53 protein-coding genes (2 of these 53 only partly in view) are annotated in these 56365 nt (G+C 63.5%); 33 read left to right on the forward strand and 20 right to left on the reverse strand.

Features of this window, described 5'->3' with window-relative positions:
* Together BRA1417_RS0122195 and tyrS are read right to left on the reverse strand one after the other, a co-directional pair.
* A protein-coding gene (locus tag BRA1417_RS0122195; protein ID WP_027517708.1) for an MFS transporter crosses the window boundary here: on the reverse strand, positions 1 to 1139 show its 5' portion. The gene continues 133 nt to the left of window position 1, outside the view; 1139 of the gene's 1272 nt are visible here — the first part of the coding sequence; its start codon is at positions 1137 to 1139; the stop codon falls past the left edge of the window.
* A gap of 57 nt (positions 1140 to 1196) precedes the next feature.
* Positions 1197 to 2450: a tyrosine--tRNA ligase gene (gene tyrS, locus BRA1417_RS0122200; protein WP_027517709.1), complete on the reverse strand. Its 1254-nt coding sequence runs from the start codon at positions 2448 to 2450 to the stop codon at positions 1197 to 1199.
* Between the two features lie 164 nt (positions 2451 to 2614).
* Between tyrS and BRA1417_RS0122205 the strand changes: the two genes are divergently transcribed.
* The 5 genes from BRA1417_RS0122205 (at position 2615) to BRA1417_RS0122225 (ending at position 7310) form a co-directional block, all read left to right on the forward strand.
* Complete coding sequence (locus BRA1417_RS0122205; protein WP_027517710.1) at positions 2615 to 3718, forward strand: anhydro-N-acetylmuramic acid kinase; 1104 nt, start codon at positions 2615 to 2617, stop codon at positions 3716 to 3718.
* Positions 3719 to 3863: 145 nt separating this feature from the next.
* On the forward strand, positions 3864 to 4919 hold the full coding sequence (locus BRA1417_RS0122210; protein ID WP_027517711.1) for a hypothetical protein: 1056 nt from the start codon (positions 3864 to 3866) through the stop codon (positions 4917 to 4919).
* A gap of 50 nt (positions 4920 to 4969) precedes the next feature.
* Positions 4970 to 6205, forward strand: a complete 1236-nt coding sequence (locus tag BRA1417_RS0122215) for a deoxyribonuclease II family protein (RefSeq protein WP_027517712.1) — start codon at positions 4970 to 4972, stop codon at positions 6203 to 6205.
* Between the two features lie 93 nt (positions 6206 to 6298).
* The gene (locus tag BRA1417_RS0122220; RefSeq protein ID WP_027517713.1) at positions 6299 to 6976 is read left to right on the forward strand and encodes a glutathione S-transferase family protein; all 678 of its coding nucleotides are present in this window, start codon (positions 6299 to 6301) and stop codon (positions 6974 to 6976) included.
* 10 nt (positions 6977 to 6986) lie between these two features.
* Positions 6987 to 7310, forward strand: a complete 324-nt coding sequence (locus tag BRA1417_RS0122225) for a multidrug efflux SMR transporter (RefSeq protein ID WP_027517714.1) — start codon at positions 6987 to 6989, stop codon at positions 7308 to 7310.
* Positions 7311 to 7320: 10 nt separating this feature from the next.
* Here BRA1417_RS0122225 and BRA1417_RS0122230 read toward each other — a convergent pair whose 3' ends face one another.
* Positions 7321 to 7968: an alpha/beta hydrolase gene (locus BRA1417_RS0122230; protein ID WP_007591562.1), complete on the reverse strand. Its 648-nt coding sequence runs from the start codon at positions 7966 to 7968 to the stop codon at positions 7321 to 7323.
* Between the two features lie 338 nt (positions 7969 to 8306).
* Complete coding sequence (locus tag BRA1417_RS0122235; protein WP_027517715.1) at positions 8307 to 9296, reverse strand: LytTR family DNA-binding domain-containing protein; 990 nt, start codon at positions 9294 to 9296, stop codon at positions 8307 to 8309.
* Between the two features lie 44 nt (positions 9297 to 9340).
* Between BRA1417_RS0122235 and BRA1417_RS0122240 the strand changes: the two genes are divergently transcribed.
* From BRA1417_RS0122240 to BRA1417_RS0122280, 9 genes are all read left to right on the forward strand, one after another.
* The gene (locus tag BRA1417_RS0122240) at positions 9341 to 10531 is read left to right on the forward strand and encodes an acyltransferase family protein (protein WP_027517716.1); all 1191 of its coding nucleotides are present in this window, start codon (positions 9341 to 9343) and stop codon (positions 10529 to 10531) included.
* A gap of 51 nt (positions 10532 to 10582) precedes the next feature.
* Positions 10583 to 11722 (forward strand): cysteine desulfurase family protein, encoded by a 1140-nt coding sequence (locus tag BRA1417_RS0122245; protein WP_027517717.1) that lies wholly within the window; start codon positions 10583 to 10585, stop codon positions 11720 to 11722.
* Between the two features lie 116 nt (positions 11723 to 11838).
* Positions 11839 to 13335, forward strand: coding sequence for a Fe-S cluster assembly protein SufB (sufB, locus tag BRA1417_RS0122250; RefSeq protein ID WP_007609805.1), 1497 nt, complete (start codon positions 11839 to 11841; stop codon positions 13333 to 13335).
* Positions 13336 to 13397: 62 nt separating this feature from the next.
* Positions 13398 to 14147, forward strand: coding sequence for a Fe-S cluster assembly ATPase SufC (sufC, locus tag BRA1417_RS0122255; protein ID WP_027517718.1), 750 nt, complete (start codon positions 13398 to 13400; stop codon positions 14145 to 14147).
* 11 nt (positions 14148 to 14158) lie between these two features.
* A complete protein-coding gene (gene sufD, locus BRA1417_RS0122260; RefSeq protein ID WP_027517719.1) occupies positions 14159 to 15463 on the forward strand; it encodes a Fe-S cluster assembly protein SufD in 1305 nt (434 codons plus the stop codon).
* A complete protein-coding gene (locus BRA1417_RS0122265; RefSeq protein ID WP_027517720.1) occupies positions 15460 to 16707 on the forward strand; it encodes a cysteine desulfurase in 1248 nt (415 codons plus the stop codon). Before sufD ends, BRA1417_RS0122265 begins: the two co-directional genes overlap by 4 nt.
* Entirely contained in the window at positions 16704 to 17075 is a 372-nt protein-coding gene (locus BRA1417_RS0122270; RefSeq protein WP_007591551.1) for an SUF system Fe-S cluster assembly protein, read from the forward strand. Before BRA1417_RS0122265 ends, BRA1417_RS0122270 begins: the two co-directional genes overlap by 4 nt.
* 63 nt (positions 17076 to 17138) lie before the next feature.
* Positions 17139 to 17549, forward strand: a complete 411-nt coding sequence (locus tag BRA1417_RS0122275; protein ID WP_081747958.1) for an iron-sulfur cluster assembly accessory protein — start codon at positions 17139 to 17141, stop codon at positions 17547 to 17549.
* Positions 17550 to 17684: 135 nt separating this feature from the next.
* Positions 17685 to 18140: a TfoX/Sxy family protein gene (locus tag BRA1417_RS0122280; RefSeq protein WP_027517722.1), complete on the forward strand. Its 456-nt coding sequence runs from the start codon at positions 17685 to 17687 to the stop codon at positions 18138 to 18140.
* Between the two features lie 3 nt (positions 18141 to 18143).
* Here the strand turns inward: BRA1417_RS0122280 and fabA are convergent, their stop codons facing one another.
* From fabA to BRA1417_RS0122300, 4 genes are all read right to left on the reverse strand, one after another.
* The gene (gene fabA, locus BRA1417_RS0122285) at positions 18144 to 18674 is read right to left on the reverse strand and encodes a bifunctional 3-hydroxydecanoyl-ACP dehydratase/trans-2-decenoyl-ACP isomerase (RefSeq protein ID WP_027517723.1); all 531 of its coding nucleotides are present in this window, start codon (positions 18672 to 18674) and stop codon (positions 18144 to 18146) included.
* Between the two features lie 108 nt (positions 18675 to 18782).
* Complete coding sequence (locus BRA1417_RS0122290; RefSeq protein WP_027517724.1) at positions 18783 to 19850, reverse strand: GGDEF domain-containing protein; 1068 nt, start codon at positions 19848 to 19850, stop codon at positions 18783 to 18785.
* 166 nt (positions 19851 to 20016) lie between these two features.
* A complete protein-coding gene (locus BRA1417_RS0122295; RefSeq protein ID WP_027517725.1) occupies positions 20017 to 21603 on the reverse strand; it encodes a DEAD/DEAH box helicase in 1587 nt (528 codons plus the stop codon).
* Between the two features lie 298 nt (positions 21604 to 21901).
* Positions 21902 to 22867, reverse strand: coding sequence for an AraC family transcriptional regulator (locus BRA1417_RS0122300; protein ID WP_027517726.1), 966 nt, complete (start codon positions 22865 to 22867; stop codon positions 21902 to 21904).
* A gap of 210 nt (positions 22868 to 23077) precedes the next feature.
* On the opposite strand from BRA1417_RS0122300, the gene BRA1417_RS0122305 reads away from it, so the two are divergent.
* Positions 23078 to 24592, forward strand: coding sequence for a caspase family protein (locus BRA1417_RS0122305; protein WP_027517727.1), 1515 nt, complete (start codon positions 23078 to 23080; stop codon positions 24590 to 24592).
* Between the two features lie 72 nt (positions 24593 to 24664).
* Here BRA1417_RS0122305 and BRA1417_RS46040 read toward each other — a convergent pair whose 3' ends face one another.
* Complete coding sequence (locus BRA1417_RS46040) at positions 24665 to 24799, reverse strand: hypothetical protein (protein WP_256379190.1); 135 nt, start codon at positions 24797 to 24799, stop codon at positions 24665 to 24667.
* A gap of 118 nt (positions 24800 to 24917) precedes the next feature.
* On the opposite strand from BRA1417_RS46040, the gene BRA1417_RS0122315 reads away from it, so the two are divergent.
* Both BRA1417_RS0122315 and BRA1417_RS0122320 read left to right on the forward strand, forming a co-directional pair.
* A complete protein-coding gene (locus BRA1417_RS0122315; protein WP_084462275.1) occupies positions 24918 to 26174 on the forward strand; it encodes an FAD-dependent oxidoreductase in 1257 nt (418 codons plus the stop codon).
* A gap of 179 nt (positions 26175 to 26353) precedes the next feature.
* Positions 26354 to 27121: an outer membrane protein gene (locus BRA1417_RS0122320; protein ID WP_027517729.1), complete on the forward strand. Its 768-nt coding sequence runs from the start codon at positions 26354 to 26356 to the stop codon at positions 27119 to 27121.
* 109 nt (positions 27122 to 27230) lie between these two features.
* On the opposite strand, the gene BRA1417_RS0122325 is transcribed toward BRA1417_RS0122320, so the two are convergent.
* The 4 genes from BRA1417_RS0122325 to parE all read right to left on the reverse strand — a co-directional run bounded on the left by BRA1417_RS0122325 (position 27231) and on the right by parE (position 31811).
* Complete coding sequence (locus BRA1417_RS0122325; RefSeq protein WP_027517730.1) at positions 27231 to 28001, reverse strand: SDR family NAD(P)-dependent oxidoreductase; 771 nt, start codon at positions 27999 to 28001, stop codon at positions 27231 to 27233.
* A 21-nt stretch (positions 28002 to 28022) separates the two neighbouring features.
* Positions 28023 to 28208, reverse strand: a complete 186-nt coding sequence (locus tag BRA1417_RS0122330; protein ID WP_007591540.1) for a hypothetical protein — start codon at positions 28206 to 28208, stop codon at positions 28023 to 28025.
* 311 nt (positions 28209 to 28519) lie between these two features.
* Positions 28520 to 29302 (reverse strand): outer membrane protein, encoded by a 783-nt coding sequence (locus tag BRA1417_RS0122335; protein ID WP_027517731.1) that lies wholly within the window; start codon positions 29300 to 29302, stop codon positions 28520 to 28522.
* A 466-nt stretch (positions 29303 to 29768) separates the two neighbouring features.
* Entirely contained in the window at positions 29769 to 31811 is a 2043-nt protein-coding gene (gene parE / locus BRA1417_RS0122340; RefSeq protein ID WP_027517732.1) for a DNA topoisomerase IV subunit B, read from the reverse strand.
* A gap of 273 nt (positions 31812 to 32084) precedes the next feature.
* On the opposite strand from parE, the gene BRA1417_RS0122345 reads away from it, so the two are divergent.
* The 5 genes from BRA1417_RS0122345 to BRA1417_RS0122365 all read left to right on the forward strand — a co-directional run bounded on the left by BRA1417_RS0122345 (position 32085) and on the right by BRA1417_RS0122365 (position 36236).
* Positions 32085 to 32615, forward strand: coding sequence for a DedA family protein (locus BRA1417_RS0122345; protein WP_027517733.1), 531 nt, complete (start codon positions 32085 to 32087; stop codon positions 32613 to 32615).
* Between the two features lie 224 nt (positions 32616 to 32839).
* Complete coding sequence (locus BRA1417_RS0122350; RefSeq protein WP_027517734.1) at positions 32840 to 33508, forward strand: FMN-binding negative transcriptional regulator; 669 nt, start codon at positions 32840 to 32842, stop codon at positions 33506 to 33508.
* Entirely contained in the window at positions 33505 to 34488 is a 984-nt protein-coding gene (argC, locus tag BRA1417_RS0122355; RefSeq protein ID WP_027517735.1) for an N-acetyl-gamma-glutamyl-phosphate reductase, read from the forward strand. The genes BRA1417_RS0122350 and argC (BRA1417_RS0122355) overlap by 4 nt, the downstream gene beginning before the upstream one ends.
* A gap of 99 nt (positions 34489 to 34587) precedes the next feature.
* Positions 34588 to 35634 carry an N-acetyl-gamma-glutamyl-phosphate reductase gene (gene argC / locus BRA1417_RS0122360; protein WP_027517736.1) on the forward strand — a complete coding sequence of 349 codons (1047 nt, stop codon included), beginning with the start codon at positions 34588 to 34590 and terminating at the stop codon, positions 35632 to 35634.
* 14 nt (positions 35635 to 35648) lie between these two features.
* Positions 35649 to 36236 (forward strand): bifunctional 2-polyprenyl-6-hydroxyphenol methylase/3-demethylubiquinol 3-O-methyltransferase UbiG, encoded by a 588-nt coding sequence (locus tag BRA1417_RS0122365; RefSeq protein WP_027517737.1) that lies wholly within the window; start codon positions 35649 to 35651, stop codon positions 36234 to 36236.
* A 195-nt stretch (positions 36237 to 36431) separates the two neighbouring features.
* On the opposite strand, the gene BRA1417_RS0122370 is transcribed toward BRA1417_RS0122365, so the two are convergent.
* The 3 genes from BRA1417_RS0122370 to BRA1417_RS0122380 form a co-directional block, all read right to left on the reverse strand.
* Positions 36432 to 37199 carry an outer membrane protein gene (locus BRA1417_RS0122370; protein ID WP_027517738.1) on the reverse strand — a complete coding sequence of 256 codons (768 nt, stop codon included), beginning with the start codon at positions 37197 to 37199 and terminating at the stop codon, positions 36432 to 36434.
* A 183-nt stretch (positions 37200 to 37382) separates the two neighbouring features.
* Positions 37383 to 37781 carry an MAPEG family protein gene (locus BRA1417_RS0122375; RefSeq protein ID WP_027517739.1) on the reverse strand — a complete coding sequence of 133 codons (399 nt, stop codon included), beginning with the start codon at positions 37779 to 37781 and terminating at the stop codon, positions 37383 to 37385.
* 65 nt (positions 37782 to 37846) lie between these two features.
* The gene (locus BRA1417_RS0122380) at positions 37847 to 39655 is read right to left on the reverse strand and encodes an alpha/beta hydrolase (RefSeq protein WP_027517740.1); all 1809 of its coding nucleotides are present in this window, start codon (positions 39653 to 39655) and stop codon (positions 37847 to 37849) included.
* A 254-nt stretch (positions 39656 to 39909) separates the two neighbouring features.
* On the opposite strand from BRA1417_RS0122380, the gene BRA1417_RS0122385 reads away from it, so the two are divergent.
* The 4 genes from BRA1417_RS0122385 to glpX all read left to right on the forward strand — a co-directional run bounded on the left by BRA1417_RS0122385 (position 39910) and on the right by glpX (position 44067).
* Positions 39910 to 40185 (forward strand): hypothetical protein, encoded by a 276-nt coding sequence (locus BRA1417_RS0122385; RefSeq protein ID WP_027517741.1) that lies wholly within the window; start codon positions 39910 to 39912, stop codon positions 40183 to 40185.
* Positions 40186 to 40401: 216 nt separating this feature from the next.
* Positions 40402 to 41622, forward strand: coding sequence for an LL-diaminopimelate aminotransferase (locus BRA1417_RS0122390; protein WP_018454429.1), 1221 nt, complete (start codon positions 40402 to 40404; stop codon positions 41620 to 41622).
* 29 nt (positions 41623 to 41651) lie between these two features.
* A complete protein-coding gene (locus BRA1417_RS0122395; protein WP_027517742.1) occupies positions 41652 to 42968 on the forward strand; it encodes a homoserine dehydrogenase in 1317 nt (438 codons plus the stop codon).
* Between the two features lie 97 nt (positions 42969 to 43065).
* Entirely contained in the window at positions 43066 to 44067 is a 1002-nt protein-coding gene (glpX, locus tag BRA1417_RS0122400; protein WP_007609885.1) for a class II fructose-bisphosphatase, read from the forward strand.
* 92 nt (positions 44068 to 44159) lie between these two features.
* On the opposite strand, the gene BRA1417_RS40670 is transcribed toward glpX, so the two are convergent.
* Entirely contained in the window at positions 44160 to 45209 is a 1050-nt protein-coding gene (locus tag BRA1417_RS40670) for a hypothetical protein (RefSeq protein ID WP_245286261.1), read from the reverse strand.
* 308 nt (positions 45210 to 45517) lie between these two features.
* On the opposite strand from BRA1417_RS40670, the gene BRA1417_RS0122410 reads away from it, so the two are divergent.
* Positions 45518 to 46246, forward strand: coding sequence for a haloacid dehalogenase type II (locus BRA1417_RS0122410; protein WP_027517743.1), 729 nt, complete (start codon positions 45518 to 45520; stop codon positions 46244 to 46246).
* 30 nt (positions 46247 to 46276) lie between these two features.
* Here BRA1417_RS0122410 and BRA1417_RS0122415 read toward each other — a convergent pair whose 3' ends face one another.
* The 3 genes from BRA1417_RS0122415 to BRA1417_RS0122425 form a co-directional block, all read right to left on the reverse strand.
* Positions 46277 to 48097 (reverse strand): peroxidase family protein, encoded by a 1821-nt coding sequence (locus BRA1417_RS0122415; protein ID WP_027517744.1) that lies wholly within the window; start codon positions 48095 to 48097, stop codon positions 46277 to 46279.
* Positions 48098 to 48288: 191 nt separating this feature from the next.
* Positions 48289 to 49260 carry an MBL fold metallo-hydrolase gene (locus BRA1417_RS0122420; protein ID WP_027517745.1) on the reverse strand — a complete coding sequence of 324 codons (972 nt, stop codon included), beginning with the start codon at positions 49258 to 49260 and terminating at the stop codon, positions 48289 to 48291.
* Positions 49261 to 49445: 185 nt separating this feature from the next.
* Positions 49446 to 50111 (reverse strand): GntR family transcriptional regulator, encoded by a 666-nt coding sequence (locus tag BRA1417_RS0122425; protein WP_156948851.1) that lies wholly within the window; start codon positions 50109 to 50111, stop codon positions 49446 to 49448.
* Positions 50112 to 50227: 116 nt separating this feature from the next.
* On the opposite strand from BRA1417_RS0122425, the gene BRA1417_RS0122430 reads away from it, so the two are divergent.
* From BRA1417_RS0122430 to BRA1417_RS0122455, 6 genes are all read left to right on the forward strand, one after another.
* Complete coding sequence (locus BRA1417_RS0122430) at positions 50228 to 51022, forward strand: enoyl-CoA hydratase/isomerase family protein (RefSeq protein ID WP_027517747.1); 795 nt, start codon at positions 50228 to 50230, stop codon at positions 51020 to 51022.
* Between the two features lie 9 nt (positions 51023 to 51031).
* A complete protein-coding gene (locus tag BRA1417_RS0122435; protein WP_027517748.1) occupies positions 51032 to 52291 on the forward strand; it encodes a CaiB/BaiF CoA-transferase family protein in 1260 nt (419 codons plus the stop codon).
* Between the two features lie 52 nt (positions 52292 to 52343).
* Positions 52344 to 53336 (forward strand): tripartite tricarboxylate transporter substrate binding protein, encoded by a 993-nt coding sequence (locus BRA1417_RS0122440; RefSeq protein WP_027517749.1) that lies wholly within the window; start codon positions 52344 to 52346, stop codon positions 53334 to 53336.
* A gap of 193 nt (positions 53337 to 53529) precedes the next feature.
* Positions 53530 to 54012, forward strand: coding sequence for a tripartite tricarboxylate transporter TctB family protein (locus BRA1417_RS0122445; RefSeq protein ID WP_027517750.1), 483 nt, complete (start codon positions 53530 to 53532; stop codon positions 54010 to 54012).
* Positions 54013 to 54023: 11 nt separating this feature from the next.
* Positions 54024 to 55598 carry a tripartite tricarboxylate transporter permease gene (locus BRA1417_RS0122450; RefSeq protein ID WP_027517751.1) on the forward strand — a complete coding sequence of 525 codons (1575 nt, stop codon included), beginning with the start codon at positions 54024 to 54026 and terminating at the stop codon, positions 55596 to 55598.
* A protein-coding gene (locus BRA1417_RS0122455) for a 4-hydroxythreonine-4-phosphate dehydrogenase PdxA (protein WP_027517752.1) crosses the window boundary here: on the forward strand, positions 55595 to 56365 show its 5' portion. 234 nt of this gene lie beyond the right edge of the window; only the first 771 of its 1005 coding nucleotides appear in the window; it begins with the start codon at positions 55595 to 55597; the stop codon falls past the right edge of the window. The genes BRA1417_RS0122450 and BRA1417_RS0122455 overlap by 4 nt, the downstream gene beginning before the upstream one ends.

The raw sequence follows: 56365 nt of genomic DNA on the forward strand, positions 1-56365 counted from the left end.
GAGCCGAGCCCGCTGCCGATCGAGATGGTGCCGTAGATGGTGCCGACGCGCTTACCCCCAAAGATCTTCATCGCGGTCGCCGTGATCAGCGGTCCACGTGAGCCCATCATGCTGCCGAAGCAGACCACGAATCCGGTGAGCAGGAGGAGATTGGCGGAGTATTGCAACAGCCACAGCAGGAAGATGCCGAGGATCGAGATTGCGTAGCTGAGCAGCACCGACGGCCGACGTCCGATCAGGCCGTCGAGCGCTGACACCCCTAACATGCCGAACACCAGCACGACGCCGGAGAAGCCCCAGGCCGTCGCGGCCTGGAGCGGTGGAAAGCCGGCATCGATCAGATAGGCCACGATCTGTGCGGCGATCGCATACATGCCGACCGAAGTGAAGAAGAAGGTCGAGAACAGCGCCCAAAAGGCGTGATGGCGCATCGCGCTCGGAAGGGTCCAGCCGTGATCGACGAAATCCGGATCGGTCTTCTTCGCGATCTGCGGCGAGCCCGAGGCGAACAGCCGCCATGGCAGCAGCATGAGCGGCACCAGCAGGCCGAGAGCGGCGAAGCCGAACAGCTGGTAGGTCTCGCGCCAGCCGAGATGATCGATCAAAAGCTGCGAGGCCGGCAGCAGCGCCAGCACGCCGCCACCCATCGCCGAGTAGACCACCGCCATCGCGGTCGGCAGCTTTGGGCCGAACCAGCGGCCGAGCAGGATCGAATTCGGCACATTGCCGATGAAGGCGACGCCGATGCCGACGCAGAGCCCGATCGAGAGCTGGAACTGCCAGAGCGCCTGCGCTTGGCTTGCGATCAGAAAGGCCGAGCCGAGCAGCAACAGGCCGAGTGCATAGACGATGCGCGGTCCGGAATGATCGAACAGGCGCCCGACCAACGGTGCCATCAGTCCGCTGACGAGCCAGGTCAGCGAATAGATCGAGACCACCTGCGCGCGATCCCAGCCAAAGTTTTCCGAGATCGGCTTCAGGAAGACGGTGAAGCTTTCGCTGAGGCCGCGGCCGAGCACGGCGAGTGTGAAGCACAGCGCGAGCACCACCAGCGCGGTGCGCACGACGCCCTGCGGCGTCGCCGTGACGCGTTCCCCGGTCGCTTGCTTGGACTGTTCCTCTCGCGTGTTCTGGTCCATTGCCAATCAGGGAGCGCGCTTCAGCGCGCCCTGACAAGCAGCGAAAAGCTCATACGCCTATGCAGGCCTGAGGAGGATGTGCTTCTTCTTGCCGAACGAGAGCTTGATCACGCCTTCCGGCGTCAGGTCGGCTGCCGACAACGCCATCTTCTCGTCGGTGACGGGCTCGTCGTTGACGCGCAGGCCGCCGCCCTTGATCTGGCGCCGTGCTTCGCCATTGGAGGCAACGAGGCCCGCCTTGACGAAGGCATTGAGCACGCCGAGGCCGGCGTCGAACTCGCCGCGTGGAATTTCCACGGTCGGCAGGCTCTCGGCCAGCGCGCCTTCCTCGAAGGTGCGGCGCGCGGTCTCGGCCGCCTGGTTCGCTGCGTCGCGGCCATGCAGGAGCGCGGTCGCCTCGGTGGCGAGTACCTTCTTGGCCTCGTTGATCTCGGAGCCTCCGAGCGCCTCGAGCTTCCTGATCTCGCTCATCGGCAGCGTCGTGAACAGCTTGAGGAATTTGCCGACGTCGGCATCTTCGGTGTTGCGCCAGTACTGCCAGAAATCATACGGCGAGAACTGGTCGGCGTTGAGCCAGACCGCGCCCTGAGCGGTCTTGCCCATCTTCGCGCCCGACGCCGTCGTCAGCAGCGGCGTCGTCAGCGCGAACAGCTGATGAGTGCCCATGCGGCGGCCGAGATCGACGCCCATGATGATGTTGCCCCACTGGTCGGAGCCGCCCATCTGCAAGTTGCAGCCGGTGCGCCTGGCGAGCTCGACGAAGTCGTAGGCCTGGCAGATCATGTAGTTGAACTCGATGAAGCTCATCTCCTGCTCGCGTTCGAGGCGGAGCCGCACCGAGTCCATAGTCAGCATGCGGTTGACCGAGAAGTGCCGGCCGACGTCGCGCAGCATCTCGATGTAGTTGAGCTTTGTCAGCCACTCCGCATTGTCGAGCATGATGGCGTCGCTCTTGCCCTCGCCATAGCGCAGCACTTTTGCGAACACACCGCGGATCGACTCCTTGTTGGCCTCGATCTCGGCGACGGAGCGGATCGCGCGCGTCTCGTCCTTGCCGGAGGGATCGCCGACCATGGTGGTGCCGCCGCCCATCAGCGTGATCGGCTTGTTGCCGGACTGCTGCAGCCAGTGCAGCATCATCATGGTCAGGTAATTGCCGATGTGCAGCGAGCGCGCGGTGCAATCGTAGCCGACATAAGCCGTCGCCTCGCCCTTGGCGGCAAGGGCATCCAGCCCCTCGAAATCGGAGCACTGGTGGACGAATCCACGTTCCTGGAGCGTGTTGAGGAAATCCGATTTGAATGCAGTCATTTGTCGGCGCGCCTGACAATTCTTGGTTTACTGTTTTGGGAGCAATTTAAGGGTCTTCCGTGGGAACTCGGTCGCTGCCCGCCACTTTGGCCTGTGGCATTATAAGATGTATCCCTCTGGCACAAGATCGGCATGCCGGAGGGGGCTCTTGAGGACGCTGATCCATGATGTTGACGGCACTCGGTTTGATGAGCGGCACCTCGCTGGACGGGGTGGATGTCGCGCTGATCGAAACCGACGGAAAGCAGGTGAAGGCATTCGGGCCGTCCGGCTACCGGCCTTATAGCCCGGCGGAGCGCAACCTGCTGCGTCAGGCGCTGAGCGAGGCCGTGCACCTGCCGCAGCGCGATGCCCGGCCGGGAGTTCTGGCCGAGGCCGAACGCGCGGTGACGCTCGCGCATGCCGAGGCGGTCGCCGCCTTCGTCGCCCAGAACCGGATGAAACCGGAAGACATCGACATCGTCGGCTTCCACGGCCAGACCGTGCTGCACCGCCCCGAGAAGCGACTGACGGTGCAGATCGGCGATGCCCCGGCGCTGGCCAAGGCGATCCATATCCCGGTGATGCATGATTTCCGTGCCGCCGACGTCGAGGCCGGCGGCCAGGGCGCGCCATTCGTGCCGGTCTACCACCGCGCGCTCGTCCATTCGCTGGAGCGCGAAGGGCCGATCGTTGTCGTCAATATCGGCGGCGTCTCCAACATCACCTATATCGACGGCAACGACACGCTGATTGCCTGCGATACCGGCCCCGGCAACGCGCTGCTCGACGATTTCATGTACCGCACCATGAACCAGGCGTTCGACGCGGACGGAAAGTTCGCAGCCCTCGGCAAGGCGGACGAAGCCTGGATCGCGCGGGCGCTGCAGTTGCCGTTCTTCGCAAGCCCGCCGCCGAAATCGCTCGACCGCAACGATTTTGCCGCGCTGAAGCTCGGCGATGTCCCGCCCGCCGACGGCGCCGCAACGCTGACCGCCTTCACTGCGGCGGCGATCGCCCGCATCGTCCCGCTGCTGCCTCGCAGGCCGCGGAGCTGGATCGTTTGCGGCGGCGGCGCCCGCAACCGGACCATGCTGCAGATGCTGCGGGAGCGCGTCGGGTCCGCCACCGTCGAGGCCGCCGAAACAGTCGGCTGGGCCTCCGACGCCATCGAGGCGCAGGCCTTCGGCTTCCTGGCTGCCCGCGGCTTGAAGGGCCTGCCGTTGTCGTATCCCGCTACCACGGGCGTGCCAATGCCAATGACGGGCGGGGTGATCGCGCGGCCCTGAGCGGGCGGGCGCATGCGCGCTATTCCGTAGATCACCGCAACGAGGCTGGTGCGCTCGGGAAAAAGATACTCGCTAGACTTGCAGAATTTTTCAATTTAGGATTGAGGAATTTCAAAAGTGCATTATTGGGTGGCGGAGATTTCCCATGTCGGAAGACAATTCGCCGGCGCAGGGCGCTATTCAGTCCCAAGGCGTCGTCACGCTCGAAAGCAGCTACACGCGCGGCCAAATCAACGGTGCATTGTCGCTGTCCGAATATGTGCTGAGCACGGGTTTCCAATCCGCGGGCGGCGAGGCGGTGCCGCTCGATGCCGTTGAGGTGATCCAGGGGGTCGCCATCAAGCTTGGGATATTGGCCACAGGCGATGGATCAGCGCCGCGACCGGAGCGCAGCATTTCGGCGGCCGACTGGAATGATTTCGAGCGCGCCTATTATCGGCTCGCGGCTTTTGCGAGTCCGGTTACTGCGGAGACGCTTGATGCGACGCGGGCTATCACGTCGATCTCGGATGAATCAGAGACGTGGTGGAATCGTCTGATCGGCAATTCTCCTGCCCTGCGATTTGCGCGGCGGTTTTCCCTCGTCGCGATTGTTATCGCGGCAGCGATCTTGACCGGCGAATGCCTTGTCTACTACTGGGGTCTAGATGCAGACACGACGCGTTATGCTTGGCAGCGGAACCTGGCGCAGATACTTCTGCCCTGGGGCTACGGCGCCCTCGGCTCCTGCGCCTATCTGCTGCGATCGGCGCACTATTTCATCTATCAGCGTTGCTTCGACTTGCGGCGCAAGCCGGAATACTTCAATCGCGTGCTGTTGGGCGCAATATCCGGCGGCGCGATCATATTGTTTGTCGACTATCTCGTCGACAGTGATAGCGGGGACACGCTGCATTTGAGCTCAGCCGCGCTCGGTTTCGTTGCAGGCTACAGCACCGACTTCTTGTTCAATACGATCGAGCGCATCGTGGCCGCGATATTCCCAAGGGACAACTCCGATCTGAACCCGAAGCAGCAAGTTGGAAAAACAGCCGCGCTCCCGAAGAAGCAGGCCGGCGATGGGTCGCCTGGCGAAGTTGATAAAAAGCTTGGAGAGGAAAGCGGAGCCGATGCCGAGCCCCGACGGCCGAGAAGCAGGAAGAGCTCGATTTCCCCTGCAGAGGGCATGGGCGGAGCGCCGGACGGGACGCAGAAAAAATGAGGCCGGCTGAAGCGCGTGCTCCGGGGGGGTGGCGGCCGTTGCGGCTCCGGATGATCAAGCTTCTCCTGGGCCTTGTGCTCACAGTCGCCGGTGGTTCGGCTTGGTGCGTTGAGGACGTGCCGCGTCCGTTGCTTGAAAAGGGCGGTCAACCAGTCGATTGGTGGTTCACTTTCAAGTTCAATGCTCAGAAGTCGTTCGCTGGCTGCGGTCCCGTCGAGGGACCGCGTGCCTGCATCTTCGGCGGCAAAGTACGGGCAAAGGATCGCTTCGGACAGCAGTTCGCGTTCGCGAGCAGCAGCGCAAGCAAATTGAGCCAGGGTAAGGGCTGCGTCGGCGCCACGACCACCGATCCGGTCGGCGCCACCTTCGATCAGGTCTACAACGGTAGTTTCTTCTACCTGATCTGGAACGATCAGTTCTACGGCGATCCGATCAAATCGGCCAACTCACCATGGGGCCATTCCAAGGGGTTGCTCGCCTGGAACGATGCAGGCGAGGGCTTTATCATGCAGGTTTCGACGCCGTCGTGGCCGGGTTCGGGCAGCCACCGCATCGTTCGAAAGGCCGGCAACACTCTTGGATGCATCAGCAGCAACAACAATCTGCTGGCCAGCCAGCATTTCTTTGCGCTCAAGCTGACCAAGGACGATCTGGTCGAGGTTCTCAAGGGGCTGAAGGCGGCGGGCGTGGCGACCGATCCGACCAAGAAGCAGATCGTTCGAAATGGCGGTCCGGATGATGTTCAGGAACTGGTCGGCGAACTCGGTGAACTTCCGAAGAAGAAAAAGCCGAGCACCGCGACGGGAGATTTCTTCACCCGCCAGGATCTGTCGACCAAAGTCATCCTGATTGCCAAGACGGCGAGCCTTACCGCACCTCCCTGGGAGTTCGTATCGGCGGTCCTCAACGGCACCGCAGAGCGAAGCGCGACGTGGTGGACCAAACCCAAAATTCCTTCCACCAACAAGAATTCGAAGGTGAAGTGCCTGGAGCCGTTCGAGTTGGACAAGAAACCTGGGCCGGTGGCCATCGCGTTGACCGGCGGATGGAAAGATCAGCCGATCAAGCTGAATGCGCCGTCCAACCACGCAAAGATCGGGGTCTCGAGCGCGGGCGGTCACAGCTACGTTATCTTTGGCGATCTGAATCAGCAGGGAGCATTGAATCCGCCAGGTTGCGAGAGAAGCCAGAACGGTCGCGGCGGCTTGTTTTTTGTGATCGACAACAAGGCCTTGCACGACAGTGTTGCCGAACTGATCGACGGCGATACGGCCGCGATGAAGTGACGGGTCCGGGCCATAGGGACGCTTATCTGAATCCTTGACATGTATGCAATTGCATGAACAATTCATGCAGATGCATTAATTGCGAGGAAGGCCATGACTGCGTCACTGAAACTGATCAGCCACAAGCTTTGCCCCTATGTGCAGCGCGCCGTGATCGCGCTCAACGAGAAGGGCGTCGCGTTCGAACGCATCGACATCGACCTCGCCAACAAGCCCGACTGGTTCCTGAAGCTGTCTCCGCTCAGCAAGGTGCCGGTGCTGGTGGTCGCGACCGACAAGGGCGAGGTCGCGCTGTTCGAGAGCAACGTGATCTGCGAATACATCGAGGAGACGCAAGGCGGCCGAAAACTGCATCCGGCTGATGCGCTCGAGCGTGCCGAGCACCGGGCGTGGATGGAGTTCGGCTCGGCGATTCTCGGCGATCTCTGGGGGCTGGAGACCACGACTGATCCTGCGACATTCGAAAGCAAACGCCAGGCGCTTGCGGCCAAATTCGCGCGCATGGAAGCCGCGCTCGTGGCGGGGCCTTATTTCGCAGGCGAGGCGTTCAACCTGGTCGATGCGGTGTTCGCGCCGATCTTCCGCTATTTCGATCTGTTCGACGAACTGACCGAGCACGGCATCTTCAAGGATCTACCGAAGGTTCGGGCGTGGCGCGCCGAGCTGACAAAGCGTCCGAGCGTCCGTACTGCGGTGGGCGCGGACTACCCGCAATTGCTGCGCGCCTTCCTCGTGCGCCACGACGCGCATCTGCTCAAGCTTGCGGCCTGAGCCCACGCCGATGTCGCAATCCCTGGCCTGGCTGATGCTGGTGATCGCCGGCGCACTTGATGTCGGTTGGGCGATCTCGATGAAATATGCGGAGGGCTATTCGCGCGCTGGATGGAGCATCGTCTCGCTCGTGCTGCTCGCAGCCTTCGTTGCCCTGCTCGGGCGTGCCTTGAAGGTGCTCGAGGTCGGCGTCGCCTATTCGGTGTGGACCGGCATCGGCGCCGCCGGCACCTTTATCATGGGCGTCGTGCTGTTCGGCGAGACCTTGAGCGCGATGAAGCTTGCGGGCATCGCGCTCGTTTTGTTGGGAATCGTTGCGCTCAAGCTGGCTTGAGCGGTGCCCCTCAGCGTACGTTGGCAAGCCGCATGTCGAGATAGGCGGTGATGGTTTCCATCAGCGGCTCGAGCTTGGCGTCGAAGAAGTGGTTGGCGCCGGGGATGACCTGCTGGTCGATCACGATGCCCTTCTGCGTCTTCAGCTTCTCGACCAGCGTGTTGACGTCCTTGGGCGGCACCACCGCATCCTTCTCGCCATGCACGATCAGGCCCGAGGACGGGCAGGGCGCGAGGAACGAGAAGTCGTAGAGGTTGGCGGGCGGCGCGATCGAGATGAAGCCCTCGACCTCCGGGCGCCGCATCAACAGCTGCATGCCGATCCAGGCGCCGAAGGAGAAGCCGGCAACCCAGCAGGCGCGCGCTTCGGGATTGATGGTCTGCGCCCAGTCGAGCGCCGCGGCCGCGTCCGACAATTCGCCGGTGCCGTGGTCGAACGAGCCCTGGCTGCGGCCGACGCCGCGGAAATTGAACCGCAGCACCGAGAAGCCGCGATGCGCGAACGCATAGTAGCACTGGTAGATGATCTGATGATTCATCGTGCCGTGGAACTGCGGATGCGGATGCAGGACCATCGCGATCGGCGCGTTCTTCTGCTTGGCCGGATGGTAGCGGCCCTCGAGACGGCCGGCGGGGCCGGTGAAAATAACTTCAGGCATGATGATCTCTTGATTGATCCCTTGAAGACGCTCTTCAACAATCAACCGATTGTGCGGATTTCATCGGCTGCTGGGCCGATGAAACCGCGAATGGAAGGGTGGAGCGGCGCCCTCGGATGATGCGCGAGCGGCGCGCGGCGAACTGACGCGCGCGTTCTAACATGAGGCGAGGGTCAAAAAGCAAGCATCTTCGGCATCTCTCAACGAGCTCAAGAGCTTAGCTGGTCGTGACGATGTCGTGAGCGCCCGGCGCATGTGCTCCTGCCGCTGTCGTCTAGCGGCAGGAGCGACGATGTGGGCCGCAATTGAGCTCATGAGCCTCCGGCAAGTGTTTGGAATTACGGCGTTTTATCGTTCGTTCGGCGATCCGGGGGCATTTCCCGTGATTGCCGCCCGGCCCCGAGCGAGATGACCGCCGGCCGGTAGCGGCGGCTGCCCCCAAGCGTCTGCCCGTTGTCGAAAGTGAGTTCGAAATCCCCAGATGGCCTGAGGTCGAGGCTGCTCACGCGGTCGAGATTGGCCAGCTTTGTGCGGTGGACGCGCACGATGCCAAGGCGCGACAACTCGCTCTCCGCCATTGCGAGCGTGCCACGGATCAGGTGCTGGGTGCCGTCAGCGAGGCTGTATTCGATATAATTGCCGGCGGAGGCGACCCACAGGATATCGCGGGGCACGACGCGAATGCGGCTTGTGCCGTCTCTGAGCCAGATCAGATCGGGGGGCGGGGATCGTTGCGGGCCTGCTGGAGCGGGCGGGATCGACGTTGCAACGTTTTTCAGCTCGCGCCGGCTTTCGAGCAGCCAAAGCGTGCTGCCGATCAGGAACACGGCCACGCTGTCCTTGCGAAACTCGTACAGAACCGTCGCAAGCGAGAAATGGAAGTCATAGGCGCCTCCGGCAAGCCAGAGCGCGAGCTTCCGAATCCAGACCATGCCGGTGATGTGAAGGGCCGAGAAGCCGAGCAGGGCGACGACGCCGATCCAGACCCGCATGAGGGCCCCGGCGCGACGCATCCGCCGCATCGCGAGCACGAGCATCGGCAGCAGCAGCAGGATCACGGCGATGCTCGAGAGCTCCCAGAAAAGCCGCTTGCCGACGTCGGAACTGTCGCCGCGCCCGGCGGCATCCTGCGCTCCGGAGAGTGCATTCACGATTCCGATCGCGAGCGAAACCGCGGCGATCGCGACGAACATCGTCCAAGGATTGCCGCTGGCCCCTGAAGCCCCGCCGCTCGTCCCCGCGGGCGGCACTTCATCCCTTCGTTCCCTGTCCTGATCCCAAACCGGCTCGACGCGCTCGGTTTGTGAGGCATTTTCCGTGTCAGCCATGGCCGATGAACCGTATTTGGCATCCCCTCAAGGAGCAGAAAACCATGTCAACACCACTGCAACTCCCAACCGCGGAACGGCGCATCGACCTTGATTGGGTACGGATTTTAGCGTTCGGGCTTCTGATCTTCTATCACGTCGGCATGCTCTACGTGTCCTGGGGATTTCACATCAAGAGCGCGCACCGGCTGAGCTGGCTCGAGCCCCTGATGCTGGTCATCAATCCATGGCGGCTGTCGCTGTTGTTTCTGGTGTCCGGCGCCGCCTCTCGCTTTATGCTGGGCAAGTACAACCTCGGTGCCTTCGTCCGCACGCGCTCGGCACGGCTCCTGATCCCACTGATCTTTGGCATGCTCGTAATCGTTCCGCCGCAGTCCTACCTCCAGATCGTTGAGAGCTTCGGTTACCCCGCCGGCTTCGCCGATTTTTACGTCCGGCACTATCTGGCGTTCGGAGCGCAATTCTGCCCGAACCCCTGCATTGTGCTGCCGACCTGGAACCACCTCTGGTTCGTGGTCTACCTGTGGGTCTACACCGTCGCGCTGGCCGGCGTGCTCTGGCTGTGGCCCATGCTGGCCGATCGGCTCGGTGCGAGACTGGCTGTCCTGCTCGCCGGACCGGGGCTGCTGGTCCTGCCGTGCCTTTTGTTTGCGGCTTGGCGCTTGTTCCTATTTCCAGCCTTCCCGTCGACGCACGCGCTGTTCGGCGACTGGTACAACCATGCGGACCATGCGACCGCGTTCCTGATCGGCTTCCTGCTGGCGAAAGAGGGCAACATCTGGCGCGACATCGAACGTCAGCGCTGGATCGCGCTCGCCCTTGCCGCAGGCCTATTCGTTGTGTTCATTCTGCTTCGTGCCGGCCTGTTCGAGACATCGATGCCGAGGTGGTTCGCGGGCTTGGCATATGGTTGTTATCAATGGCTGGCGATGGCCGCTGTGCTGGGCTTTGCGCGCCGCCGCTTCACCGCCGATGGCGCCGTGCGCCGGTACCTGACCGATGCCATCTTTCCCTATTACATTGTGCACCAGACCGCGATCATCATGATCGCGCACGCACTCAAGGGCAGCGATTTGTCCGCCGGAAGCGAGGCCTTCATCGTCATTGCCTGCACCGCGGTCACCTGCGTGGTTACCTACGAGGTGGTACGGCGGATCGCCTGGCTGCGGCCGCTGTTCGGTTTGCGGATCGAGCGGTGCCGCGCGGCCGCGACCGCGCAGCAGCAGGCGGCCTGATGTGAATCGGCTTCCGATTGGCGCGAGGGCAAAAGGTGCTAAGAGGGCGACATGCCGACCCGTGTCTATCTCGACTGGAATGCGACCACGCCGCTGCGCTCCCAGGCGCGCGCGGCGATGGTCGCGGCCTGGGAGCTGATCGGCAACCCGTCCTCGGTTCATGCCGAGGGGCGGGAGGCACGTCGGCTCGTCGAGGCAGCCCGGTCCACGCTTGCCGAAGCCGTGGGAGCGCTGCCGCGGAACGTCGTCTTCACCTCCACGGGAACCGAAGCCAACGCGCTGGCGCTGTCGCCGGGGCTTCGGGGGGCGTCTGGCGGGCCTGTCGAGCGGCTTTTGGTATCGGCAATCGAGCATGCTTCGGTACTGGCGGGCGGCCGGTTCCCGACCGATAAGATCGGTCAGATCAGGGTCACGCGCTCCGGCGTGATCGACGTCGACCATTTGAAGGCGCTGCTCGGCGACGGCCCGCCGGCGCTGGTCTCCATCATGGCGGCCAACAACGAGACGGGCGCGATGCAGCCGGTCACTGACGTCGCGGGAATCGTTCACGGGGCCGGCGGCCTCCTGCACGTCGATGCCATCCAGGCGTTTGGAAAAATCCCTTTCGATATCAAGGTGATCGGCGCGGACCTTGCAACCTTTTCTGCGCACAAGATCGGTGGCCCCAAGGGGGTCGGCGCGCTGGTCGTGGCCGAGGGCGTGGCCGGACTTGAGCCGGTGCTGCGGGGTGGCGGGCAGGAGCTGAACCGGCGCGCCGGAACCGAGAATGTTGCCGGTATTGCCGGCTTCGGGGCAGCGGTGCGGGTTGCCCTTGAGGCTTTGCCGGAGGATGCGGAGCGGATGGCAAGCCTCAGAGATCGCTTGGAAAATGGCATTCGCTCCATGGCCAGCGCAACGGTCTTTTCAAGTGACGTCAAGCGGTTGCCCAATACCGTTCTTTTCACGGCTTCCGGCTTGAAGGCCGAGACCGCGGTGATCGGTTTCGACCTCGAAGGTGTCGCCGTGTCCTCCGGATCTGCCTGTTCCTCGGGCAAGGTGCAGCCGTCCCACGTGTTGTCGGCAATGGGGTATGATCCGACCGTCGCCCAGGGAGCGGTGCGTCTCAGTCTGGGCTGGTCCACGGAGCCGGATGACATCAATAGGGCGTTAGAGGCTTGGCGAAAGCTCGGTAATACCCTACTTAAGGGATAAGCGATGAAACACGGCTTGAACGGTTCTAAGCGCGTGCGTCCCGCCAAGAAACATCGTAATAGTCGTCCGAGTTTGATGATCCACCGCGGTCCTTGAAACCGCGAGCGGAGGATAGAATGCCAGCCGTGCAAGAGACGGTCGAGCGCGTGAAGCGCATCGACGTCGATCAGTATCGTTATGGGTTTGAGACCCTGATCGAATCCGACAAGGCCCCCAAGGGGCTGTCGGAAGAGACCGTCAAGTTCATCTCCGAGAAGAAGAACGAACCCGCCTGGATGCTCCAGTGGCGGCTCGAAGCCTATCGGCGCTGGCTGACCATGACCGAGCCGACCTGGGCGCGCGTCGACTATCCCAAGATCGACTTCCAGGACCTCTATTACTATTCGGCGCCGAAGCCGAAGAAGACGATCACCTCGCTCGACGAGATTGATCCCGAGATTCTGAAGACCTACGAGAAGCTCGGCATTCCCTTGCGGGAAGTCGCGATGCTCGAGGGCGTCGAGCCGAAGCCCGGCGAGGAAGACCCCAACAGGCGCAAGATCGCGGTCGACGCGGTGTTCGATTCGGTCTCGGTTGCGACCACCTTCAAGGCGGAGCTGAAGAAGGCCGGCGTGATCTTCATGCCGATCTCGGAGGCGATCCGCGAGCATCCCGAGCTGGTGCAGAAATATCTGGGATCCGTGGTTCCGACGTCGGACAATTTCTATGCGACGCTGAACTCGGCGGTGTTTTCGGACGGCTCGTTCGTCTACGTGCCGCCGGGCGTGCGCTGCCCGATGGAGCTGTCGACCTACTTCCGTATCAACGAGCGCAACACCGGCCAGTTCGAGCGCACGCTGATCATCGCCGACAAGGGCTCCTACGTCTCCTATCTCGAGGGCTGCACCGCGCCGCAGCGTGACGAGAACCAGCTGCACGCCGCCGTGGTCGAGCTCGTCACCCACGATGACGCCGAGATCAAATATTCCACGGTGCAGAACTGGTATCCGGGCAATTCGGAAGGCAAGGGCGGCATCTACAATTTCGTCACCAAGCGTGGTGATTGCCGCGGCAACAATTCCAAGATCTCCTGGACCCAGGTCGAGACCGGTTCGGCGATCACCTGGAAGTATCCGAGCTGCATCCTGCGCGGCGACAATTCGCGTGGTGAATTCTACTCGATCGCGATCTCGAACGGCTATCAGCAGGTCGACTCGGGCACCAAGATGATCCATCTCGGCAAGAACACGTCGAGCCGCATCATCTCAAAGGGCATCGCCGCCGGCAGGTCGCAGAATACCTATCGCGGCCTCGTCACGGCGCATCGCAAGGCGACCGGCGCCCGCAACTTCACCGCCTGCGATTCGCTGCTGATCGGCGACAAATGCGGCGCGCACACCGTGCCCTACATCGAAGCCAAGAACTCGTCGGCGACGTTCGAGCACGAGGCCACCACGTCGAAGATCTCCGAGGACGTGCTGTTCTACTGCATCCAGCGCGGCCTCACGCAGGAGGAGGCGGTCGGCCTCGTCGTCAACGGCTTCGTCAAGGACGTGCTGCAGCAGCTGCCGATGGAATTCGCGGTGGAAGCGCAGAAGCTGATTTCGATCTCGCTCGAAGGATCGGTCGGCTAGCGCCGACCCTCGCGGCGCGCATTGCGCGCCCCATGCATCATTTGAATAAACTGGACACCAAGATGGCTTTGCTTGAAGTGAAAGACCTCAAGGTTCGTGTCGAGGAACGTGAGATCCTCCATGGACTGACGCTGACCGTGAACGAGGGCGAGATCCACGCGATCATGGGGCCGAACGGCTCCGGTAAATCGACTCTGTCCCACGTCATCGCCGGCAAGCCGGGTTACGAGGTCACCGATGGCGAGATCCTGTTCAAGGGCGAAGACCTGCTCGCGATGGCCCCGAACGAGCGCGCGGCCAAGGGCGTGTTCCTGGCGTTCCAGTATCCGGTCGAGATCCCCGGCGTCTCCACCATGAATTTCCTGCGCACCGCGCTGAACGCGCAGCGCAAGGCGCGCGGCGAGAGCGAATATTCGACGCCCGACTTTTTGAAGAAAGTCCGCGAAGTCTCGAAGTCGTTGAACATCCCGCAGGACATGCTCAAGCGCGGCGTCAATGTCGGCTTCTCCGGAGGCGAGAAGAAGCGCAACGAGGTGCTGCAGATGGCGCTGTTCGAGCCGAGCCTGTGCATCCTCGACGAGATGGATTCCGGCCTCGACATCGACGCTCTGCGCATCGCAGCCGACGGCGTCAACGCGCTGCATTCGCCCAAGCGCGCGATGGTCGTCATCACCCACTATCAGCGGCTGCTGAACTACATCGTGCCTGACGTCGTGCACGTGATGTCGAAGGGCCGTGTCGTGAAGAGCGGTGCCAAGGACCTGGCGCTGGAGCTGGAGTCGTCCGGCTACGCCCAGTACGAGGACGCGTAAGGAATTTTGCGATGAACGTTGCTGTGGCAAAGACCGGAAACGGCCGCGCGGTGAGCGATCTGTTCGCCAGCGCCGAAGGCCGTCTGCCGGGTTCGCCTTCCGTGATCGCTGTGCGCCGCGAGGCGTTCGAGACCTATGAGCGTCTCGGCCTGCCGCACCGCCGGATCGAGGAATGGAAATACACCGACCTGCGCGCGCTGGTCGGCGAGGTGCTGCCGCTCGCGGCTGCGCCCGATGCGGCTGCGTTGAAGCGCGCCGCGGACGCCGTGAAAGCGCACGCGATCGCGGGCGCCCGCAAGCTGGTGCTGGTGGACGGCGTGTTCGCTGCCGATCTCTCCGACATTAAGGCGCTGGCCTCCGAGGTGAGCGTTAAGACCTTGCGGGAGACGCTGGAGAAGGATTCCAGTCTGTTGAAGACCGCGGCCACCGATGCGGTGATCGCGCTGAACGCGGCGATGGCGACCGACGGTGTCGTGCTTACGGTCGCCGATGGCGCGCAGCTCTCCGCGCCGATCCAGATCATTCACATCGCGATCGCGTCTTCCGCGTCGACGTTCACCCGCTCGCAGGTCGCGGTCGGGAAGGGCGCTCGTGCCACCATCATCGAGAGCTTCGTCGCGGCCGGCGCCAAGGCTTACCAGGTCAGCGATGCCGTCATCCTCTCGGTCGGCGACAACGCCGACGTCGCGCATATCCGCCTGATGGACGATGCGCCTGACGCGGTGAACATCACCTCGCAATTCGTCACGGTCGGTGCGAACACAAAGCTCAATTTCTTCAACATGACCACCGGTGCTGCGGTCAGCCGCCTGCAAGGCTTCATCACGCTGGCGGGCGAGGGCAGTGAGCTCTCCGTCAACGGCGTGAACCTGTTGCAGAAGACCGAGCATGGCGACACCACGCTGGTCGTCGACCACGCCGTGCCGAATTGTGTGAGCCGCGAGGTCTTCCGTGCCGTGATCGACGACCGTGCCCATTCCGTGTTCCAGGGCCGCATCATCGTTCGTCCCGATGCACAGAAGACCGACGGCAAGATGATGATCCGCGCGCTGCTGCTCTCGGACGAGGCGGAAGCCGACAACAAGCCCGAGCTCGAGATCTTCGCTGACGACGTCTCCTGCGGCCATGGCGCCACCGCCGGCGCGCTCGACGACAGCCTGCTGTTCTATCTGAAGGCGCGCGGCCTGCCGGAGAAACAGGCCCAGGCGCTGCTGATCCAGGCTTTCGTCGGCGAGGCGATCGAGCAGATCGCCGACGATGATCTGCGCGAGCACGTGATCGGCATTGCCGAACGCTGGCTGGAGCGGCGCCAATGAGCACGCATCCGGCAGTCAAGAACGGCTCTTACGACGTTGCGCGCGTGCGCCAGGATTTTCCGGCGCTGGCCATGCAGATCTATGGCAAGCCGCTGGTCTATCTCGATAACGCGGCTTCCGCGCAGAAGCCGAGCGCCGTACTCGATCGCATGACGCAGGCCTATACCTCCGAATACGCCAACGTGCATCGCGGCCTCCATTATCTCGCCAACGCCGCGACCGAGGCCTATGAGGGCGGCCGCACCAAGGTGGCGCAGTTCATCAACGCTGCCCGGACCGAGGAAGTGATCTTCACCCGCAACGCGACAGAGGCGATCAACCTCGTCGCCTCGTCCTGGGGTGAACCGAACATCAAAGAGGGCGACGAGATCGTCATCTCGATCATGGAGCACCACTCCAACATCGTGCCTTGGCATTTCCTCAGGGAACGCCATGGTGCCGTGATCAAATGGGCGCCGGTCGACGACGAGGGCAATTTCCTCATCGAGGAATTCGAGAAGCTGCTGACATCGAAGACCAAGCTGGTCGCGATCACGCAGATGTCGAATGCGCTCGGCACCATCGTTCCGGTCAAGGACGTCGTAAAGATCGCCCACGCCCGCGGCATCCCCGTGCTGGTCGACGGCAGCCAGGGCGCCGTGCATCTGCCCGTCGATGTCCAGGACCTCGGCTGCGACTTCTACGTCTTCACCGGCCACAAGGTTTACGGTCCGACCGGCATCGGCGTGCTCTGGGCCAAGTACGACCACCTCGTCGCGATGCGCCCGTTTAACGGCGGCGGCGAGATGATCCGCGAGGTCTCGCGCGACGTCGTCACCTATGGCGATCCCCCGCACAAATTCGAGGCCGGCACGCCGGCGATCGTCGAAGTCGTCGGCCTTGGCGCGGCGATCGACTACGTCAATTCGATCGGCAAGGAGCGCATCGCCGCACACGAGCACGATCTCGTCACCTACGCCCAGGAGAAGCTGCGCGAGATCAACTCGCTGCGGCTGATCGGCACGGCGCGGGGCAAGGGCCCGGTGATCTCCTTCGAGCTCAAAGGCGCGCACGCCCATGACGTCGCCACCGTGATCGACCGCCAGGGCATCGCGGTGCGCGCCGGCACCCATTGCGTGATGCCGCTTTTAGAGCGGTTCAACGTCACAGCCACCTGCCGGGCGTCGTTCGGCATGTATAATACGCGGGAAGAAGTCGATCATCTGGCACAGGCGCTGTTGAAGGCGCGGGATTTGTTCGCATGAGTGACACGGCCGAAATCAAAGCCAATCCAATGGAAACCCAGTCGGCGCTGCCGCCTGAGGAGACCGAGCGTTTGACCACTGAGATCATCGCCGGGCTCAAGACCGTGTTCGACCCGGAAATCCCGGCTGACATCTACGAGCTCGGCCTGATCTACAAGGTCGAGATCAAGGATGATCGCTCGGTCGACGTCCAGATGACGCTGACGACGCCGAATTGTCCGGCCGCCGGCGAGCTGCCGACCATGGTCGAGAACGCGGTCGCCAGCGTCCCCGGCGTCGGCGTGGTCGACGTCAAGGTGGTCTGGGAGCCGGCCTGGACGCCGGAACGCATGAGCGACGAGGCCCGCCTCGTGCTCAACATGTGGTGACGCGTAACCTTGGCTTTAGATCTTCGGCATTGAATTCGCTCGGCAACGGACCACATCACTGACATGACACAGATATCGTCGGGCTCGACACCAGCATCCACTCCGAAGCCGCGGCGGCCGCGCCCGCAGGTGATGCGGCTGACGGACGCTGCCGCCCAGCGCATCAACGAGCTGACCCAGCGGGCCGATTCCGAGATCGTCGGCCTGCGCGTCGGCGTCAAGAACGGCGGCTGTGCCGGTCAGTCCTATACGGTGGAATACGCCCATGATGTTCGTCCGACCGACGAGGTCGTCGAGGACAAGGGCGTCAAGATCCTGGTCGATCCGAAGGCCGTGCTGTTCCTGCTCGGCACCGAGATGGACTACAAGGCCGACAAGATGCAGGCCCAGTTCGTCTTCAACAACCCCAACCAGATCTCCGCCTGCGGCTGCGGCGAATCGGTCGAGCTGCGCCCGGCGCAGATCGACGGGTAGTTTTTCGGTCATTGCGAGGAGCACTTGCGACGAAGCAATCCAGACTGTCTCTGCGGCGACAATCTGGATTGCTTCGCTTCGCTCGAAATGACGGCGGTGGTATGAAGGCTGGCCTGCTCGCCCGAGAAGCCTGCCATGGACCGCGAATTCCTGATCGACTTGTTCGCCGATTTCGGCCCCGTCGCCATCCGAAAAATGTTTTCCGGCTACGGCATCTCCGCCGACGGCATCAATTTCGCGCTGGCGTTGCGCGCCGGCCTGTTTTTGCGCGCCGACGAGGTGACCATCCCGGATTTTGAAGCGGAAGGCTCGAAGCCGTTTCAATACGCGACCCGCGCCAAGACCGTGGTGGTGAACTCCTACTGGGAGCTGCCCGCGCGCCTGTTCGACGATTCCGCGGAACTCGCGCAATGGGCGAGGGCGGCGCTCGCCGCCGCCCAGCGCGCCAAGCTGAAGAAGCGGCCCAAGGTCAAGGAGACGCCGAAGAAGGCGGTCAAGAAGCCAACGAACAAGGTCGCCAAGCCTGCGAAAGCGGCGAAGAAAGTCGGCAAGAAGAGCCCGGCCCGCAAGCGCGCCACGCGAAGGGCTTGAGGTTCAATCCACGGCCTTGGTCAGACCAACCCGCATGTCCTTGGCAGTGAAGACGCAGGTGCCGTCGGCAAGCACGCGACCGTCGGCAATTCCGAGCACCAGCTTGCCGCGCCGGACCATCCGCATGGCGACCTCGTAGCGCACGCGTTGCGCGTTCGGTGTGACCTCGCCTGTGCACGCGACTTCGCCGACGCCGATGGCGCGGCCCTTGCCCGGAGAGCCCGACCAGCCCAGCCAGTATCCGACCATCTGCCACATGGCATCCAGCCCCAGAGACGCCGGCATCGTGGCATCGCCGCGAAAGTGGCAACCGAAGAACCAATGGCCGGGCGTGACGTCGAGCTCGCCGACGATATGGCCCTTGCCGAACTCGCCGCCGTCCAGGCTGATCTCCGTGATGCGATCCATCATCAGCATCGGCGGTGCCGGCAATTGCGCGTTGCCCGGGCCGAAATAGCCGCCCTCGCTCGATCTCAGCAGGTCGTCCCTGGTGTAGGACGGTTGCGGCGTGTGAAAATCATGCGGGTTGGGCAAGACGATAAGTCCTCCGGATGCGCGCAGTCGGACGCCTCAAGACAGCGAGGGAGATGTCGTTCGTCAGGCCAGAATGTCAAGCGCAGGTGGCGGTGCGCGGGTTCGGCGTCACGCCACCCGGTTGTGCGTCTCGACCGCGAATTCCGGATCGGCCTCGCAGATCACGCGGTTGCGGCCGTTGCGTTTGGCGGCGTACAGGCAGGCATCCGCGCGTTCGATCAGCGCGTCGGTGTCGTCGCCCTGCTTCAGCATGGAGACGCCGACGGAGATGGTGACGCGGCCGAGGATTTCGCCGGTGGACTTCTTTTTCAATTCCTTCGCCATCACCGCGCGGCGGATGTGATCGGCCACCGTGAGGGCCTGGCGCAGCGCGGTGTTGGGCAGCACGACCGCGAATTCCTCGCCGCCATAGCGCGCGGTGATGTCCTGGCCCTTGATGGTCTGCTTCAGCGACAGGCCGACCAGCCGCAGCACCTGGTCGCCGGTGAGATGGCCGTAGGAATCGTTGAACGACTTGAAATGATCGATGTCGACCAGCAGCAGCGACAGCGGCTCGCCGGAGGTGAGCGCGCCTTGCACGGCCATGTCGATCATGCGATCGAAATATTTACGGTTGCCGAGCCCCGTCAGCGGATCGGTCAGGCTCTCGGCGCGGATCGCCTCCAGGCTCTGCTGGAGGTTGCTGATCTCGCTCTTCGACAGCGTCAGCCGGTCTTCCAGCGCCTTGTTGGTCTCGCGCATCTCGCTGGTCGAATGCAGCAGGGTCTCGACGATCGACTTGATCTGCTCGCGGCTCTCGGCCGATGAGAGCTTTTCGGTCGCGGCCGACAGGCTGGCATCGTAGGAGCCGGTCATCCCGAGCGCGTCGCCGAGGACCTTCATCACGTCGTCGATCTCGCCGATGACGCGCGCGCCGACCTTGTCGATGCGGTCGGTGGTCTTGATGTGGGAGAGGTAGGTCTCGTAGATCTGATCGAGATCGGCTTCGGTCAGCTTGCCGCTCCGCGCCAGCGTCTCGTTGATGATCTTGTTGAGCGGGGCGTTGTAGCCGGTGGCGTAGACGAACCAGATCTCGTAATTGCGGGGAATTGCGGTCTGCCGTAGCGATCGGATTTGACCGAGCGCTACCTCGGCGAACGCCATCGTGCGTTCGTGTTCGTCGAGCACCTTGACCACGGAACATACCCCACAGCGATCGGCGTGCCGTCGACCGCAGCAATACTTAAATTATGTTCGTAGGCTAACGGACGATCGTGAACGCCCCGTAAATATACGTCCACGAATACGTCCAGAAAAGTGCGCGCCAGCTCTATTTCAACCAAAGCCGGCCGCACATCGGGCTTCAGGCGCCGGCTGGGGAGCGAACCGGACGCAGAAGAAAGGCCGGCAGATGCGAGTGGTCGCCCGGCTCGCTGTCGGCCTCGCGTTGGCGGCGCGGCTCGGGACGGCCGATCGACGGCACATGCGACGGATTGGCCTGCTGGCGCGCACCGTCACGCGGCTCGGATGATGGCTTGGCTTCGCGCGGAGGCCTGGCTTCACGCGGAGGCCTGGCATCACGCGAAGATCTGGCTTCACGTGGAGGCCTTGCCTCGCGCGCGGGCCTTGCTTCGGAAGCGGGCCTTGCCTCGGGAGTGGACCGTGCTTCGGCTGAAGGCTGTGCCTCGCCACGTGCTTCGCTCGGCCCCTGGCTGCGCTCACGATCGCGACCGCGTTGCGGCTTGCCGCGACCGCCGCGTGAACGTTCACGGCCGCGCTGCTCGCGCGGACGCTCGCTCGCATCGGAAGCATCGGTGCGGACTTCGAAATCGCCTTCGGCGCGCGGAATGCTCTGGCCGATCAGCTTCTCGATCGCCACCATCGACTTCTGGTCGGGCGGCGTGACGAGCGAGATCGCCATGCCGGACCGGCCTGCGCGACCGGTGCGGCCGACGCGGTGGACATAGTCGTCGGGATGGTGGGGAACGTCGAAATTGAAGACGTGGCTGACCTCGGGGATGTCGAGGCCGCGGGCGGCGACGTCGGATGCGACCAGCAGCGGCAGCTCGCCCTTGCGGAACTGCTCGAGCGCCGCCGTGCGGGCCGACTGATCCATGTCGCCGTGCAGCGCGCCGACGCTGAAGCCGTGCTTTTGCAGCGATTTGTGAACGACGGCGACATCGCGCTTGCGATTGCAGAAGATGATCGCGTTCTGGAGATCCTTGGCCTCGCGGAGCAGTCGGCGAAGCAGCTCGCGCTTCTCGTGCGCCTCGCGCCCGGCCGGGACCTGACACTGCGTAACGGTGACAGCGGTGGTGGCGGGCTTCGATACCTCGATCTTCTGCGGATTGTGCAGGAAGGTTTCGGTGATGCGCCGGATCTCCGGCGGCATGGTCGCGGTGAAGAACAGGGTCTGCCGCGTGAACGGGACGAGCTTGCAGACGCGCTCGATGTCGGGAATGAAGCCCATGTCCAGCATGCGGTCGGCTTCGTCGATGACGAGCAGCTCGACGCCGGTGAGCAGCAGGCCGCCGCGCTCCGTGTGGTCGAGCAGGCGGCCGGGAGTGGCGATCAGCACATCGACACCGCGCGTCAGCTTGGCATCCTGGTCGCCGAAGGAAACGCCGCCGATTAGGAGGGCGACGTTGAGTTTCTGGCCCACGCCGTAACGGTCGAAGTTTTCCTTGACCTGCGCCGCGAGTTCGCGGGTCGGCTCAAGGATCAGGGTGCGCGGCATGCGCGCCCGGGCGCGGCCCTTTTCGAGAATGGTGAGCATCGGCAGCACGAAGGCCGCAGTCTTGCCGGTGCCGGTCTGGGCGATGCCGAGCACGTCCTTGCGAGCGAGGACGTGAGGGATCGCCTGTTCCTGAATGGGGGTGGGGGTGGTGTAACCGGTGGCCGCCACTGCGGCGAGGACTTTTTCGGATAGTCCGAGATGGGTAAAAGACATTGAGCCTCTGGTCGAAACCGCCGTTCGGAATCGAGGGTAATAAGGCTGTCGCGTTCCACCCCAAAACGGCGCGCTCTCAAAGAAGCTGGGGGTGCTGACTCACGCGAACAAAGCGCCAAGCTCAGGAATCGCTCTTCGATACCGAGCCGCGTCGACCCGGAACATAGGCGGGAATCGGCCAAAGTCAATGGAGCAGCCGCGGGAAGGCCCTAAAAAACCTGAGGTTTTCGCTCAAATAGCGGGCGAGGCGGCAGTTTTTCCCCCAATCCAGCGGACGGCGGAGCTGCCCAACCGTCGGCTAACGCCCTTCCGGACCCTGGGCGCGGAAGTCGCCGGGTGCCATCCCGTAGGCGGCGTTGAAGACCCGGTAATAGGTCGCGAGGCTGTCGAAACCGCAGGCGGTCGCGATGTCGGCGATCAACCGGTCCGGGGCTTCGCGCATCAGGCGGCGGCTCCGGTTCAGGCGTTCCTCCGTCACGGTTTGCGAAAAACTCTTGGCTGCGCTTTCGAACAGCATGTGCAGGTGACGGACCGACACGCCGAGAAGGTCGGCCACCATCGTTGGCGCCATATCCGGGTCTTGCAGGTGACGCGCGATGAGGCGTCGCGCCTGCGAGAGCCGGGCGATCCGCAGCGCGGCCTGCCCGAGGCGGCTGCCGGGCCGCAGGATGCCGCGCTCGATCAGCGCCAGATGGGCTAAAGCCTGGACGAGGGGGGCGGTATCGGCGGCGCCGTCATCACCCGCGGCAACCGTACCGAGATCGGCAAAGCAGGCGTCGAGCAGGGGCGCCAGGTTGGGATCATCGAACGTCCGGGGCGCAAGCTCGCGCACGCGCTTGTCCTGCGTGGAGAGGCCGCTCACGGGAATCTTCAGGATCCGCAGGTGGAAGCCTCCCGCGCCCAGCGGCGCGGCGCGATAGGGCTGGTCGGTATGGCTGGTGGCGAAGCTGCCATTTGCGATCGTGAAGTCGCCGCCGCGCATGCCGCCGAACCAGGCGCCGCTGCCGAGCTGCTGATAGACGCAGAGGCTGTCGCCCGGCGCGTCAGCGATGTCGGTCATGCTGCGCTCGACCCCGTAATGGGAGGCCTTCAACTCGACCAGGCCGGCTCCGCCAAGCTGGCCCAGCGAGAATTCGCCGAAGAAATCCGCGCGCCGCTCGCGCTCGAGTTCGACGGTGACGCCGAACAGGCCCTTGGCGCGCACCTCGCGCCAAAAGTCGAAGCGGTCGTGCGGCTCGACCTCGTCGGTGCACCAGCGATACACGGCGTCCCCTCGCTTCCAGCGGAATTGCCCACAAGAATTGACCGAGAAAAAGCAAATTCCGGTGGCATCTACCATAGGCTAGACGACAGACCTGAGTCCTCAGGGCTGTTGAACCAGCGATGTGGCTGGGCCGACTATCACATCAACGACGCGGTTCCCATGAACCGCTGTTCGAAGGAACCGGCGTGGGCCGTTCTTGAGGGATTTTCGATGACGCGTTGGCTTTTCAGAGTACTGGCGGCGCTTGGCCTCGCGGCCGGCCTCAGCGGTTTCGCGCTTCCCGCCTGTGCCGAGAAGCGCGTTGCGCTCGTCGTCGGCAACAACGACTACAGGAACGTTCCGAAGCTGCTCAAGGCGGTCAACGACGCCCGCACCATGGGCGATACGCTGAAGCAGCTCGGCTTCTCGGTGATGCTCGCCGAAAACCAGAGCCGGCAGCAATTTTCGGAGACGCTGCTCGCGTTCGATCGGACGATCGAGCCCGGCGACACCGCGTTCTTCTTCTATGCCGGCCACGGCTTCGAAATCGCAGGCCAGAACTATCTGCTGCCGACGGACGTGCCGGCGGCGACGGAAGGGCAGGAAGAGCTGGTGCGTGACGCCTCCATCCTGGCCGATCGCATCGTCGAGCGTCTCCAGAACAAAAAGGCGCGAACCTCGATCCTGGTGTTCGACGCCTGCCGCAACAACCCGTTCGAGCGCAAAGGTACCCGTGCCGTCTCCGGTGGCGGCGGGCTTGCCCCGATGGTGCAGCTGCCCGAAGGCGTGTTCTCGGTCTTCTCGGCCGGTCCGCGCCAGACCGCGCTCGACCGCCTCTCCAACGACGATGCCAATCCCAATTCGGTGTTCACGCGCACCTTCGCCAAGGAGCTGCTCCAGCCCGGCGAGAACCTGGTGCAGGTGGCGCAGCGTACGCGCCGTCTCGTCAGTGAGATGGCCGATACCGTCAAGCACAGGCAAGTGCCGGTCTATTTCGATCAGATGGTCGACGACGTCTTCCTCAGCGGCATCGCCAAGGATGCCGCCGCGCGCCCGGCCGATCCGCCGGCGCAGAAGCTCGCGGCGCTGCCGCCAGTGTCGGTGCCGCGCGTGCCGAAGGACGAGACCACCAACGCGCCGATCGCGAGCTTCTCGCGCCACAATGGCGGCTGGAGCGTGGTGTTCTCCTTTGCCGATCCGACCCTCGGCGTTTCCTGGCGCATGGCCGGCAATGGCGATTTCCGCGAAACCGGCTTCATCGATACGCTCGACCCGCGCACGCGCAAGAGGATGCCGAACCCGTCGATCGAATTGCCGCCGGACGCGCAGGCCGGCACCATCGAGGTCCGCTATGTCGACCAGTCCGGTGACATGCAGGGCCCGTTCCCGATCAGGTTCGATCCCGAAGCCGCGCTGATCCGCGACCAGCGCAAGATCCTCGACATGACCGCGACGAGCTGGCTGTCGTTCCGCGAGTTCAACGGGCTGCTGGTCTACTACACGCACCTCGTGTCCTACCGCTGCGCCATCCGCGAGGTGCGCATCGGCATCGACACCGCCGTTCCGAACCAGGTGTTGAAGATGCCGGGCTGCGACATGCGCGATCCCAGCGCGATCAGCGCCGGCATGCCGCTCTACATGAAGCTCGCGCCGGCAACGCAGTTCATCTCGGTGGAGCTGACCTATCGCGACGGCAGCGTGTCGGAGATCAAGAGCTTCCGCAGCGCGAACCGCAGCAACAATTGATGGGGCGGCCGAAGGCGTCGCGCGCGCTTCTTGTTACCCGCGGCGCTTCCTGATGAAGCTCTTGAGCTTCTCCTACTCCTCGTACGGATAGCCGTTCCGTTCGATGCGCACCGGCGCAAGCGGCGGCCTGCGCGGTGCGATCATGATCAAGACGAAAAGCACGTTGATCAGGATCCAGACGCCGAGCAGTATGAGGATTGTCTGCACTGCAATTTCCTGAATGAGTCGGAATTGGCGTAAAGGCTAACGGCCATTCACAACCGCGGCAAATGAATCTTGCTTGCTGCACTGCACAGAACCTTGACCCCAAAATGAGAACCCGGCCGTGAAACCCGATACGTCGCAGAATCTCCAGGGCGCCTGGCTGAAAGTGCGGTGTTGCATTGTCGGCGGCGGACCGGCGGGCATGATGCTCGGCTATCTTCTGGGGCGCGCCGGCATCGATGTCGTGGTGCTGGAGAAGCATGCGGATTTCTTCCGCGACTTCCGCGGCGACACCGTGCATCCCTCGACGCTCCAGGTGATGGACGAGCTCGGCCTGATCGACGGATTCCTGAAGTTGCCGCATCAGCGCTTGCAGAAGATGGACGGCCTGTTCGGCGGTACCCCCGTTCGCATCGCCGATCTCAGCCGCCTCCGCACCAAGTACCCCTTCATCGCCTTCATGCCGCAATGGGATTTCCTGAATTTCCTGCGCGAGGCCGGCCAGCGCTTCGCCTCCCTGAAGGTGATGATGAACACGGAAGCCGTCGATCTGATCCGCCGAGGCGAGACCATCGCCGGCGTGCGGGCGAATACGCCGGACGGCATCGTGGACATCGAAGCCGATCTCACCATCGCCTGTGATGGCCGGCATTCGACCGTGCGCCAGCGTTCCGGCCTCCAGGTCGAGGAGATCGGCGCGCCAATGGACGTGGTGTGGTTCCGCGTCGGCCGCAAGGCGAACGAGACCGAGAACGTGTTCGCGCGCGTCGAGCCCGGCAAGATGATGATCACCTTCGACCGCGGCGACTACTGGCAATGCGCCTATGTCATCGCCAAGGGACAATACGACGCGGTGAAGGCGAGGGGATTGCAGGCGCTGCTCGACGACGTCGTTCGCATGGCGCCGATCCTGAAGAGCGGCATTGCCGATGTGAAGAGCTTCGACGACGTCAAGCTGCTCACCGTCGCGATAAACCGTCTGAAGCGCTGGACGCAGCCAGGCCTGCTTCTCATCGGCGACGCCGCCCATGCGATGTCGCCGGTCGGCGGCGTCGGCGTCAATCTCGCCGTGCAGGATGCGGTCGCGACCGCAAATTTGCTGGCGGACAAGCTGCAAAACGGCTGTCCGTCGGAGCACGAGCTCGATGCCGTGCGCCGTCGCCGGGAATTCCCGGTGAAGATGACGCAGCGAATGCAGATGATCGTGCAGAACAACATCATCAGCGGCGCCTTGCAGGGCGGCGACCGGCCGCTGAAAGTGCCGCTGATCGTGCGTCTCATCACTGCGCTGCCGTGGCTCCAGGGCATTCCGGCTCGCCTGCTCGCGCTTGGTGTCCGGCCCGAGCACGTGCAGTCGAAGGCTGCGCCGGCACGGTAGCGCAAGGACCCGGTAGGGATAACGCGGCGTTAAATCGCGCTCAGCGCGTTGCCTGCGTACAACAGTTCAGATGGATTGAAAGCGCGCTGCTTGCCAATCCGGCGTCTTAACTGTCTTGATTCAAATTTGAGTAAGAACTGCGTGTGAGCGTGCACCCATCAAAGGACACGGGGTGTACCATGCGTAACAAGTTGATTGCCGCCTTCGCCTGCACGACCGCTCTGGTTTCGACCGGCGCCGCTTCCGCCGCCGATCTCGGTGCGCGTTACACGAAGGCGCCCGCCTATGCGGAGCCGCTGTTCAACTGGACCGGCTTCTATGTCGGCGGCCACATCGGCGGCGCATGGACCAACGAGCAGTTCATCAACAACGGGACCGGCGCGCCATTCGGCGATCTGACCCCGGGGCAGGGCTACCGTCAGCGCAACTCCGGCATCCTGGGCGGCGCCCAGATCGGCTACAATTGGCAGGCCAACAACTACGTGTTCGGTATGGAAGGCACGATCTCGGGCCTCGACAACAAGGGCTCGTTCTTGAACACCGCGTTCGGCGCGGGTGACGACGTGTTCTCCTGGCGCGCCAATGTGCTTGCCACCGTGGTCGGTCGCGCGGGCTTCGCCGTGCAGAACAACCTGTTCTACATCAAGGGCGGCTATGCCGGCGTGAACAACCGTCTGTCGGTCACCGATACAGTTGGCGTGGCCACCGGTTCCGGCGGTCAGACCCATTGGGCCAACGGCTGGACCGTCGGCGCCGGCTGGGAATACGGCATCACCCGCAACTGGATCGTCGGCCTCGAATACAACTACGCAGCCTTCGCTAGCCAGACCTATCAACTTGGCGGCACCTCGGGCAATTACAGCTTCGATGCCAAGCCGCGCGATCTCCAATGGGCCGTCGTACGCGCCAGCTACAAGTTCGACGCGCCGGTCATCGCTCGCTACTGAGTGGGTCAACGAACGACCAAGCAGCCATAAAAGACGATCACTGCCCAAATTTAAAAGCCCCGGCATTGTCCGGGGCTTCTTTTTTGTGTGTAGGTTTCTGGCGTATGGCTTACGCCATCACCGAGAACCCGCCGTCGACGGGGATCGCGGTGCCGGTGACGAAGTTGGAGGCGGACGAGGCAAGGAACACGGTGATGCCGGCGAAGTCGTCGATGTCGCCCCACCGCCCCGCCGGCGTGCGTGCCAGCACCCGCTCGTGCAATCCCGATACCTGCTGCCGCGCACCGCGGGTCAGGTCGGTGTCGATCCAGCCGGGAAGGATGGCATTGACCTGGATGTTGTCGGGCGCCCACGCATTGGCGCAGGCGCGCGTGTACTGAACGATGCCGCCCTTGCTCGCCGCATAGGCCGTTGCGAAGCTCGCGCCGAAGATCGACATCATCGAGCCGATGTTGATCACTTTGCCGTTGCCGGAAGCCTTCAGCGCCGGATAGGCCAGCTTCGAGCATAGGAAGGCGCTGGTGAGGTTGGTGTTGATCACCGTATTCCACTCGTCGAGCTCGAGCTCGTGCGGCGGCTTGCGGATGCTCATGCCGGCATTGTTGATGAGGATGTCGATGCGGCCGAGATCCCGGACGACACGCTCGATCATCGCGGCGATGGCCGCCTTGTCGGTGACGTCGGTGGCAACACTGATCGCCTTTACACCGCGTTGACTGAGGTCGGCGACGGCGGCGGCAGATTTGGTTTGGTTGCGTCCGACCACGGCGATGTTTGCGCCGGCATCGGCAAGGCCGCGGGCCATGCCGAGCCCGATGCCACCATTGCCGCCCGTGACGATCGCGACCTTGCCGCGGAGATCGAACCGACTGGATGTCATGCTGCTATTCCCTGGTTTCTTCTATTGGTTGCTCTGCCAGATCAGCACCAGCCCGAAGCCGGCCATGGCTGCGCCATAGCCGGCCCATTGCAACTGGTTGACCATGAAGCTCGATCGCGGCCACGCGACGGTGCCCGTGCCCTGTCCGATCCAGAGCAGCCCGACGGCAAGGGCAAACAGGCCTGCTACAAGCAGAAATCTGCGCATGCATTCCTCCCCATTGGTCCGCTTCTGTCGTGCCGCAGCATGACGATTGCCGCGGCCCGAAAACTTGCCGGGAGACTAGCCGTAGCCGTGGTTGGGATACAATGGCTGCTGATGCAGGCCGCAGGGAGGATGCATGTCCATATGCGAGATCGGCGGACGGCGTCGCCGCCACAGCGCGCGTAGACCTTGTGGCGAGAGTGCGAACATTCCATTGCTAAAAGGCGGCATCCGCCGCTGAAGCACCGTACAACGAAAAAGCCCCGGCGATGCCGGGGCTTTGACGTCTGAGGATTAGGTCAGATCAGATCAGATCAATACTTCGCGACGACCGGACCGGTCCAGTTGAAGCGGTAGACCAGCGAGGTTGAAATCGTCTGGTTCCAGCTGTTGGCGCGGATGTCGCGGCCGACGAGGACGTTGCCAGCATCGAACAGTTCGTTCTGGGTCTTGGCGTTGTAGAAGGCCGAGCGATATTCGGTCTTCATGAACCAGCCGGGCGACTGGATGCCGAAGATGTTCAGGTTGTTCTCGACGCCGCCGCCGATGAACCAGCCATTGCGGTTGTAGCTGTTGAGATGGATACCGGCGGGCACGCCGGCCAGGGTCATGAAGTTGGTCTGGCCGAAGTGAGCGCCCGAGTAACCGCCGTTGACGTAGGAGAGAACGTTCGGAGCGACCAGCCAGCCGAGGCGGACACCAGCGGCCCAGGAATCTTCCAGCTTCTGGTTGCCAGTGATGCCAGCGATCGGATCCTGAATGGTAGCACGGATGCTGCCGAACTGACCGTCAGCGAACACGCCGGCGACCCAGGTGCCGCTGAACTGCCAGTCGTAGCCGAGACCGACGGTGCCGAACCAACCCGAGCCACCCTGGCGCTGATCGATCGTCAGGGGAACTGCGCCAACCGTGGTCTGCACGCGCTGGTCAGAGGCCGAGAGGCCGCCGCCGGCGCCGCCGAAGAGGTAGAAGCCGGTCCAGCTGGCGACGGGAGCAGCCATCGGGGCCTTCACGTAGGGACGGGCGCCAAGGTCAGCGGCCGAGGCCGAACCGGTCATCGCGGCAACCGCGGTCAGTGCGAGCAAAATCTTCTTCATCTTAAAATCCCCAAGCTTTGGTCTGTCTGGAAGGCGCGAGCGCACTGAAGTCCGAGTGATCTGATGTCCCGGACTATACCTGCTTCTCTCCGAAATGCTGTTGCAGAGCAGGCACAGTCGCCGGGAAACGCCGCACGGCAGGGATTCTGAGTGTCGTCGTTGAAATGTAAAATAAGTTAGTATTATCAATGCAGTACGGTGAATTTTGCGATTTGTATTTTGGTAACTTCTCGTTAGCGAATCCGGCTTTGTCCGAAACGGAGGCAATCCTGCATCAGCCCGGCTGGGTGAGTCGTTGGCCGAGTCGCGATGCGACGAGGCAGGGAATCATCGAAGCCGAGGCGGACCGTTGGCAGGATCAGCGGACGGATCGTCGGGAAATGGCGGTTGTCGTCCCCAAAAACAAAAGAGCCCCGGGCTTCATGCCGGGGCTCTTGATGGGATGCGACCGGGCAGCGCCTGCGGGTCAGACGTCCAGCAGGTCGTCATTGGCGAATTCGGCCTTGTCCGAGATGAACGCGAAGCGGGCTTCGGCCTTGGTGCCCATCAGGCGTTCCACCGAATCCGCCGTGGTGTCGCGGTCGTCGGCGAGCAGAACCACTTTCAGCATGGTCCGCTTGGCTGGATCCATGGTGGTTTCCTTGAGCTGCGCCGGCATCATTTCGCCGAGGCCTTTGAAGCGATTGACCTCGACCTTGGCGTTGGCGTTGAACTCGCTCTTGATCAGCGCTGCCTTGTGCGCGTCATCGCGGGCGTAGACCGACTTCGTGCCGTTGGTCAGCTTGTAGAGCGGCGGCACAGCGAGGAAGAGATGGCCTTCGTCGATCAGCCGCGGCATCTGCCGGTAGAAGAAGGTGATCAGCAGCGAAGCGATGTGGGCACCGTCGACATCGGCGTCGGTCATGATGATGATGCGCTGATAGCGCAGATCCTCTTCGCGATACTGCGCGAGCATCCCGCAGCCGATCGCCTGCACGAGGTCGGCGAGCTGGGTGTTCGCCGTCAGCTTGTCCTTGCCGGCGGACGCGACGTTGAGGATCTTGCCGCGCAGCGGCAGCACGGCCTGGGTCTTGCGGTCGCGCGCCTGCTTGGCGCTGCCGCCGGCCGAGTCTCCCTCGACGATGAAGAGTTCTGAGCCTTCCAGACCGGCATCGCTGCAATCGGCGAGCTTCCCCGGCAGGCGCAGCTTCTTGCCGGCGGTCTTGCGCGCGGTCTCCTTCTCTTGCCGGCGGCGCAGCCGCTCCTCGGCGCGGTCGACCACGAAGTCGAGCAGCCTGTTGGCTTGGTTCGGATTGCCCGACAGCCAGTGGTCGAACGGATCTTTCATCGCCTGTTCGACGATGCGCTGCGCTTCGGCGGTGGCGAGACGGTCCTTGGTCTGACCCTGAAATTCAGGTTCGCGCACGAACACCGAGAGCATCACGGCTGCACCCACCATGACGTCTTCAGACGTAATGGACGACGCGCGCTTGCCTTGACCGACGCGTTCGGCGTGGTCCTTGAGGCCGCGCAAAAGCGCGCTGCGCAGGCCGGATTCGTGCGTGCCGCCGTCGGGCGTCGGCACGGTGTTGGTGTAGGACGACAGGAAGCCGTCGGCGTCCGCGGTCCAGGCGACCGCCCATTCGCAGGCGCCATGCGCGCCGTTGCGGCCCGACTTGCCGGAGAAGATGTCGGGGTGCACCAGCGTGTCGGCATGGATCGCCGCCGCCAGATAATCCTTGAGGCCACCGGGAAAGTGGAACGTCGCTTCCGCCGGCACGTCGTCGACGCCCTTGAGCAGTTCGGGCGCACAATTCCAGCGGATCTCGACACCGCCGAACAGATACGCCTTCGAACGCGTCATCTTGAACAGGCGCTGCGGCTTGAACGCGGCCTTGGCACCGAAGATGTCGGTGTCCGGCTTGAAGCGCACGCGGGTTCCGCGGCGGTTGTTGATCTTGCCAAGATCCTCGAGCTTGCCCTTCGGGTGGCCGCGCTCGAACGTCATGCGGTAGAGTTTCTGGCTGCGCGCGACCTCGACCTCGAGCAGCGAGGAGAGGGCGTTCACCACGGAGATGCCGACACCGTGCAGGCCGCCCGAGGTCTCGTAGACCTTGGAGTCGAACTTGCCGCCCGAGTGCAGCGTGCACATGATGACTTCGAGCGCCGACTTCTTCGGGAATTTTGGATGCGGATCGATCGGGATGCCGCGGCCGTTGTCTGTGACGGTCAAAAAGCCGTCCGCGCTCAACTCGACTCCGATGAAGGTCGCATGCCCCGCGAGCGCCTCGTCCATCGAGTTGTCGATGACTTCGGCAAAGAGATGATGCAGCGCCTTCTCGTCGGTGCCGCCGATATACATGCCGGGCCGGCGGCGCACCGGTTCCAGACCTTCGAGGACCTCGATGTCGGCTGCGGTGTAGTCGGCCTCGGCGCCGCCTGCGCGCGGAGCTGCCTTGCCGGGACGAGGCTTCGGCTCGTCGCCGCCGAAAAAATCGTCTTTTGCTTTGGGTTTCAACTGCTTGGACATATATCTTTATGCGTTTTGAGGGCCGCAGGAGCGGCGAATCGGTTGGGCCGACTATGCCACTTCTCGCCTGGAAAGGTTATCGCAGGGCGGGCCGGGCGGTGTGGTTGGGAGCCAATCCCGGCGATTTTACGCCGCAGCCCCATCAATTCCCCGCAATGTGACGGTCCGGTCCAGCCTGGAGCGGACTTTGTGACTTGATGTCACACAAGTCCTTGGCTTACCAGTCCTTTTCATCGAGCAGCACCTTCGGGCAGGGCGGAAAGGCTATTTTGAATGGAGCAGTTTGCGCACGCGCTGGCCGATTTCGTGCGCGCTCACCAGACGTGGGCAGCTCCCATCGTGTTCATGCTCGCTTTCGGGGAGTCGCTTGCCTTCATCTCGCTGCTGATCCCGGCCTGGGGCGCGCTGGTCGCGATCGGCGCGCTCATCGGCGCGAGTGGCATCAGCTTCTATCCGGTCTGGATCGCCGGCGGCATCGGCGCGGCGCTGGGCGACTGGGTCTCCTACTGGTTCGGCTACCGCTACAAGGAGAAGGTCGCGCAGATGTGGCCGCTCTCGCGCTATCCGGAACTCCTGCCCAGGGGCGAGGCCTTCGTGCGCAGCTGGGGCGTGCCGAGCATCTTCATCGGCCGCTTCTTCGGCCCGTTGCGTGCCTCCGTGCCGCTCGCAGCCGGCATTTTCGAGATGCCCTATTGGAGCTTCCAGGCTGCCAATTTCGTCTCGGCGCTGATCTGGTCGGCGGCGCTGCTGCTGTTCGGCGACGTGATCGCGAAGATCATGGAATGGATCTGGCGGGTGGTGTGACGTCCGAACCTTGACGCGAACCGCAACTGGCCCTATAGCCCCGCGCCATGATCAACGCCGCGACCATCCTGTTCGCCCGTCGCCGCCGCCGCTCTTTAGCGGTTTGGGCGGTCGATCGCGTTTGAGATCATCGTCTTTGCCGCTGGATCCGATCCGCGGCATTCTCTCTCCTGTCAGCGCGATCTGATCCGGCGGCCCCCAAGGAGGCCCAGCAGGAGACAACGATGTACACGCCCCCCTTTTTCAAGCAGGACCGCGCCGCGAGCCTGAAGTTCGCCGACACGCGCGGCTTCGGCACCATGTGCGCGTTCGACGGCCACAAGCCGATCGCCTCGCCGCTGCCGTTCTATCTGACCTATGCCACGGACGGCACGCCGCAGGCTGCCTTTCATGTCGCGCGTCACAATCCCCTGCTAAAGCTTGCCGACGGGACGAGCTCCTGGCTGCTCGCCGTCAACGGCCCCGATGCCTACGTGTCGCCGGACTGGTACGTCTCGCCGGATCAGGTGCCGACCTGGCTCTACCAGTCGGTCCATCTGACCGGGCCGGTGCGGTTGTTGTCGGAAAGTGAACTGGCCGTGCAAATCGATACGCTCAGCGACAAGTTCGAGAGCTGGCTGTTGCCGAAGAAGCCGTGGACGTCGGGCAAGATGACGGCGGGGCGGCTCGAGGCGTTGAAGAAGGGGATCGTGGGTCTGGTCATGACGGTTGAAGAAGTCGAAGGCAGCTTCAAGCTCAACCAGCACAAGTCCGACGCCGACTATACGGCGATCGCCAACGCGCTTGGCGCGCAAGCCCATGCCGACGCCAGGGAGATCGCGCAACTGATGCAGGACGTGAGGCCGGAGGCCTTCGCATCCGAAACCAACATGCTCGAAAGGAGCGCGCCATGAGCCTCACTGAAACGACGAAAGCATCGACCACTGGCGCCGCGAAGAAGCCCGCGACCGTCTTCGTCGACGGCGGCTCCGGCACCACCGGCCTCGGCATCAACGAGCGGCTGAAGCTGCAGAACGACGTGGTCGTGAAGACGATCGCCGACGACAAGCGCAAGGATCCCGCGGCCAAGAAAGCGCTGATGGAGGAGGTTGATCTCGTCATCCTCTGTCTGCCGGACGATGCTGCCAGGGAAACGGTTGCGCTCATCGACAGCATGGGGCCGTCGGGCCCAAAGGTGCTGGATGCCTCGACCGCGTACCGGGTCGCGCCCGATTGGGCCTATGGCTTTCCGGAACTGACGCCGGATCAGGCCGGCAAGATCAAGGCTGCGAAGAAGGTCTCCAATCCCGGCTGCTATCCGACCGGCGCGATCGCGCTGCTGCGACCGATCGTCGATGCCGGCCTGCTGCCTGCGGACTATCCCGTCGCCGTCAATGCGGTGAGCGGCTATTCCGGCGGCGGCAAGTCGATGATCGCGAGTTTCGAGGACGGCAGCGCGCCGTCGTTCGAACTCTACGGCCTCGGCTTCGAGCACAAGCATCTGCCGGAGATGCAGCTCTATTCGAACCTGACGCGGCGGCCGATCTTCATCCCGTCGGTCGGCAACTACCGGCAAGGCATGCTGGTGTCGGTGCCGCTCCAGCTCGACACGCTGCCGGGCAAACCGAGTGGTGCGAATCTTCAAGCCGCACTGACAAAGCGTTACGCCGGCTCAAAATACGTCTCGGCGATGCCGCTTCAGAACGAGGCGACCAAGGGCGGCCGGATCGAGCCGGAAGCGCTCAACGAGACCAACATGCTCGAGCTCTACGTCTTCGCCAGTGACAAACATCACCAGGCGGTGCTGGTCGCCCGGCTCGACAATCTCGGCAAGGGCGCCTCCGGCGCGGCCGTGCAGAACATGCGGCTGATGCTGGGCCTGGCCGAGGAGTAGCCGATGAGCGTTGCCCGCGAGACCAGTCCGGTGGACGAAGCGACGCCGCAACTTTCTACTCCGGCAAGACGATCCAGCGCCGCCTGAAAGGAACGTGTGATGAGTTCGAAGAAAATCGGCATCCTCGGTGCCTCCGGCTACACCGGCGCCGATGCGGTGCGTCTGCTGGCGCGGCATCCGAATGCGGAAATCACCGCACTCACCGCCAACACGCATGCCGGCAAGCCTATGAGCGAGGTGTTTCCGCATTTCTTCATGCTGGATTTGCCCCAACTCGTGGAATGGGAAAAGGTCGACTGGACCAAGCTCGACGCGGTGTTCTGCGGGCTGCCGCACGGCACCACGCAGCAGATCATCGCGGCCGTGCTGAAGGCCAACCCGAAGATCAAGGTCCTCGACATGTCCGCCGATTTCCGGCTGCGCAATAAGGAAACCTACGCGCAGTGGTACGGTCACGAACATCAGGCGCTCGAGTTGCAGGGCGAAGCCGTCTACGGCCTGACCGAATTCTATCGGGAGAAGATCACCGCGGCGCGGCTGGTCGCCTGTCCCGGCTGCTATCCGACGGCAGCGCTGTTGGCGCTGGTGCCGCTGGCGAAAGCAAAACTGATCGACGTCGACGACATCCTGATCGACGCCAAGTCAGGCGTCACCGGCGCCGGACGCGGCCTGAAGCAGAACACGCTGTTCAGCGAGGCGGGCGAGGGGATTTCGCCATATTCGGTCGGCACGCACCGGCATGCTCCGGAGATCGAACAAGAGATCGGCGTCGCGGCGGGCGCGAGCGTGACCGTCAATTTCACGCCGCATCTCATTCCGATGTCGCGGGGCGAACTCTGCACGTCCTACGTCAAGCTCAACGGCGCGACGCCGGACGATTTGCGGGCCGCCCTTGCGCGAGCCTACGCGAACGAGCCGTTCGTGCATGTCGTCAAGAAGGGCGTGCTGCCGCAGACTCAGAACGTACGCGGCTCGAACTATGCCCAGATCGGCGTCATCGCCGACCGGATCAAGAACCGCGCCATCGTGATTTCGGTGCTCGACAATCTGGTGAAGGGCTCGGCCGGTCAGGCGATCCAGAACATGAACCTGATGTTCGGATTCCCCGAGACCGCTGGACTGGAGCAGATCGCGCTGTTTCCCTGATCGGAGTGGTCGCCGTGGACGAAGGGACTCTGCAATTCTATCGGAGCAACGCCCGGTCCTATGCGGACTGGGCGAAGGCGCCTTCGACGCGGCTGCGAGGCTTTCTCGCTCTGCTGCCGGCCGGCGGCTCGATCCTCGAGCTCGGCTGTGGCGCCGGCAATCATTCGGCGGTGATGCTGGCCGAAGGTTTTTCGGTGCGCGCCACCGACGGTTCGCCTGAAATGGCCGAAATCGCGTCGCAGCGGCTCGGTCATGCCGTCGAGGCGATGCGGTTCGACCAGCTTGACGCGCACGAGGCCTATGACGGCGTCTGGGCTAGCGCCTGTCTCCTGCACGTGCCGCGCGACGAGCTCGCCGCCATCCTGGCGCGGATTCATCGTGCGCTCAGGCCCTCAGGCGTGTTCTATGCCAGCTACAAGATGGGCGAGGGCGACGGCCGGGACAGTCTCGGGCGCTATTACAATTATGCGTCGCCAGAATGGATCGAGGCGACCTACGCCAGCGCAGGCCCATGGCTCACGCTGTCGTCGGACAGGAACGTCATCCAGAGCTTTGACGAGACGCCGGCGAACATGCTGCATCTCGTCGTTCGCAAGGTCTAATCTAAAACAACGAGGCCTGATCTCAAACCACCTTGAAGATAGCGACGGCCATCACGGCCTGCGCGATGAAGCCGACGGTGAAGGCCACCGCCGCGGTCGAGGAGAACGTGTATGTCCGGGCCTCGGCCTCACCGAAGCGGCTTCGGCCGCGCAGGCGCGACCAGCCCGGGCATGACGACTGCGAGGGGCGCTTTCTCAGTACTTCGCGATGATCGGGCCGCCGAATTTGTAGTTGATGCGGGCGGTGATCAAATCGACGTCCTGGCCGATGCGGTCGGTGCGTGAGAACGTGCCGACCGGCGCCAGCGCGCCGTTGGAGGTGAGCGTGATGTCCTGACGGCCCATGAAGAGATGGTCGTATTCGAGGCCGACCGACCAGTTCGGGGCGAAGCCGTATTCGATGCCGATGCCGACCGTGCCGCCCCAGCGGGTATCGTCGGCACGATCGAACTCGGCTCCGGCCAGACCACCCGTTCCGATGCCCCGGTAGCGATCGCGGGTGACGGCGGCGCCGCCCTTCACGTAAAGCAGTGCGTTATTCCAGGCGTAGCCGACCTGGCCGGTGAACAGGCCGAAAGCATCGACACGGGTGCGGTTGGCGACGCCGGCCACGGTGCTGGCACTCCGGCCCGAGAGGTCCGCCCAGTCGCCCTGCGCTTCGAGGCCGAATACGAAGGCGCTGCTCTGCCAGCGATAACCAATTTGGCCGCCGGCGACAGCGCCCTTCGCGTCATTGCAGCCTTCCGCAACGCCGGGCGCGAAACCAACAGTCTGGTCCCAGCAATTGCGTGACGAGCCATAGCCGCCATTGGCGCCAATGTAGAAGCCGCTCCAATCATAGATGGCCGCGATCATCGGCGGCGCCTTGGTGTAGGGACGTGCGGCGAGATCGGCGGCACTGGCCTGGGTCGTGACGGCTGCGAGCGAGAGTCCGGCGAGCGCGGATGCAATCTTCCAATTCATATCTGCCCCGAATCATCAATGCGATGGCCAAATATACCTGTGGATGGCCGATCCTTCGTGGCAGCCGAAGGATGGCATCCCTGTTTTTGTCTCACTGTCATCCTTTGGCAACACCGGTGGCCGCGGCAGGCTTAACAGGATTTCACCCCTTTGTTGCAGGCGCTAAGCCCATCGGGGACGCGATCAAACCACCTTGAAGATCGCGACGGCCAGCACGGCCTGCGCGATGAAGCCCACGGTGAAGGCCACCGTGCGGAACACCGGGATCCCGAGCGCATAGACGATCAGATGCGCAACGCGCGACCAGAAATAGACGGCGCAAGCAAGCACCGTCCATTTCGAGGAGTAGTCGATCGCGTTCAGGATCAGCACCAGCGGCGCGAACAGCACGAGGTTCTCGACGGCGTTGTCATGCGCGAACATCAGGCGGTTCGCCCATTCCGATTGCGGCTTGTCGGTGCGCGAGGGATTGGCCATGGCGCCACCAAGACCGCGAATCTGGCAGCGGTTGATGGTGTAGGGAATCCAGAGGATTCCGGTCAGGACCACCGTCAGTGTCAGCCAGAACAATTCACGCGTCATAACCCGGTCCCCTCATCAACTTCTGCTGTAGGCATGGAGCTTATACGAAACCGCGGAAGATTCTGCTATGCGCGAACCCTGACATAGCTGCCGGGGGCGTCCTCGATCGGGGGAAACGCCTCGCTGCCGACCGTGCGGGCCGGGACTTCCTCGGGATCGAGTGCGCCCAGCCATTGCCGCCAGTCCGGCCACCACGAGCCCTTGTGCTCGACCGCGCCCTTCATCCACTCGGCGACGTTGGCGGACTTGACGTTGTCGTTGGTCCAGTACTGGTATTTGTTCGAGGCGGGCGGATTGACCACGCCGGCGATATGGCCCGAGCCGGACAGCACGTATTTCACCGGACCGCCGAAGAACTGGGAGCCGTACAACACCGATTCCGCCGGCGCGATATGGTCCTCGCGGGTTGCGAGATTGTAGATCGGCACCATGACCTTGGAGAGGTCGAGCAAGGTGTTGTCCAGCACCAACGTGCCGGTCGAGAGCCGGTTCTCAAGATAGCAATTGCGCAGATAGTACGAATGGTTCGACGCTGTCATGCGCGTCGCGTCGGAATTCCAGTGCAGCAGGTCGAACGCGCTCGGCTGCTGGCCCTTGAGGTAGTTGCTGACGACATAGGACCAGATCAAATCGTTGGAGCGCAGCATGTTGAAGGCCATCGCCATCTTCGAGCCTTCGAGCACGCCCGCCGCCTTCATGTCCTGCTCGAGCGATGCGATCTGCTCCTCGTCGACGAACACGAGCAAATCACCGGCATGGGTGAAGTCGACCTGTGCCGCGAAGAATGTCGCGGAGGCCACGCGCTGGCGGCGCTTCTCGGCGAGCCAGGCCAGCGTGGTCGCGAGCATGGTGCCGCCGACGCAATAGCCCGCGGTGTGCACCTTCATTTCGCCGGTGACCTTCTCGATCACGTCCATCGCCGTGAGCGGGCCTTCCTTCATGTAGTCTTCCCAGCTCTTGGCACCTAGCCGCTTGTCGGGATTGACCCATGAGATCACGAACACGGTAATGCCCTGATCGACGCACCACTTGATGTAGGATTTCTCCGGCTTGAGATCGAGGATGTAGAACTTGTTGATCCAGGGCGGGATGATCAGGAGCGGCGTGCGCAGCACGTTCTCCGTCGCCGGCGCATACTGGATCAGCTGCATCATCTCGTTCTGGTAGATCACCTTGCCCGGCGTCGTCGCCATGTTCACGCCGACGACGAGATTGTCAGGATCGGACTGACGGATCTTCAGCGTGCCCTTGCCGGCGGCGATGTCCTCGGCCAGCATCTTCAGCCCGCGCGCGAGATTTTCTCCGCTGCTGGCCACCGTCGCGCGCAGCACTTCCGGGTTGGTCAGCACGAAGTTGGAGGGCGATATCGCGTTGGTGAGCTGCTGGACGTAGAACTCGGCCTTGCGGCGGGTCTGCGGATCGAGTCCCTCGGCGTCGCGCACAAGCTCCTGCGCAAATTTGGTCGTGAGCAGGTAGAGCTGCATCATGAAATCGAAGAACTGGTTCGACTTCCATTCCGGATCGGCAAAGCGCTTGTCGCGCGGCGAGGGCGCGATCGCGGGCGGGGCGTCCTGACCGGCCATGCGGCGCGCCGCCGAGCCCCAGAGGTCGAGATAGTCCTTGGCGAGCTTGGTCTGGAGTGCGGAGGACCGCGACGTATCCGACAGCCAGTATTCGGCGACGGCAGTGAAGGTCTTGACGACCTCGGTAAGCTCGGCCGGCGGCCGATCCTGCACCTCGCCGCTCTCGCGCGGCTTCAGATACGCGGCGAGCGCCTTGCCGCCGCTCTCCATCGCCCGCGCGACATTCATCGCGAAGGCTTCCGCATCGAACTTCGTCTCGGGTTTGGGCGTATCGGTCGTGGCCATACTCATGAGCAGAACAGTAACGATTCATTCCGTATTCGTCACCGCGAAGCTCGCATGTTTGGCGTTAAACACTCTCGAAGATGTGTTGCAGTGCGACAAATCTTCTTGGTTCCGTCACAATCGAGCCGCACCGCTCGGCTTGGTGGTCCCGGGGTTGTTTTCTCGCTCGCACCATTTGGGCAGCAATGGTTTGAGCTTGGGCGCGGATCTGGGTAAGGTTGCCCGGGGCCGTGCTTTGGGACGGAGTGGGGATTTCCCTAGTGTTGGCGTTGAGGGACCTGCAAAAGTCGCGGCGGATCTGTGGCGCGTTGCTGATGGCGACGCTCGCCCTGGGCGGCTGCTCGAGCCAGCTTGCGGATATGACGCCTTCCGATGCGCAAGCCCATCCCAGGGAGGCCGGTAGCTATCTGCCGGTGCACGATCTGCCTCCGGATCGCGATCAGGCGGTCATGCCGCCGGACCAACGGGCCAAGATCGAGGCCGAACTTGCTGCCGCGCGCGACCGTCAGGCGGTTGCCACCAAGGATGCGAAATAGGGCGTTGCAAGGTAATCGCTGGCGCCTCCGCCTCGCCGTGCTAAAAGACCTTAGTTCAGCCGAGAGTCAGGGCGAACGACTTCAGTCAACATCGTCGATAATTGCTCTAAGTATTTGATCTTGAGTAATTTTCGCGAGGGATGCGGGCGCCTTTCCGCCTGGTCTTTTATGGCCTGTCGATTCTGTCCTGACCGGTTGCCCGGAGCCGAGAGAGCCATGGAAGAGTTTTACCGCATCCGCCGCCTTCCGCCTTACGTGTTCGAACAGGTCAACCGGGCCAAGGCAGCCGCGCGGAATGCCGGCGCCGACATCATCGACCTCGGCATGGGCAATCCGGACCTGCCGGCGCCGGCGCACGTGCTGGAGAAGCTGAAGGAGACGCTGGGCAAGCCGCGTACCGACCGCTACTCGGCCTCCCGCGGCATTCCCGGGCTGCGCCGGGCCCAGGCCGGCTACTACGCCCGCCGTTTCGGCGTGAAGCTCAATCCCGACACCCAGGTGGTGGCGACGCTCGGCTCCAAGGAGGGCTTTGCCAACGTGGCGCAGGCGATCACCGCGCCCGGCGACGTCATCCTTTGTCCCAATCCGAGCTACCCGATTCACGCCTTCGGCTTCTTGATGGCAGGCGGCGTGATCCGCTCGGTGCCCTCGGAGCCGACGCCGCAATTCTTCGAGGCGGTCGAGCGGGCGATCGTGCATTCGATCCCGAAGCCGCTGGCGCTCGTCGTCTGCTATCCTTCGAACCCGACCGCCTATGTCGCGAGCCTCGACTTCTACAAGGATCTGGTCGCGTTCGCGAAGAAGCACGAGATCCTGATCCTGTCCGATCTCGCTTATGCCGAGGTCTATTTCGACGAAAGCAACCCGCCGCCCTCGGTGCTCCAGGTGCCGGGTGCGATGGACGTCGCCGTCGAGTTCACCTCGATGTCGAAGACCTATTCGATGGCTGGCTGGCGCATGGGCTTCGCGGTCGGCAACGAGCGCGTGATTGCGGCACTCGGCCGCGTCAAATCCTATCTCGACTACGGTGCGTTCACGCCGATCCAGGTCGCAGCGACCGCCGCGCTGAACGGACCGGACGATTGCATCAAGGAGATGCGCGACACCTACCGCAAGCGGCGCGACGCGCTGGTGGAATCGTTTGGCCGTGCCGGCTGGGAGATCCCGCCGCCGGAAGCGTCGATGTTCGCCTGGGTACCACTGCCGGAAGCCTTCCGCAGCGTCGGCAGCATGCAGTTCGCGACCCTGATGGTGGAGAAATCCGGTGTCGCGGTCTCGCCCGGCGTTGGCTTTGGCGAGCATGGTGAAGGATATGTCCGTATCGCCATGGTGGAAAACGAGCAACGGATCAGGCAGGCCGCGCGCGGCGTGCGCCGCTTCCTTGAAAGCGGCATCGAAACGTTGCACAACGTCGTTCCGCTCGCCACTCGGCGTTAAGTTCTCTTCCGCAGGTTTTCCAAGGCATCATGGTTGCACCCCTGAAAGTGGGCATAGCGGGGCTCGGCACCGTGGGCGCCGAAGTTGTCCGTCTGATCGAAACGCAGGCGCGCGTGCTTGCCGGCCGCAGCGGCCGCGGCATCCGCGTCGTCGCCGTCACCGCGCGCTCGAAGGCCAAGAAGCGCGGCGTCGATCTGCGCGGCGTCGAGTGGGTCAAGGATCCGCTTGCCCTCGCCACGCATCCCGGCATCGACTGCTTCGTCGAGCTGATGGGTGGCTCCGGCGATCCCGCCCTGTCGGCGGTGGAAGCTGCGCTGAACGCCGGCAAGTCCGTTGTCACCGCCAACAAGGCGTTGCTAGCCAAGCACGGCCTCAAGCTGGCAAAGGCCGCCGAAAAGCACGGCGGCGCGCTGAATTTCGAGGCAGCTGTCGGCGCTGCGATCCCTGTCATCAAGACGTTACGCGAAGGTCTTGCCGGAACCGGCATCAACCGGGTCTACGGCATCCTCAACGGCACCTGCAATTACATCCTGACCCGGATGGAGCAGGAGGGCCTGTCCTTCGCCGAATGCCTGAAGGACGCGCAACGGCTCGGCTATGCCGAGGCCAATCCGTCATTCGACGTCGACGGCCACGATACCGCGCAAAAGCTCGCCATTCTCGCCAGCCTCGCTTTCGGCACGAAAGTTGCTCAAAGCGCCGTGTATGTCGAAGGTATCTCCTCCATCGCGCCGGAAGATCTCCGTGCCGCTGACGATCTCGGTTACCGGCTCAAGCTCCTCGGTGTCGCCGTTCGCACCGCCAAGGGCATCGAGCAGCGCGTGCATCCGACCATGGTTCCGAAATCCTCGTCGATCGCGCAGGTGATGGGTGTCACCAATGCGGTCACGATCGATGGCGAGGGCATCCCGCCGATCACGCTGGTCGGCCCCGGTGCCGGGGGAGCGGCGACCGCATCCGCCGTCGTCGCCGACATTGCCGACGTCGCGCGCGGCATTCGCGCCAATCCGTTTGGCCGGCCGATTTCGCAGCTGCGCGATACCAAGAAGGCACCGATGGAGCGCCACGAGGGCGGCTACTACATCCGCCTTCTGGCACGCGATTTCCCGGGCACCGCGGCTGCGATCGCGACGCGGCTTGCGGAGCAGAAGATTTCGATCGAGTCGATCGTGCAGCGCCATCCCAATGGCGGCGCTGCGCCGGCAGACGGCAAGGCGGTCCCGGTGCCCGTCATCCTCATCACCTATGCCACGCACGAGGACGCCGTGCGCCGCGCGCTCGCGGCCGTGCAGAAGGACAAGGTGATCAGCGGGCGGCCGCAGGTGATACGGATCGAGAAGAACTGAGCATGCTTAAGCAATGACACGGTTCGAACGAACTGTGGGTGTTACGAGTTGATGCGGCGGAGATGTCCGTCCAAAACTGTTTCGAAGGAGTGAGCCGATGTCGACCCATATTTCAGTCCCGCCGCAAGCATTGCTCGAGCGCATTCTCACGCTGGAGATCGTGCGTGTGACGGAGCGGGCGGCGGTGTCTTCGGCGCGTCTGCGCGGGCACGGCAACGAAAAGGCGGCCGATCAGGCCGCGGTGGACGCGATGCGGCGCGAGCTCAACAAGCTGCCGATCGAGGGCACCATCGTGATCGGCGAGGGCGAGCGCGACGAGGCGCCGATGCTCTTCATCGGCGAGAAGGTCGGCATGAACGCCGGCCCGCAAGTCGACATTGCGGTCGATCCGCTCGAAGGCACCACGCTGTGCGCCAAGAACATGCCGGGCTCGATTGCCACCATGGCGATGGCCGACGGCGGCACGCTGTTGCACGCCCCCGACGTCTACATGCAGAAGCTCGCGATCGGTCCCGGCTATGACAAGGGCGTCGTCGAGCTCGATGCGACGCCGGCCGAAAACGTCCGCCGCCTCGCCAAGGCCAAGGGCGTCAAGCCGGACGGCATCACCGTTCTCGTGCTCGACCGGCCGCGCCATGCCAGCATCATCGAGAGCGTGCGCTCGACCGGCGCCGCCGTGCGCCTCATCACCGACGGCGACGTCGCCGGCGTGATCCACTGCGCCGACCCCGACAATACCGGCGTCGACATGTATCTCGGCACCGGCGGCGCGCCCGAAGGCGTGCTCGCGGCCGTGGCGCTGCGCTGTATCGGCGGCCAGATGCAGTGTCGTCTCATCCTCGACTCCGACGAGAAGCGGGAGCGCGCCGCCAAGATGGGCGTCAACGATCCCAAGATGATCTACGGGATCGAGGACATGGCGCGCGGCGACTGCCTGTTCGCCGCCACCGGCGTCACCACGGGCTCGCTGCTGTCAGGCGTCAAATTCCGCAAGGACGGCGTGATCGAGACCGAGACGGTGGTGATGCGTTCCGTCACTGGCACCGTGCGCTACATCAAGGCCGAGCACCGCGAACTGGCGAAGTTCCATTTGGACTAGTCTCCGCGACGTCCGCGTGCGTTCGTTCGGCGAATTTTAGCCGGACGTCGTCGCGTACAGCACCAGGATGGACATGATCCATCGCGTGTCCACTAAGGGCTGCGCGGTGCGGCCGGCATGAACAAGAACGCGTCGCACAAGGTCAGAGCGAGTTGGAGCGCGTCTTGGAGCTGGCGAACTTCCCCAGCCCAAGGCAGCAAGAAAGACCTCGCTGACGCAATGTCTCCGCTCGATAGCGCGCGGCGCGCATTCGTGTCCGCCTCGGCGTAGGCGTCGGTCGCGAGCATTTTGGACAGCTCCTGCGACACGCCGCCATCGAGGCTCTCCAGGCGAGTTTCCGAAACGTAGTGATCTGGCCGCAGCTCTATGAGATTTTCGGACTTCGTCGGATCGAAAAGCCCGACCTTGCCCAGCATGATCAGAAGCGGGTGATTTCGCGCGAGAGATGACGGAATGATCTGGTAGGTCTTGAGCCTTCCAGCTCGGTCTTGAAGAGAAAAGAACGAGATAACCGGCCCGATCCGAAAGCGCGAATTGCGATGGAGCACCGCAACGTGATGATCGACCTCGGAGTCGGCCTCGAACACGGCACCGCTCTTGGGCCCGGCCTCAATGCCGTTTGCGATCAGGTAGGATGAAAGGCCGGCAACGCGGGCTGTGACGGTGCGTTCATCGAGCCCGTCCACCTCAAATTCGATCTCGCGTCCGATGAATGCGGATAGTCCGGTCGTGTAGGCCCCAATCGTCTTGCCGCTCACGAAGTGAACAATCTCCATCCACAATCCGAACGGATGATCCGGAAACGGCTCGAACGAGCGGCGTGACTGCTCAAGCCACATCTCGGGCGAGCGGCCGACAATGCCGCGCCAGACGACGCCGAGACAGCCGGGAAGTGCTTCGAGCACGGCGCCGACAAAGGCGGTCGTAAGGCGCACACTCTCGGCGAACCCAAGCGCTTTCGTTTGGGGATTGTCTTCGGCGGACCCCATTGTCGCGACGACAAGGTGCGCGCGGTGGCGGCCGGCGGCGTGGAAAGCGTCGGGCCATACCCGGGAGGCCTGCTGCCACAGCCGCTGATCGTAGGGCATGGGTGCGGGCATCAAGAGGATGGTCATGAGATGATCGCCGACGCGGATGAACATCGGACCGTCGGTATCGTTACTTGGTGCGACTGGGCTGCGGTCCCACCGCAAGCCAGGATGACGAACGCGTAACGTCTCGATTAAAGATGCCTCGTCCGGAAGGCGGGCATCCTCAAGCAATATACATGCAACAGGGATGGTCATGGCAGATGCGTTTGCGCTCCGACTGGTTTAGGCGGGCAACTCGCTCGTCTTGGACGTGCTTGGTGTGGCGGACTAGCGCTATTGTTGCATGGAAAGGATCATGCTTTAAAGCCCTTCATCTGAGACGAAGCCACCCGGAGCGCGGGCTATCCGCGAAGCCAAGCATGACCACAACATCCGACCTCACCGCCGTCAAAGCCCTGGTGTTCGACGTGTTCGGCACCGTCGTTGACTGGCGCACCAGCCTGATCACGGACTTCATGTGGTGGGCGAGGGGCCGCGGCATCACTGCCGACTGGACCGCTTTGGTCGACGGCTGGCGCGGCATGTACATGGCTTCGATGGATGACGTGCGCCAACATCCCGAGCGCGGCTATGTCATGCTCGATGATTTGCATCGCCGCTCGCTGGAAAAACTGGTGGCGCAATTTTCGATTCGAGGCCTGACGGACGCCGATCTCGATTACCTCACCAAGGGCTGGCACCGCCTGCACCCGTGGCCCGACAGCGTCGCAGGCCTGACGCGGTTGAAGACAAAATTCGTGATCTCGCCGCTGTCGAATGGCAATGTCGCGCTGCTCACCAACATGGCGAAGTTCGCAGGGCTTCCCTGGGACCTCATCATGTCGGCTGAGCTGTTCGAGCACTACAAGCCCGATCCCGAAACCTATCTCGGCGCCGCGCGCCTGCTCGGCCTCAAGCCGGAAGAGGTGATGATGGTCGCCGCCCACAACGGCGATCTCGCCGCCGCGCAGAAGAACGGGCTGAAGACGGCCTTCGTGGCGCGGCCGACTGAATACGGTCCGCTTCAGAAGGTCGATTTCGAGGCCACCGGCAATTGGGACATCGTCGCCAAGGATTTTGGCGGGATCGCCGACAAGCTCGGGTGTTAGAGCAGCTGCGACTTTGCAGAGCGCCAAGGCTCAGCGTCGCAGCACGTTCCACGGGGCGAAGGCGTTGTTGACGCCCTCGAGCGCCGGTCCGAGTTGCGGCACATGCCGCAGCAGCACCGATTTCATTCCGTTATTGTGGATCCAGTCCAGACCGAAATTGGTGTAGACTTCCGCCCGGTAGTCATCGGTGAAGAACCGGTCGCTCTTGAGGCGCCGCGATGCCATCAGGATGAAAATGCGGAAGGCGGTATCGCTGAAGCCGAAACCGTCCGGCAGGTCCTCGGCCAATAGTCCGACCATCAGATCAACGCGATCGACGTCGCCCTTGTAGATCGCGCGCATCTTCCCGGCCGCGCCGGGGATGCTGGTGATTTCCTCGAACGTCTTGACCCGCTTTTTGCCGACCAGTTCGCGGAACCGATTGTAGCGCGGCACGCCGCGCTCGCGATCACGCATGATGTCGATCGCTGCCACGTCGAGCAGCGGCTGGTCGTCTTTCGTGAACCGGCGCAGAAAGTTGGGATAATTGTGGAGGCGAATGGCGCCGGGATGAGCGGTGCCGAACGAGTACAGCAGGTCGACGAAGCCGTGAGTCTGCATGAACTCCCGGGAGGCGCGCCCCTGCATATTGACCAAGTCGCTAGGGGTAATCTCTGTGCTATCGAGCCGCCGTACATCCATCGTTTCGGGGATCAGCGGGTGCAGGCGGTAGACAGCGGTGAATTCCTCGGTCATCGCGTAGGGCGCGCTGTGCTGATCCGTCGGAGAGCCGATGATGCCAAAGGCGGCTTCGCTGTTCTTGCCGAGCACGGCGCGCAGCACCCGGCACGGGATCCCCGACCAGTTGGCGTGCATGCTGAAATCCAGTGCGGGATGGCCGAGGATGCCTGGCGTCCATTCGATGGTGTGGATCTTGGCGATCAGGGCCGCGTTGATCAGGCGAGCGCGCTGGAATAGCTCCTGGTCCTTCCAGGTCGGATACCGCGCCTTCAAGCCGTCGCAGATGACATTGTGCTCGCGTGCGAAGAGGTTGTGCAGCAGGCTGAGCCCCACCCACCAATTGTCGTTGAAGCCGGTGAGATCGGCGCCCGGATGCACCGGATCGGCTGGAAGCATCCCATCATTGCCGACTGCGATCTTCCCATCTGCCCGCGAACGGATCTGCATCTGCCTCGCGCGGTCGTTGCCGTAGATCTGTCCGGCATCCCACCAGTGCGAGTTGAGATTGCGGAACGTGGGGGTCGCGCCGAGCCATGGTTCACGTGGCGTCTCGTCGCAAACGGTCCGACGGATCTTCATGCAGCCGTCGATCCGCTCATCCGCAGGCCATTCGTCGTGTGGCTTCAGCGGAATTTTGAACTCGTTTCCCGACTTAGGGGCCCCATGGCTGAACCAATTATGGGTTTCGAACTGGATCCAGGCGGCGGCCAGCAGATTGAGGCTGGTCGCGGGAATGAATTCGTGGCGCGCCAGCAATTCCTCCGAGATCACGCGCGGATTGGGTTCGAGCAGGTCGTCCAGGCGGTCCGGCACGCATTCGGGCAGCGCGAAATTGCGTCCGAACCGGGCGCCAGCCATCCCCATGCGCGGATGGTCGAGGCTGTTGAACGAGCCGTCGGCGGAACGCCAGCGGTCATTGCCCGTGCTCCAGCGAGGCGATGTCGTGCCGTAGCCGGTATGGTGCAGATTGTGCTCCCGCAGCCGATCGCGGAACGCCGAAAGATTGGCAGCTCCGAGCAGCCTCGGCAGTTTGTCCCATCTGACAAAGAAGTTGATGGCCCGATAGACAACATCCGGGACCCATTGGAGCAGGCCACGATGGAAGACAAAACCATCGTTCTCGCGGGACATTGACGCTCCCAAACAAATTCACGTCAATAAATTCGATTTGCAATTAGTAGATGTAGTTCAATAGCACCAAAATGTCCGCTTGCCAACGCCGCCGGAGACATTGCGGATTGTAGTTGCTTGCCGGTCAGCCGGACAGCGGTGATCGTTCGGGCGGTCCGGGCGGCGCGTACGCCACCCGGACCTGATCCGACCTACAACGTCATCTGCATCGGTTCGGGATAATAATGAAATCCTTCGCCGGCCTTGGCAACGTGACCATAGCCCGGCCATGCGAAGTGATAGGACATCACGGGCGTCTTATTCGCCGCAAGCATGGTCAGCAGCTTGACGCGCGACTCGGCCGCCTGCTTGGGATCGGTGTCGTAGGAGAATTCCATCCGCGGCCGCTCGAGCAGCAGGACGGGATGGTGCGAGAGGTCGCCCATGAAGGCGAAGGACTTGCCGGCCGACGAGACCATGAAGATGGTATGGCCGACGGTGTGACCGGGCGCTGCGATCGCCTGAACGCCGGGCAGGAATTCCTGGCCATCCTTGAAGAACACGATGCGGTCGCGCACCGGCAGCAGGTTCTTGCGGGCGTGAACGACGAAATCCTTGGCCGCGCTGCCGAGCTTGCCTTCGTCGGTCCAGAAGTCGAAATCGGTCTGCGAGATGTAGATCTGCGCGTTCGGAAACAGCGGCTTGCCGCCGTCGTCCACGATGCCGCCGATGTGGTCGATATGGGCATGCGAGCAGACCACGGCGTCGATGTCGCCGGGCTTGATGCCGGCCTCGGTCATGCTCTTCTGCTGCCGGCCCGTGCTGGCGCCGAACATCTTGGATGAGCCCATGCCGGTATCGAACAGGATGAGCTTGTCGCCGGTGTTGACGATCGGCGAGTTCTGCTCGAGCACGACATTGTCCGGCGACAGGAAATTGTCGACGAGCATCTTCTTCACCTCTTCCTTGGGAACGCCGGTGAAGGTCCCGGAGGGGTCGCCGAGCGGAAGCGGTCCGTCGGACACGATGGTGACTTCGGCATCACCGAGAACGAAGCGGTGCCAGTAGGGCGTCTGGGTGCCGAGCTTGGGAGCGCGCGCCATCGCGCTGCCGCCGAGCATTGCGCTGGCACCAAGGCCAGCCCCGAGGGTCAACAAGGACCGACGTGAGACATCGATTGTCATGCGTTTCCTCCGCTTTTGTCTTTTGTTTGCGCAATTGTTTGCGCCTTACTTTCGGCCTCGGCCGATCGCCTCGCGTCAGCACGATCCGTACGGCTGAATGCAATCAATGATTGTGTCGCGATTGTGTCTCTTGACCGCGCGTTGTAGCGGGACTGCAAGTTTCTTTCTGCGCCGCGAATACCGTCTCACGCAATCCGCGGCACCAGGTCACTGCCTTCCGTTTCGGCAAAGCCCGCCTGCAAAACCTCTTCCCGCTTGTGGCGTAGATGCGCGCGCAGGATATGGGCGAGGCCGACGCCGTCGCGCCTCTGCAGGGCATTCAGGATGGCATCGTGCTCCTTCACGGCGACGGCCCAGCGCTCGGGCGTCATCGGCGTGACATAACGCGCGCGCCGGATGCGCGCGGTCACGGACGCATACAACCCCGCGAGCACCGGGTTTCCGGCCGCAGCGACGATGCCTTCGTGAATGGCGCGGTTGCCGCGATAGTACTGGATCAGGTCGCCGTCACGATAATGCCGCACCATGTCCGCGTGCGCGTCGGCGATCGAGGCGATCTCGGCATCGGTGATGCGCTCGCAGGCGAGTTCGCCGGCGAGCGCCTCGAGACCCTGGCAGACCTCGAACAGGTCGCGCATATCCTTGTCGGTCAGTTTTGCCGCGCGCGAGCCACGGTGGGGCAGGAGCTGCACGAGTCCTTCGGCGGCGAGCACCTTGAGCGCCTCGCGTAGCGGCGTGCGCGATATCTGCAGGCGCTCGCACAGCTCGCGCTCGGGAATCCGCGCGCCCGGCGGGATTTCGCCGTCGAGCAGGATGGCCCGGATGCGGCCGACGACTTCCTCATGCAGCATGGGTCTGAAGTCCATTTGAATGCAAAAATGAAGATATATGCCGACTGAGGCAAGTTCCAGCTTGTAAATCGACAATTTTGCATTCAAAAATGTAAAAAACAGAAGGACATGAGGAAATGGACCAGCAGGTGGAGACGCCAGACCTCGTTTTCGAGCGTCAGGACGGTATCGGGCGGATCACCTTCAACCGTCCGCAGGCCCGCAACGCCTTCACCTTCGCGATGTACGAGCGGCTTGCCGCGATCTGCGAGGAGATCAACGACGATCACGCGATCAAGGTGCTGGTGCTGCGCGGGGCCGGCGACAAGGCGTTTGCCGCGGGCACGGACATCAATCAGTTCCGCGATTTCAAGTCGCCGCAGGACGCGATCGACTACGAGAACCGCATCGATCGGGTGCTGACCACGCTCGAGCAGTGCCGCGTGCCGACGATCGCGGCGATCAACGGGTTCTGCACCGGCGGCGGCGCGGGCATTGCCGCGGCCTGTGATCTCCGCATCGGCACCCAAACCGCGAAAATCGGCTTTCCCATTGCCCGCACGCTCGGCAATTGCCTGTCGATGTCCAACGTCAGTCGTCTCACCGCGCTGATCGGCGCTGCCCGCGTCAAGGATCTGATCTTCACCGCCCGCCTCGTCGACGCCACGGAGGCCGCCAGTGTCGGACTGCTCGGCGAGGTCGTCGAGGATCTCGCCGCGCTCGACCGGCGCGCCGACGAGGTCGCCCGGCTCCTGGCTAGCCACGCGCCGCTGACGCTGAATGCGACCAAGCAGGCCGTGGCGCGCCTGCAAAGGCGGCTGACGCCGGACGAGGGCGAGGACCTCATCCTGATGTGCTACACGAGCCAGGATTTTCGCGAAGGGCTCGATGCTTTCCTCACGAAGCGCGCGCCGCAATGGCGCGGCCAATAGGAGGCCCCGATGCAAAGCGATCGATCGCAATCAACCTCCGCCCGTTCGGGGCCGCTTGCCGGCCTCAAGGTCATCGATCTCACCCATGTCATGGCAGGGCCGACCTGCACCTTGATGCTGGCCGACATGGGCGCCGACGTGATCAAGATCGAGAAATCGCCGAACGGCGACGACACCCGCCATTCGGTGCCGCCGAAGATTGGCGACGAGGCGGCCTCGTTCCTGATGATGAACCGCAACAAGCGCGGCATCGTGCTGGACCTGAAGACCGATGGCGGCAAGCAGGTGTTGCGGCGGCTGATCGCGGACGCCGACGTGCTGGTCGAGAACTTTGCGCCGGGCGCCATGGAGCGCCTCGGCTTCGGCTACGAAGACCTGCACAAGCAGCATCCGACGCTGATCTATTGCTCGCTGTCGGGCTTCGGCCGCACCGGGCCCTACAAGCATCGCCGCGGCTTCGATCTGGTTGCCCAGGCCATGAGCGGCATCATGAGCTTCACGGGCGAACGTCCCGATGGTCCGCCCGTGAAATGCGGCCCGCCGCTGTCCGACATCACCGCCGGCCTGCTGGCGAGCATGGGCATCCTCGCGGCCTACACGCACCGTCTCAAGACCGGCGAAGGGCAGTGGGTCGAGACCTCGCTCTATGAGGCCGCGCTGGTGCAGACCTACTGGCAGTCGACCATCGCGCTCGCCGCGGGCACTGCGCCTCGCGCCATGGGTTCGGCCCATCCGCTCAACGCGCCATATCAGGCCTTCGAGGCCTCCGACGGCTGGCTGGTGGTCGGCGGCGCCAACAAGAAGCATTGGCTGTTGATGCTGGACGCGCTCGGTGCGAGCGAGCTCGCCTCCGATCCGCGTTTCATCAACGGCGCCGACCGCATGGCCAATCTGAAGGAGCTCGAAGCCGTCCTGAGCAAGCGCTTCCGCACCCGGACGCGGGCGCACTGGCTCGCGGCGCTGGACGAGAAGGGCGTGCCGTGCGGACCCGTGCACGACATGCTGGAGGCGCTCAGCGATCCGCAGACGCTGGCGCGCGAGATGGTCGTCGAGGTCGAGCATTCCACACTTGGTCCGGTGAAGACGATCGGCTTGCCAGTCAAGTTTTCGGAGACCCCAGGCAAAGTGCGTACGGGCGCGCCGGTCTACGGTGAGCATACAAGCGAGGTGCTGGTCGAGCACGGGTTCGACCAGAAGCAGATCGAAGCGCTCGAACAAGAAGGCGCAATCGTCCTGGCATCGGGAAGACGCGAGGAACGCGTCGCCTGACCGGGCGTCGAAAACGACAAGAACAAGAGACAAAAATCAGCTGGAGGACATCATGGGTCGGACGTCAACATTTCTGCTCTCCGCAGCCGCAACCGTGCTCGCCGGCACGATGCCGGCGCTCAGTGCCTGGCAGCCGCAAAAGCCGATCGAGTTCGTCGCGACCGCCGGGCCCGGCGGCGGCACGGACAATCTCGCGCGCGCCGTGCAGAACATCATCACCAAGCACAAGCTGGTGGAGCAACCGATCGTCGTCGTCAACAAGGGCGGCGGCAGCGGCGCGGAAGGCTATGTCTACGGCAAGGCCTCTGCCGGCGATCCATACAAGGTGATCTTCGGCACGTCGAATGCCTGGCAGCAGCCGCTCGTCTCCAAGGTCGCCTTCAACTACACCGATCTCACTGCGATCGCGGCAATGGCGCAGGACGAGTTCCTGCTCTGGGTCAAGCAGGACGCGCCCTACAAGACGGCGGGCGACTATCTGAAGGCGGCCGCATCAGGCGAGTTCAAGATGGGCGGCGCGCAGTCGAAGGATACCGACGAGGTGCTGACCCGCATGATCGAGAAGGCCGGCCACATCAAGCTGACCTACATCCCCTTCAAGAGCGGCGCCGAGACCGCCGTGCAGCTCGCCGGCGGACACCTCGACTCCCATGTCAACAATCCCAGCGAAAGTCTCGGGCAATGGCGCGGTGGAACGCAACGACCGCTTTGCGTTTTCAGCCCGAAGCGGCTGCCGCAGGGCGCCAAGGTCACCGCGACCGAAGGCTGGGGCGACGTTCCGACCTGCGTCGAGCAGGGCCTCGACATCAAGCAATATGAGCAGCCGCGGACAGTGTGGCTCCCAGGCAAGGTCACCCCGGATCAGGCCGCGTTCTATGTCGATCTGATGAAGAAGGTGCAGGCGACGCCGGACTGGAAGGACTACATCGAGAAAACCTCCCAGGTCGACACCTTCCTGACCGGCGCCGAACTCGACAAGTTCATCAAGGAGGACCTCGAGCACGTCAAGCAGGTCGCAGGCGAGCAGGGCTGGTTGGTCAAGTGAGGCGGCCGATGGCGTTCGATTGCGCAGCCGAGCTCAACCACCGTCCTCGTCCTGAGGAGCCCGCCGCAGGCGGGCGTCTCGAAGCATGGCCGCGGATGGGATGTCGCCCGGAGCCGTCCTTCGAGACGCCCGCCAAGGCGCGCTCCTCAGGACGAGGACTGAGCAAACATCTGGCGTTTCGCTGGAGTGGCCCATGATATCGCGCCGCGCTCTCGAACTTGCGACCGCAATCCTCACCGGCAGCTTTGGTGTGGCCGTCGTCGTCTCCAGTCTCGATAACGGCATCGGCTGGTCGAGCGCGGGCGTGGACGCCGGGACGTTTCCGTTCCTGACCGGGATCATCATCGTGCTCGGGAGTCTCTACAACCTCGCGCGAGGTGTCATGCCGGCCGCGACGCTCGCCAGCGTCCCAATTGCCATCACATCGATCGAGCTGCGCCGGCTTGCCGGCCTGTTCGTGCCGGCCGCGATTTTTGTGGCTGCGATCCCGTTAGCCGGGATGTACGTTGCCTCAGCTCTGTACATCTTCGCGGTGCTGGCGATCCCCCGACAACAATCCGTGCCGCGCGCGCTTGGCATGGCGGCGGCGACAGCGCTCGCGCTCTACGTCGTGTTCGAGCGCATGTTCCAGGTGAGCTTGCCGCATGGCGCGCTCGCCGCGGCGTTCGGCTTCTGACGGAGAGGCCGATGGACAATCTTGGAGAACTCCTTCACGGCTTCAGCATCGCGATCACGCTGCCGCATCTGGCGCTGATGGTGATCGGCGTGCTGCTCGGCATTCTCGTCGGCGTGCTACCTGGGCTGGGTGCTCCGAACGGGGTGTCGCTGCTGTTGCCGCTGACCTTCGGCATGCAGCCGGTCTCCGCCATCATCCTGCTCTCCAGCATGTATTGGGGCGCGTTGTTCGGGGGATCCGTGACCTCGATCCTGTTCAACATCCCGGGCGAGCCGTCCTCTGTCGCCACCACCTTCGACGGCTACCCGATGGCGCGCGACGGCCGTCCGACCACGGCCCTCGCCACCGCCTTCGGCTCGGCGGCGTTCGGCGCGCTGATCGGCGTCATCCTGATCACCTTCCTCGCATCATGGGTGGCGCAGGTCGCACTCGCCTTCGGGCCGGCGGAATATTTCGCGGTCTATTTCCTGGCCTTCGCCAGCTTCGTCGGCATGGGCGGGGCGGCGCCGATCAAGACCGTCGTCGCGCTGGCGATCGGCTTCGCCATTGCCGCCATCGGCATCGACACCGTTTCCGGCAGCGTGCGTCTCACCATGGGCGTCGACGAACTGGTCAAGGGCGTGAACTTCGTTGTCGCGGTGATGGGGCTGTTCGGCATCGGCGAGCTGCTCGTCGCCGTCGAAGAGGAGTTTCATGCCCGCGCGGTCTCGTCGAAGATAGAGTGGCGCGAGGTATTTCGCGCGATCGGCCGCCTGCCGCGGCATAGCGTGGCACTGCTGCGCAGCGCGGCCATCGGATGCTGGATGGGGATCACGCCAGGCGGCCCGACCGCGGCATCCTTCATGAGCTACGGCATCGCCCGCCGCTTCTCGCGCCGCGGCCGATACTTCGGCACCGGAGAGGTCGAGGGCATCATCTCGCCGGAGACGGCCGATCATGCCGCCGGCACCAGCGCGCTTCTGCCCATGCTCTCGCTCGGCATTCCCGGCTCGGCCACTGCGGCCGTCATGATGGGCGGGCTGATGATCTGGGGCCTCAATCCCGGGCCGATGCTGTTCGTCGACCAGAAAGACTTTGTCTGGGGCCTGATTGCCTCGATGTATGTCGGCAATATCGTCGCCGTTGTGCTGGTGCTGCTGACCGTGCCGGTCTTCGCGGCCCTAATGCGGATTCCGTTCGTGATCATCGCGCCCCTGATCGTGATCATCTGCGTCGTCGGCGCCTATTCGGTGTCGAACTCCTATCTCGACGTCGTCATGATGCTCGGCTTCGGCATCGTCGGCTATCTCTTCAAGAAACTGTTCTATCCGCTGGCGCCGCTCGTGCTCGCGATCGTCATCGGTGACAAGGCCGAGGATGCGTTTCGGCAGTCGATGCTGATGTCCAAGGGATCGCTCGGGATATTCTTCGCCAACAAGCTGGTGACATGCCTGATCGTGGCCGGTATCGCGCTGTTGCTGCTTCCGCTCGTGCTGCAGCTTGCGCGCGTGCTGCGCAAGCCTGCGCGGTCCGCTGACGAGATGACAGCCCAAGAGAGAGCTCGAGAGAGAGCTCAAGAGACCGCTCGGGAGAAAGTGATCATATGACCGCAAAGCCGCTCATTGCATTGGCAATGGGAGATCCCGCCGGCATCAGCCCGGAACTGACCGCCAAGCTCGTGGTGCAGGACGACATCCGCGCCCGTAGCCGGATCGTCGTCATCGGCGATCGCCGCATCTTCGACGCGGGCACGCGCATTGCTGGCGTCAAGCCGGAGCTGACAACAGTGGAGCAGGGGGCGGACTTGCGCGCGGCGAACGGCGAAATGCTGTTCGTCGATCTCGGGCACCTCGATCCCGGCGACATCAGGCAGGGGATCGCGAGCCTTGCCGGCGGCAGGTTTGCGCTCGCCAACTACAAGCAGGCGCTCGAACTCGGCCGCGACGGCCGGCTCGACGCCGTCTGTTTCACGCCGTTCAACAAGCAGGCGATGCGGCTGGCCCGCGCCGAGTATGACGACGAGATCGCGTTCTCCGCGGAAGTGGTCGGGCTCAAAACCGCCGCAAGCGAGTTCAACGTGCTGGACCGGCTCTGGAACGCCCGCGTGACGTCCCATATCCCGCTCAAGGACGTCGCCGCGCGACTGTCCGGCGAACGCATCCATCGCGCGCTCACGCTGACCGATGCCTGCATGCGCAATGCCGGCTTCGTCCGGCCGCGCATCGCGGTCGCCGGCCTCAATCCGCATGCCGGGGATGGCGGCAATTTCGGCCGCGAGGAGATCGATGTCATCGCGCCCGTGGTCGCGGCCGGCCAGCGCGAGGGTATCGCCGTGGAGGGGCCGTTTCCCGCCGACACCGTGTTCCTGCGCGCC

This window comes from Bradyrhizobium sp. WSM1417, from assembly GCF_000515415.1.
Lineage (GTDB): Bacteria > Pseudomonadota > Alphaproteobacteria > Rhizobiales > Xanthobacteraceae > Bradyrhizobium.

Coding starts and splice junctions, on each gene's coding strand:
- sufC (WP_027517718.1), top strand. CDS start 13,398: ATGGCTTTGCTTGAAGTGAAAGACCTCAAGGTTCGTGTCGAGGAACGT.
- BRA1417_RS0122425 (WP_156948851.1), bottom strand. CDS start 50,111: ATGCTGCATGAGGAAGTCGTCGGCCGCATCCGGGCCATCCTGCTCGAC.
- BRA1417_RS0122450 (WP_027517751.1), top strand. CDS start 54,024: ATGGACAATCTTGGAGAACTCCTTCACGGCTTCAGCATCGCGATCACG.
- BRA1417_RS0122235 (WP_027517715.1), bottom strand. CDS start 9,296: ATGGCTGACACGGAAAATGCCTCACAAACCGAGCGCGTCGAGCCGGTT.
- BRA1417_RS0122320 (WP_027517729.1), top strand. CDS start 26,354: ATGCGTAACAAGTTGATTGCCGCCTTCGCCTGCACGACCGCTCTGGTT.
- BRA1417_RS0122390 (WP_018454429.1), top strand. CDS start 40,402: ATGGAAGAGTTTTACCGCATCCGCCGCCTTCCGCCTTACGTGTTCGAA.
- BRA1417_RS0122240 (WP_027517716.1), top strand. CDS start 9,341: ATGTCAACACCACTGCAACTCCCAACCGCGGAACGGCGCATCGACCTT.
- tyrS (WP_027517709.1), bottom strand. CDS start 2,450: ATGACTGCATTCAAATCGGATTTCCTCAACACGCTCCAGGAACGTGGA.
- parE (WP_027517732.1), bottom strand. CDS start 31,811: ATGTCCAAGCAGTTGAAACCCAAAGCAAAAGACGATTTTTTCGGCGGC.
- BRA1417_RS0122410 (WP_027517743.1), top strand. CDS start 45,518: ATGACCACAACATCCGACCTCACCGCCGTCAAAGCCCTGGTGTTCGAC.
- BRA1417_RS0122380 (WP_027517740.1), bottom strand. CDS start 39,655: ATGAGTATGGCCACGACCGATACGCCCAAACCCGAGACGAAGTTCGAT.
- BRA1417_RS0122305 (WP_027517727.1), top strand. CDS start 23,078: ATGACGCGTTGGCTTTTCAGAGTACTGGCGGCGCTTGGCCTCGCGGCC.
- BRA1417_RS0122420 (WP_027517745.1), bottom strand. CDS start 49,260: ATGACAATCGATGTCTCACGTCGGTCCTTGTTGACCCTCGGGGCTGGC.
- BRA1417_RS0122230 (WP_007591562.1), bottom strand. CDS start 7,968: ATGCCTGAAGTTATTTTCACCGGCCCCGCCGGCCGTCTCGAGGGCCGC.
- BRA1417_RS0122375 (WP_027517739.1), bottom strand. CDS start 37,781: ATGACGCGTGAATTGTTCTGGCTGACACTGACGGTGGTCCTGACCGGA.
- sufD (WP_027517719.1), top strand. CDS start 14,159: ATGAACGTTGCTGTGGCAAAGACCGGAAACGGCCGCGCGGTGAGCGAT.
- BRA1417_RS0122225 (WP_027517714.1), top strand. CDS start 6,987: ATGTCGCAATCCCTGGCCTGGCTGATGCTGGTGATCGCCGGCGCACTT.
- BRA1417_RS0122275 (WP_081747958.1), top strand. CDS start 17,139: ATGACACAGATATCGTCGGGCTCGACACCAGCATCCACTCCGAAGCCG.
- sufB (WP_007609805.1), top strand. CDS start 11,839: ATGCCAGCCGTGCAAGAGACGGTCGAGCGCGTGAAGCGCATCGACGTC.
- BRA1417_RS0122335 (WP_027517731.1), bottom strand. CDS start 29,302: ATGAAGAAGATTTTGCTCGCACTGACCGCGGTTGCCGCGATGACCGGT.
- BRA1417_RS0122220 (WP_027517713.1), top strand. CDS start 6,299: ATGACTGCGTCACTGAAACTGATCAGCCACAAGCTTTGCCCCTATGTG.
- BRA1417_RS0122350 (WP_027517734.1), top strand. CDS start 32,840: ATGTACACGCCCCCCTTTTTCAAGCAGGACCGCGCCGCGAGCCTGAAG.
- BRA1417_RS0122270 (WP_007591551.1), top strand. CDS start 16,704: ATGAGTGACACGGCCGAAATCAAAGCCAATCCAATGGAAACCCAGTCG.
- BRA1417_RS0122245 (WP_027517717.1), top strand. CDS start 10,583: ATGCCGACCCGTGTCTATCTCGACTGGAATGCGACCACGCCGCTGCGC.
- BRA1417_RS0122415 (WP_027517744.1), bottom strand. CDS start 48,097: ATGTCCCGCGAGAACGATGGTTTTGTCTTCCATCGTGGCCTGCTCCAA.
- BRA1417_RS0122205 (WP_027517710.1), top strand. CDS start 2,615: ATGATGTTGACGGCACTCGGTTTGATGAGCGGCACCTCGCTGGACGGG.
- BRA1417_RS0122345 (WP_027517733.1), top strand. CDS start 32,085: ATGGAGCAGTTTGCGCACGCGCTGGCCGATTTCGTGCGCGCTCACCAG.
- glpX (WP_007609885.1), top strand. CDS start 43,066: ATGTCGACCCATATTTCAGTCCCGCCGCAAGCATTGCTCGAGCGCATT.
- BRA1417_RS0122265 (WP_027517720.1), top strand. CDS start 15,460: ATGAGCACGCATCCGGCAGTCAAGAACGGCTCTTACGACGTTGCGCGC.
- BRA1417_RS0122210 (WP_027517711.1), top strand. CDS start 3,864: ATGTCGGAAGACAATTCGCCGGCGCAGGGCGCTATTCAGTCCCAAGGC.
- BRA1417_RS0122330 (WP_007591540.1), bottom strand. CDS start 28,208: ATGCGCAGATTTCTGCTTGTAGCAGGCCTGTTTGCCCTTGCCGTCGGG.
- BRA1417_RS0122430 (WP_027517747.1), top strand. CDS start 50,228: ATGGACCAGCAGGTGGAGACGCCAGACCTCGTTTTCGAGCGTCAGGAC.
- BRA1417_RS0122325 (WP_027517730.1), bottom strand. CDS start 28,001: ATGACATCCAGTCGGTTCGATCTCCGCGGCAAGGTCGCGATCGTCACG.
- BRA1417_RS40670 (WP_245286261.1), bottom strand. CDS start 45,209: ATGTTCATCCGCGTCGGCGATCATCTCATGACCATCCTCTTGATGCCC.
- argC (WP_027517735.1), top strand. CDS start 33,505: ATGAGCCTCACTGAAACGACGAAAGCATCGACCACTGGCGCCGCGAAG.
- BRA1417_RS0122295 (WP_027517725.1), bottom strand. CDS start 21,603: ATGTCTTTTACCCATCTCGGACTATCCGAAAAAGTCCTCGCCGCAGTG.
- argC (WP_027517736.1), top strand. CDS start 34,588: ATGAGTTCGAAGAAAATCGGCATCCTCGGTGCCTCCGGCTACACCGGC.
- BRA1417_RS0122395 (WP_027517742.1), top strand. CDS start 41,652: ATGGTTGCACCCCTGAAAGTGGGCATAGCGGGGCTCGGCACCGTGGGC.
- BRA1417_RS0122440 (WP_027517749.1), top strand. CDS start 52,344: ATGGGTCGGACGTCAACATTTCTGCTCTCCGCAGCCGCAACCGTGCTC.
- BRA1417_RS0122370 (WP_027517738.1), bottom strand. CDS start 37,199: ATGAATTGGAAGATTGCATCCGCGCTCGCCGGACTCTCGCTCGCAGCC.
- BRA1417_RS0122280 (WP_027517722.1), top strand. CDS start 17,685: ATGGACCGCGAATTCCTGATCGACTTGTTCGCCGATTTCGGCCCCGTC.
- BRA1417_RS0122445 (WP_027517750.1), top strand. CDS start 53,530: ATGATATCGCGCCGCGCTCTCGAACTTGCGACCGCAATCCTCACCGGC.
- BRA1417_RS0122435 (WP_027517748.1), top strand. CDS start 51,032: ATGCAAAGCGATCGATCGCAATCAACCTCCGCCCGTTCGGGGCCGCTT.
- BRA1417_RS0122215 (WP_027517712.1), top strand. CDS start 4,970: ATGATCAAGCTTCTCCTGGGCCTTGTGCTCACAGTCGCCGGTGGTTCG.